Genomic DNA, 56552 nt, shown 5'->3' with positions numbered 1-56552 from the left:
GCCTGAGCGACGGCCGCACCGTCCCAGCAGAGGAGTGAAGACGCCACAACGAGGGCAAACTGGAGCCGCATCCTGGGGGATCTCGATGCGCCAAAAGGTTCCCCGACAGGTTACGTCTGCGGCCCGCGATGAGGCAAGCTCGGCGGCGTCCGTCTAGCCGCCCTTGGCGACGATCTCCGCCAGCGCGCGGCGTGCGACGATGCCGAGCTCACCAAGCGTGGAATGGCCCGATTGCGCCGCCTCGATCAGGCGTTCGGCGATGAACCTGCGGCTGTCGTGATCGCCGCCGTGCGGCAATTGGCGGCACGTCTGCTCCAGGACGACGTCCATGTTGGCTTTCGTCCGCTCGCTCAACTCTGTCATGACGTCCGGTTGGTACGCGTGGCTTGTAACCGCAAGCATACACAGAAGGATGTGGTCTGATTAGCCCGGACAATCCCGGCGGTTGTGCATCGCGGTGCGTGTATCGCCGCAACCTTCGCGCGGCCACGATGGTGCCGCAAACGACTACCGAAGATTGTACCTGTCCTGATGACAAGCCAAGCCTGCGGCGATAGCCTGCCGGCAAAACAAAAGACACGGGAGGAATACCATGCCAGACGCAATGGTCGCCGCACGTGAGTCCAAAGCGGCGAGTGGAACAGCCCAACAAGTCGACGTTGCCGTAGTCGGTGCCGGATTTGCCGGCCTTTATCTTCTCCATCGCCTGCGCAAGTCCGGCCTCACGGCGGTCGCCCTCGAGGAAGCCGGCGATGTCGGCGGCACCTGGTACTGGAACCGCTATCCCGGCGCCCGCTGCGATATCCAGACCATCGACTACAGCTACACTTTCGATCCCGAGCTCGATAACGCGTGGACCTGGTCGGAGAAATACGCGACCCAGCCCGAGATACTGCGCTATCTCGGCTTCGTCGCCGATCGCTACGATCTGCGCCGCGACATCCGCTTCAAGACCAAGGTCACCGAAGCCAAATGGGACGAAGCGACTGAGCGCTGGCAGCTCACCACGAGCAGCGGCACGCCGGTCTCCTGCCGCCACTACATCATGGCCACAGGCTGCCTCTCCGCGCCGAAGCCGCCCGAGATCGACGGCGTCAAGGATTTTGAGGGCAAAGTCTATTTCACCGGGCGCTGGCCGCATGACGGCGTCGATCTCGCCGGCAAGCGCGTCGCCGTGATCGGCACGGGGTCGTCAGCCATCCAGTCGATCCCGCTGATCGCCGAGCAGGCCGCGCATCTGACCGTGTTCCAGCGCACGCCAAACTTCGCGCTGCCGGCGCATAACGGCCCCTCGCCATCCGATCGCATGGATATTTTCCAGAGCGACCGCGCGGCCTATCGCGAGCAGGCGCGACAGTCGATGACCGGCGTGCCCTATCCGCAGCAAACCGTCGTGAGCTGGCAATTGAGCGATGCCGAGCGTCGTGAGCGGTTCGAACGTGCCTGGGCAGCCGGCGACCTCGTCCACATCCTGACGCAGCTCTGGGCCGACCAGGGCGTCGACTTCAACGGCAATGCGCTGATCGGCGAGCTGATCCGCGAGAAGATCGGCGCTGCCGTGAAGGATCCGGAGACGGCGGCGGCGCTGATGCCGCACGACCATCCCTTCGGCGCAAAGCGCCCCTGCCTCGATACCAATTACTACGCGACCTACAACCGGCCGAACGTCACGCTGGTCAATCTGCGCCAGGAGCCGATCAAGGCGATCACCGCGAACAGCATCACGACGGCCAGGCGCAGCGTCGATGTCGACGTCATCGTGTTCGCGACCGGCTTCGACGCCATGACCGGCGCGATCCGCGCCGTGCATCCGATCACCGGACGCGGCGGCAAGTCGCTGACCGATGTCTGGGCGCAAGGGCCGCAGACCTATCTCGGGGTCACGGTCGAAGGGTTCCCCAACTTCTTCATGATCACCGGGCCCGGCAGCCCGTCGGTGCTGTCGAACATGGCGGTGTCGATCGAGCAGCATGTCGACTGGGTCGTCGACCGCATCGCTGCTCTGCGCGACGCCGGCTTCACCACGATCGAGCCGACCGAGACGGCGCAGGCCGGCTGGGGCCGGCACATGACGGACTGTTCGATGGTGACCCTGCACCGGCTCGCCAACACCTGGTACACGGGCGCCAACGTCCCCGGCAAGGTGCAGGGCTTGATGCCTTACACCGGCGGCGTCGGCCCCTATCGCAGCATTTGCGACGAGGTCACGGCCCGCGGCATGCTCGGATTCAAGCTGACCGGCCCCAACGGCGCCGCGCAATGCAACGACGGCGAGGTGGTATGCCTGCAGCCTGATGTGCGGCTGGTGCTGAACCTGCTGGCATCGCTGAACCTGCCGCCGATCGAGTCGATGGGCGCGCTCGGCGCACGCGCCTTCGTCAACGAGTTCAACAAGGGCCGGCCCGCGGGACGGCCGATCGGCGAAATCGTCGACGGCACGCTGCCCGGCGCGGACGGCCCGCTGCCTTACCGGATCTACAAGCCGGCAACGCCGGGGCCCCATCCGGTCGTGGTCTATTTCCACGGCGGCGGCTGGGTGCTCGGCGACGAGCAATCGGACGAGCCGCTCTGCCGCGATCTGGTGCGGCGGACCGGCATGATGTTCGTCAGCGTCGGCTATCGCCACGCGCCCGAGCATCGTTTCCCGACCGCGGCCGAGGACGGCTATGCGGCAACGCGCTGGATCGCCGAGCATGCGGCCGAGCTTGGCGGCAGGCCGGGCCCGGTGCTGGTCGCGGGCTGGAGCGCCGGCGGCAACATCGCCGCCGTCACCTGCCAGCTTGCTCGCGATCGCGGCGGGCCTGAGATCGCCGGCCAGCTCCTGGTCTGCCCGGTCACCGATTGCACTTTCGACCGGCCCTCCTACAACGACAATGCGACCGGCTATTTCCTGACGCGCTCGCTGATGCACTGGTTCTGGGACCTCTACTGCTCACCGGCCGACCGCACCGATCCGCGCGTCTCGCCGCTGCGCGGCAACGTCGCCGGCCTGCCGCGGGCCTTGGTCGTCACCTGCGAATTCGACCCGTTGCGCGACGAGGGCATCGCCTATGCCGAGGCAATGGCGGCCGCCGGCGTCCCGGTCGAGCAGTTCAGGGCGCGCGGCCATTTCCACTCGTCCTTTGCGATGGTCGACGTGGTGATCACCGGTGTAGCGGGTCGGGTGCAGATGGCCGAAGCCCTGCGGCGCTTCGCCGGGCTTCCGCCGAAAGTCAGCCGCGGCGATGAGGATAGCCACGATCATGCCAGCCCGGGCCACAGAATCGCGGCGGCCGCGAGCTGATTTGCGACAAGGCGGCCGGGAACCTTTTCCCGGCTGCTGCGTTAAGCGCTTGGCATTAAGATGCAGTGATAGGTGTGGGCCCCGGCACGCAGATCCGCGTGTTGGGGCAATTTTTGTTGCGTGAGGGACGATGGGAGACGTGGTTGCGGATTCAAAGGTCGATTTCGGAGCGCCTGCAACCCTGCATAAATGGCCGTCGCTTGCGAACCAGCGCCGACCGGACAGGGATTCTTATCAGGTGAGCGAAGGTACGCTCGACCAGTGCATATCGGCCTTCATGGAGAAGCCGGCCACGACCAGGCATCTCTATGAGATTCACACGATTGCGCAGCCGCCGCTGGTCACCGATATCCTCTCGCCCGAGCATGTCATCGAGCTATCGCGGTTGAGAGAATTTCTCTGATTGCGTGCAGACGCGGAAGCTGCACGCGCGCGACAAGCTTTTCATGAGGCAGGAACCTTCTACCGGATTTTCCCGTTAACCGGGATCGGAAGTCGAGACGAGAGCCCCAAGATGCTTGAAGCCGGCGTACCATCCGCGGTCGTGCCCTATGGCGCAGACCAGACCCTGTTCGTGGTGATTGATCGCCGCGACAAGGCGACTGAAATCCGCATCGAACGAAGCGATCTTGAAGCCACGATTGGCGAGCTTGTCGCCGGCTGCTTCAACGATCCGATCAAGGTGATCTCGTTCAACACGCTCGAGCATTGGATGAAGGACATCTCGACCGAAATCGCCGGCGAGATCAAGGCGCGCTGCGACATCGATGGCGTCCGGCTTCCCGACTATCTCAGCGACTTCGTCGAGAGCCATAGCTGACCGCGCCTCGTCCTCGTTGATACGTTTCAAATCGCAGGCAAAAAAAAGCGCCGCTTCCGCGGCGCTTTTCGTGTGGCAACATCATTGTTTGATGCGTGATCTTATCGGAAAAACCACGTCACGCTTTCTGGATCATGCTCTAGTGGTGCCAGAACAATGCCAGCAGCAGAACGATCGGCAGCGGCACGCCAAGCAGCCAAAGCAAAGCACCTCGTCCAAAACCCATGACTTTACTCCTCCACATTCATCATTGACATGACGCCAGAGACGAACAGAAGTTCCGCGCCTCGCAGCGAGGGCGAATGCGTTCAGTGCATGGTTATCAGGCGCGCCGGTACCTGCCGGCGATGACCTCGATTTCGCGGCGGCGTTCGCCGGCGAAGGTCAGGAGCTTTTCGATCGTCAGCGTATCCGTGATCCGTTTGGCGAGCCGCTCGGCGCGCGCGGCCTGATCTTCGAGATACTGGATCGTGTTCAAACGCCGCCTCCCCCCGAGGACTCCAAATTTGGAGCCCCGACTTGTTTGGGCACCCATGGTGCGCCAGGGCGACTAACACTCGGTTAAGCGGGGCGGCTCAAGTCAATCAATCGCGCTCTATCGCACCACGTCGAGCCGGACATTGGTGATGCCCTTGTCGACCATGCCGAGCGCCTCGGCCGCGGACGGCGAGATGTCGACCACGCGCCCGCGAACATAGGGCCCGCGATCGTTGACCCTGACTGTCACGAAGCGGCCTGAGGAGACATCGGTGACGCGCAGCTTGGTGCCGAACGGCAGGCTGGGATGCGCCGCGGTCAATTCGTTCTTGTCGAACCTCTCGCCGCTCGCGGTCTCCGTGTCCGAATAGAAGCTGGCAACGCCGTGCGAAGCGGTTTGCTTTGCGTCACGGTCGGGGACGCGTACCCGGCTGATCGGACGCGGATGCAAGGCCGCTACCCTATGGGGCCGCTGGACCGCAGCCTGCCGATAGGTGCCAAGATCGGCCTTCTGGCGGCCGACCGGCGATTGTGCGCAGGCGGCGAGCGATGCGGCACCGACGATGGCGAGCAGCAACCGGCATGAGCTTGCGAGGGAAATTCGGGCACTTTCGGCACGTGCAATGCGAGACATGGTACGCCCTCCGAACTGCCCGGAGTTTCGGCGGGCAATGAGGGCAGAACCTTGGCTGAAGGAAAGCAGGCTTAGGGCCACGACCGTTTCGCGCCGGCTGTGGCGATTCCACCACAGTGGCGTGTCCTAAGTCGAGCCAGACTCGCGAAAAACTAACCCGATACAACACGCCAGACGATCGAGCGCGTCTCCGGCTGCGCGTCGCTCGCCTCGGTCTCCCCTTTCAGGAGCCGCATCAGCTCGCGCCGATAGAGCCGCCGCCAGCCGGTTTTCAGGCTGGCGAGAAAGTCGAGTTCCCGTTGCGTCAGTGTGCACATCATGGACCCGATCCGGTTGCGACGGCCGCGCCGTCAGCCGACGAGGCCTCCCATCGGCTTGACGTCAGCACTGCCGGGGAAGACCGCATCCGCCAGCACTTTCTCCTCGACGCGCAGATGATCCCTGAGCAGGCCCTTCAGCATGGCGCGGAGATCGGTGGTCGGCTTGAGGTCGCGATCCTCGAACAGTTGCGCGGACTTCAGTCCCGGCCAGTCCGCGATCACGCGGCCGCCGGTGAGCGCGCCGCCAATGAGGAAGGCGACCGTGCCCGTGCCGTGATCCGTGCCCTGCGTGCCGTTGATGCGCGCGGTGCGCCCGAACTCGGTGACGACGGCGACGACCGTCTCGCCCCACACCTCGCCCATGTTGCTCTCGATCGCGGCAAACGCGCCATCGAGCGCACCGAGCAGATTGTAGAGCTGGCCTGACGCTGCGCCTTCCGCGATGTGCGTATCCCAGCCGACGAAGCCCATCGCGCCGACGCGCGGGCCGTCGGGCTTGGCGAGATAGCGCGCGGCGGTGCCGGCGGCTTCGGCGAAATAGGCGCGCACGCGCGCGATGCCGGGCGGCATCAATGTCGGATCGTCCGACATCGGATCGCCCGTGCCGGGCGCGCCGCCGAGCGAGGCGAGCTTCATGCGTGCCTGGAGCACGGTCGCAAGCTTCGGATCGGTGTGCCGGTAGAGATCGAGCAGGCGGTTCTGCGTGTCCTCGCTCGCCGGTAACAGTTTTTGCGGCACCCATGTCATGACGGGCGCCGAGCCGCGCACCACCAGCGGCGTCACCGAGCCGATGCCGAGCGCACGGCTGCCGCGCGGATCGACGCGCCCACCCGACTCCATCGCGAGCAGCGCGCGGTTGAGCCATCCCGATGCGGTGGCACCGGGCTTGGTGAACCCGCTCTCCAGCACGTCCTGGCCGTCGAAATGCGAGCGCTCGCGGTAGGGCGTCGCGGCGGCATGGACGATTGCGGCCTTGCCGGTCTTGTAGAGCCGGTGCAGGTTCGGCATCGCCGGGTTGAGCGCGAAGAAGGAATCGAGCGGCAGCGCCGGCGGCTTGCCGTCCAGCACCAGCGCGCGATCGCCGCGCAAGCCGACCCAATCGGGATCGCCGACCGGCGCGACCGCACCGAGACCATCGAGGGCGCCACGCAGGACGACGACGAGAAGGCGCGGATCGCGCCCTTCGGCGCGTGCGATCCGCGGCATCTGGCTCCACGCGAACAGCGCACCGGAGCCGACCAGAAGCTCGCGCCGCGTGGGCAAATGATTGACGAAGCCCATGCTCACCTCCTCTGAAAATCTGCCGACATGAACAGCAGCGCCAGCGCCTGCTGGCGGCTCTCGGCGCGGCCGACCGCCTGCTTCACCTCGGGCGCGATCTGCGATGCGAAGACGTCCTCGATGATCCCCTGCGGATCAGCAGTGGCCGCCACGCGCTCGGCAAAATTGTTGGCGATGTCGAGCCGCCGGCCAATGCCGTCGATCCAGCTTGCCTCGTCATCCGGATAGCCCTTGGGCGCCGACGGCCGCCACAGCCCTTCGCCGAGCAGCTCCTGGCCCGCCGTGAAACGCGTGGGGTCGACGACCGTAATCCCTGTCGCGCGCACCATGCCAACGCCCCATTCGCTCGGACGCTTCAGTTTTGACGGCGGCCCGCGCCACGCGTCGTCCGACGAGACCATCGTGATCGCGACCTGCTTGAGATCGCCCTCGGTGTCGCGGAACGTCTTCGCCATTTGTTCGACGAGTGGCGGAGACGGCTCGTCGGCCACGAAATGCCGTACGAGCTTGGTTGCGACATGGGTCGCGGTCGCCGGATGCGCAGCGAGGTCGCGCAGCACGGCGCGGCCCTGCTCGGCATCCTCCTGTTCGTAGCGCTTGCCGAGCACGGTCTGCCCGCCGGGCTCGTGCAGCCGCGGATTGAAGGTGAATTCGCCGCCGTGCTCGGGATTGTCTCCGGGCGGAACAAGCGTCCATCCCGTCAACACATTGGCGAAGCTGATAACGTCGTCCTGGGTGTAGCCGGTCCGCACACCCAGCGTGTGCAATTCCATGATCTCACGCGCAATGTTTTCGTTGAGGCCGCGGCTGCGGTTGATGCCGGCGATCGAGTTCGCGCCCATCGAGCCCAGATTGTCGAGATAGAAAAGCATCGCCGGGTGGCCTTCGACCGCCAGCAGAAGATCGACGAAGTGGCCGAGCGCATTTGCGCGAATGGCCTCGCGCTCGTAAGCACCCGACATGCTCTGGATCTTGTAGGCCGAGATGCAGAAATGATTGGACCAGAACCACACCAGCCGCTCGGCGAAGCCGATGTCGGCGGCGAGCGCGGCTTCGATGCGCAGCTTGGCTTCCTGCAAGTAGATCGGACGGCCGGGATCGGGAACGGCGTCGGCCGCCTGCTTGGCCGCCATCTCGGCGGCATCCTTCGCGGAGCCCTGGCCTTGCGCCTGCCCTTGCGTTTGATCTTCGGACATGACGGGCGCCGCCGTCTGCTGCTTCTTCGCCTGCTGCTGCGCCTGCTTGGCGCGCGCCGCGCGCCGCGCATTGGCGTCGGCCACCGTGCGATAGGCCTTCGCACTGGAAGGCAGGCTTGCCGCTGCGGTCAGCACCAGCGGCCGGTCGAGCTCGGCAATCAGCGCGCCGCGCGGATCTGTCCCGACAGCGGCAACCGACCCCGGTCGCGGCCCCATCCCGAAACGATGAAGCGCCAGCACCGCTTCAGCCTTTGCAGAATTGCTCATGGCGAACGCCCAATTCTCCGAGCCACCCGACGGCAGCGCGATATTGCCGCGTGCGGACTACGAACCGTAATGCTACAGACCGTAACACTAGAGATCGGCTTGTGCAAGCCGGGATTGAAAACGCCGCTGCACTATCTCGGTAGAACAAGCGCGCATCCGCCGCCCGGCGGACGCGCGTGAGAGGCCTAGAAATTCGGCCCGAGCGCGATCTTCGCCGCGTGCTGCTCCCAAGGCCCAGGATTCAAGATGAGCCCAGAGACTTTGCCCGCGGCGTCCCTGACGAAAGCGATCCGGGTATGATCTTCGTCGGCTGCGGTGAATTCGTTGCTTGATGTCGCCACGAACGGGGTCGCCTTGCCCTTCTCGAATTCGAGGACCGGCCAGACCCCGTCGCTTCCGCGACGAGCTTGCCTTCCGCGACGCGAACCTGAAGCCGGACCGAATTGACACGGCGGTCGGCTCTCACGACACTGAGGTCGTTCACGCCGTCTTGCCCCTTGTGGACGAGCTTCATCTTGATCGTCGAGTTGGCTGGCCCTCGCAGCTTGGCCAGGACATCGGCGAGCGCGAGGCCTCTCAGCGGCGCGCCGTCAATTTCAGTGATGAGGTCACCCGCCGTCACACCGGCCTTGGTTGCGGGGCCGCCGCCAGGGTTCGGCTTGTTGATCCTCAGCCCCTCCTGCTCCATGGCGACGAAATTCCCGATTCCAAGCCATCCGGTTTTGCCATCGGCCAGGCCCTGCCTGTCACGCGAGCTCACCGTGGCGCCGAAGTCATAGGTTCCGGCATAATCGGCGAGCGCTTCCGGGCTCAGGGTCACCCGCGCAGCCGGCGGGACGGCGGTCGACTCGGGAATCGTCAATGCACCATAGACGAGGTGATTGATCCCCGAATACAGCACCGCCTGGCGCCCTTTGCTGCCGGGCGTCGCCTGGACCATCTGTACGCCGATCAATTGCTCGGCCGGATCGATCCAGAAATACGTGCTCCAATGTCCAGCCCAGGAAAAGCTTCCAACCGCTCCCGGGATCCAGCTTTGGACCGAATCGGCGCGGATGGCGAAGCCAAGCCCGAAGGTTGTTCCCGCGCGGGCGCCAACCTGTCACCTCCGAAGATGGTGACACCCGATGGCAGTGCGTTCGTCGTCATCTGCTTCACCGCATGCGGGCTGAGCACGCGCACGCCATCGAGCTCGCCGCCATTGAGCAGCATCTGGCAAAAGCGGAGATAGTCGGGCGCGGTCGATACGAGTCCGCCGTCGCCGGAAAACAACTTTGGCGGCGTCGTAACATCCCAGATCGGCGGCCGTTCCGGCATGGGAGAATCGACGAGCCGATCGAGCTTCTCCTTCTGCACAAAGAAGCCGGTGTCGACCATATGCAGCGGACCAAAGATGCGGCTCTCCAGGAACTGATCGAAGGGCTGACCGGACGCCACTTCAACGACCCGGCTCAGCACTTCGGCGCTCCAGCCATATTCATGGACCTCGCCGGGCTCGTGCGCGAGCGGCAGGTGGGCCAGGCTCGACACGAATTCCGCCAATGTCGTGTCGCGTCTCCGCACGGCCCTCAAGCCGTAGAGCCCATGGATCGTCCGGATCCCGAAGTCGGCGCTTGCGTCGGCAAGGCCCCGTTCCGGGTAGGCAAAATCGAGCTCCGGATAGATCAGGCCAGACGTATGGCGCAACAGATCGCGAACCGTCATCGCACGTTTTGCTGGTTTTGGCAGACCGAGCCCGTACTCCATTTCGCCTGTCGCCGGGTCCGCCTTCTGGAAAGCGACCCGCATGTTCGCAAGCTCCGGCAGATATTGCGAGACGGGCGCGTCGAGGTCGAGCTTGCCCTCATCCACCAGAATCATGGCGGCGACACTGGCCACCGGCTTGGACATCGAGGCGATCCAGAAGATGGAATTCGTCTTCATCGGGACGGTCTTGGCGCGGTCCTGAAATCCGATGGCCTGCAAATAGGCGAGCTTGCCGCCCTTCGCGATGGCGACGACGGCGCCGGGGAGAAGGCCGTCCGACGGCGAGAAAGAATCGAAGCGCGCCTGATACCACGGCGCGATCCGCGCCAGACGCGCGGCCAAGAATCCCAGGCTTTTTGCATCGCCCGGCGTCGCGAGGTCATCGGCGAACGCGGTCCCCAACAGGCACAGTCCAACTGGAATCGCCCACATCGATGCGACGAGTCTCATTCCGCAGTCTCCGCAGAAGCACAACAAGTCTGAGCAGGCACTCCTGCGGCAGATGTGAACCGCTAGAAATTGGGTCCGAGCGCGATCTTCGTGATCGTGCCGTTCCTGACGCCGATGCGCCATTCCGCCGAGCCGTTGGCGAACTGGGCGACATAGATGTCGCTGTCGAGCGCGGTGACGCCACGGAACGAAACCGCGCGCAATGCGCCGAGCCGCGCCAGGATCGCCTGGTCGAACGGAAGCTGCTGACGCGTGATGTCGGCCACCTCCGACGTCATGCGCTCGTAGTCCGGCTGGCCCTTGCCGACGCCTTCGATATAGCGGCGCAGCATCTCCTCGCCATTGGCGATCGGAACGGCGCGGCGCGCCGCGCGCCCCGGCCGCGCGCCGATGTTCGACGCTTCGACATTGTGGAAGCGTGTCTGCCGCCCCGGCAGCAGGACCTCGAGGCACCGCCCAGACTTGTCGGCAATCACCCAGGGATTGTTCACGGTGGTCGTGGACGCCCAGGACACGTTGGGCCTGACGGTGCTCTGCATCCTGCGATTGCCATCGGCGTCGAGATTGAAGACCTGGATGTCGTCGCCCATCTCGTTATAGATCATGATCCTGATCGGCGAAGTGCCGGCGCGGCCACGCACGCGCGCTTCCTCGGAGCAAGGCACGATACCGCCGAGCTCGTCATTGCCGTCGGGCCGGAAGATGACGTCGCCGGCCTTGCCGTCGGGCTCGATCATCAGGCGGAATTCGGCCGTGCCGTTCTCGAACTTCGCGCCATAGATGTCATAGCCGCCGGGGCCGACGCCGCGGAAGAAGATCGACTCCACCACGCCGAGCGCCTGGAACGCCTCGCGCATTTCATTGAGCTGCCGGTGGACCTTGGCCGCAAGCGGCGCACTCATGCGATCGTAGTTCGGCGTTCCGGCGCGCAGGTCTTCGATCCCGCGCAAGATCATCTCCTTGCCGCCCGCGACCGGGACCTGCTCCCTGAACCTGTCAGGAACTTCCGCAAGGCGGCGCGTGAAGTCCGCCTCGACCGCCTGCGCCACCGCCGCATCGACGCGAGGCGCGAGGCGAGCGCCGAACATCGCGCTCTGGACCACCACGCGTGCGACCTTTGACTGCTCGTCGCGCAGGAAGATCAAGAGATGGTCGCCGCGGAAGGAGAAGGCGTCAGCGCCCTCGGCGAGGACCTGCGTTGCGCCCTGTCCCGTCTCACGCAACCAGAGACGATCGCCGTCACGCCGCAGGGTGAGCACGCGGTTCGGCGCGATTCTGTACCAGCCGACATATTGATCGAGCGACGCGGGGTCGACGGCCGCCGTCGGCATCTCGGCGACGCGAACCGCGCGGATATCGCGGCCGTTCATGCGCAGCGTCAGCTCGGAGGAGCGGCGCTCCGCATCGAGCGGGAACGTGATCTCGCCGGACGAGGCCGCGTAGGCCGCGGTGCCGTCACTGCCAACCGTCAGGCGCAGCCTGCGCTGTCCGGTGAGCTGGCCGTAGAGGTCGTCGCCCTCGCGGAAGATGGCAAACACCGAGGCAGGACCCATGGCGTAGAAATTGACGAAGGGGCGGTAATGCTGGGCCGGCACCTCGCCGGTATCCGCGGCGACGGGCACGGGATCCGGGGTGCGATAGGCGATCATGCCGGCGGACACGATCACAGCCGGAATGATCGCGGCTGCGATCCACAGCCGCTTGCGCCAGCCGACCGCGACGGGCATGGCGGCGGCCGCGATGATGCGCTCGACGCGTGCGCGCACGGTCGATACCCGCGCCATCGCGAGCTCCACCGGCCGCGGGTTTACGCTGGTTGCGACATCGAGCAGGATTTCGGCATAGGACCACCGGTCGTCGATGACTTCGATCGCCTCGGCGTCGCTGATGATCTCGGCAAGCTCGGCGAGACGCGCGAGCTGCCACCACGAGAACGGACTGAACCAGAACACTGCACGGTTGAGCGAGGCGAGCAGCAGGACATAGAAATCGCGATTGGCGACGTGCGCGCCCTCATGCGCAAGCACCGCGAGGCGCTTCTTCGCATCCCAGCCGGAGAACTGCGGCGGCACCAGAATGGTCGAGCCGAACGTGACGGGACCGCCGACCTCGCGGCTGACGCGCACGTCGGCGTCGATCAGCTGCGAGCCGCTCATCGGCCTTGCCGCGCGTGCCAGACGCCAGGTCAGGCAGAGACCGATGGCCAGCCGCAGCAGCAACGCGCCGGCGACGCCGGCATAGACGATGGTGGCGACCAGCCACCAATTGATCGATACAGCAGCATTTGCCGGCGCCACGACAGCCGCGCCCGGCGGAATCGGCAGCGCGGGTTGCGGGGCCTCCAGCATCGAGATGTCGGCCGGCAGGAAATCATCCGGCACGGATACCGGCAGAGGCATCCGGGTGATCGTCAGCGTCGGCCAATGCATCACGAAGGGCATCGCCAGCGATGCCAGCAGCACGACGACCCACGCCGTCATTTGGACGTGCGGATTGCGCACGCGAAACAGGTTGAGACCGAACCAGACGACGCCTCCCAGCACGAAGGAGCGTAGCGCCGCCTCAGCCAGAGTTGCGATCATTCTTTCTTCACTCCCCTCGCCTTCTTCGCCTTGGCCACCTGGTCGGCCAGTGTACGCAGCTGCTGCTGGTCGAGCATCGCATTGTCCACCATGCCGACGAGGACTTCCTCCATCGAGCCGTTGCAGAACCAGTCGACGATACGCTGCACCGCCTTGGCCGCGACCCGCGCGCGCTCTTCCGCAGCGTGGTAGACGTAGGTGCGTCCGTCCACGGTGTGCCGCGCATAGCCCTTTTCTTCCAGCCGGCGCAGCACGGTGCGGACCGTGGATTCCTTCAGACGCCGCGACAGCCGCTCGCGCACGACCTCGGCCGTAACGGGACCATGGGCCCAAACCAATTGCATGACCTCGTGCTCGAGGTCGCCCAGTTCGGGCAAACGATCGTCCATGGCATCTGACCTTGCGGATTGAGTTTTCTTGTAACGCTACAGATCGTCGCATATGCGGCCGCGCCGCGCAACGGCGATTCCACCTAAAATGGCGTCGTGGGCCGGCCTGACGAGACGGGTAAACTTTCGATTCTGGCCAGCAGCGTGCCTTGCCCCTCACCCGGATCGCTCGCGCGATCCGACCTCTCCCCGCTGAAGAGCGGGGAGAGGTTAAGAAGCGTCACCGCGAACGATCTGGCTGCTATCGATGTAATGGACGCGCCACTGTCGCACTCCCTCGCCCCGTTCTTACGGGGAGAGGGTTGGGGTGAGGGGCTGCCTTCACACGTTCGGCTGAAATTGTGAGCGTCAGTACTGCGGCTCGTACATCTGGGACTGGATCAGACCCTTCACGTCGTTGGGAGCGGGGCCGTCGGCGAGACCGCGCTGGTAGGCGACGTCTGCCACCGCAACGGCGATGCGGGCCGAGACCTCGCGAATCCGAGGAAGGGCCGGATAGAGGCTGCCCTGCGCGAGGTCCTCCCTGCCGACGCAATCGGCTAGCGTATGGGCGGCCGCCATGAACATCTCGTCCGTCACCAGGCGCGAACGGCTGGCGATGACGCCGAGGCCGACGCCGGGGAAGATGTAGGAGTTGTTGCCCTGGCGCGGCACGAAGGTGCGGCCGTTGAGCTTCACCGGATCATAGGGACTGCCGCAGGCGAACAGTGCGCGGCCCTCGGTATAGCGGTAGGCATCCTCGGCCGAGCATTCGGCCTTCGAGGTCGGGTTGGAGAGCGCGAACACGATGGGCTGCTCGTTGAGCGCGGCCATCGCCTTGAGCACCTCGGGCGTGAAGGCGCCCCCGACCGCGGCGACACCGATGATCGCCGTCGGCTTCAGCGTCTTGATCGCGGTGAGGAAATCGGCGATCGGCGCCTGGCCGGCATGGGCATAGCGCAGCTTGTGGCCAGAGAGGCCATCACGGCCGCCGACGACGAGGCCGCGGGAATCCACCAGCCAGTTGCGCCGGAGAGCTTCCGCCTCGGAAATCCCCTCCGCCATCATGGCGGAGACGACGAGATCGGCGATGCCGGTTGCCGCCTCGCCCGCACCGAGGAACAGGATACGCTGATCCCTGAGCTTGCCGCCATTGACGCGCAGCGCGGAGAACAGGCCGGCGAGCGCCACGGCCGCGGTGCCCTGGATGTCGTCGTTGAAGACGCAGGCCTCGTCCCGATATTTGTGCAGCAGCTTGAACGCCGAGTGATTGGCGAAATCCTCAAACTGGATCAGCACGCCCGGAAACGTCTTTCGCGCAGCCTGCATGAACTCGTCGACGAAGCTGTCATAGGCCTCGCCGGTCAGCCGCCGCTCGCGCAGGCCCAGATAATAGGGATCATTCAAGAGCTCTTCGTTGTTGGTTCCGACGTCGAGCACGATCGGCAGGCAATGCTCGGGATGCACGCCGGCGCAGGCGGAATAGAGCGAGAGCTTTCCGACCGGGATGCCCATGCCGTTGGCGCCGAGATCGCCCAGCCCAAGGATGCGTTCGCCATCGGTCACGACGATCAGCTTGGCCGGATAGGGCCAGTTCTTCAGGATCTCCGCGATCTGGCCGCGATCGCGCGATGAGATGAACATGCCGCGCGGCCGCTGGAAGATCAGGCCGTATTTCTGGCAGGCGAGCCCGACCGTCGGGGTGTAGATGATCGGCTGGATCTCGTCGATATTGTCGACGACGACGCGGAAGAACAGCGCCTCGTTGCGGTCATGCAGCGCATTCAGCGCGACGTATTTTTCAAGGTCCGTCGGCAGCGTGCGCAGATTGGTGAGTACGCGCTCGACCTGGGTCTCCATCGTCAGTACGCAGGGCGGCAGCAGGCCGCGAAGGCCGAGCGCGTCGCGCTCCGCTTCCGTGAAGGCGGTGCCCTTGTTGAGCAAGGGATCGCGCAGCAGCGTCATGCCGTGAGCGGGGTCGGATGATGTCGAATGGGCGCTGACCCGAGCAGGTCTATTCACGAATTCCCCCAGGGAGTTTCTTATTGAAGGGCAAGCATTGTCGGCCAGCGCTCACCTGAGATCAAGGACGTAGAGACTCAAGGCTCGATTGTGATCTCGCACCGCAGCGAGATTTCGCGAAGAGCCGGCATTTGCGCGCGAGAAGAGGTTAACGTAGTAGGACTACTCGGGCTTGATGTCCGCGGCCTTCACGATCGGCCACCATTTCTCGGTCTCGGCCTTCTGGAAGGCCGCAAGCGCTGCGGGCGTCTGCTGCTCGGTCGGCGGTATCTCCTGACCCAATTCGCCGAAGCGCTCCTTCACGGATGGATCGGCGAGCACCGCGACGATGGCCGCGTTGAGCTTTGTGACGATCTCCTTCGGCGTGTTCTTCGGTGCCCAGATGCCGTGCCAGTAGGAGATGTAGAGACCGGGCAGGCCCGCCTCGTCGACGGTCGGGATATCAGGCGCGGACGCGAGCCGCGTCGGCGACGTCACTGCGAACGCCTTGATCGCGCCGTTCTTGTATTGCGGCAGCGAGTTCGAGGCCTGGTCGAACATGATGTCGATCTGGCCTGCGACGAGATCGATCATGGCGGGTCCGGCGCCGCGATAAGGCACGAACTGGAAATCAGTGCCGGTCTTCTCCTTGAAGAAGACGCCCGCGACGTGCGCGCCCGTGCCGGCACCAGCCGTGCCAGCAGTCGCCTTGCCGGGGCTGGCCTTCAGCCACGCAATCATCTCTTTCAGATTGTTGGCCTCGAGCGACTTGCGGCCGACGATCAGCTGCGTTCCCATCGCGATCGTCGCGACCGGCTCGAAATCGGCGATCACATCATAGGGCAGCTTGAAGATCGCGCCGTTCAGCACATGCGTGCCCCAATGACCGATCGTGATCGTCGTGCCGTCAGGCGTCGCGCGCGCAACGCGGGCTCCCGCAATGCTGCCGGAGGCACCGGCCACGTTCTCGACCACGACGGTCGTGTGCAGCTGAGCGGCGATCCGCTCGGACAGGATCCGCGCCAGCGTGTCGGTCGGGCCGCCCGCCGCGAACGGCACCACGAGGGTGATGGGGCGCGACGGGAACGGCTGGGCGCCCGCCGGTGCGGCCCACGCCGCTGATCCGATCAATGCGCAAATGACGATCACATGACCGCGTAGTCCGGCCCACAGCCCCTGCATTCCATCCACCCTTTTTCATCGCCCGCATGTTGTCAGCGGGCTGGGGCCGGAGTGAACGCTGCCAGGCGGGCAGAGGCAAGCTGGAAATTATGCCGAGCGCTAACCAGCCGCCCGCCGCGGGGCCAGATTGGCGGCGCCATCAGCCGGCGGCGCGATCTGCATCAGGATGGTCTGGACCGGGGATGCGACCTCGATGCCGTTCTGCTGGAAGCGCAGCTTCATGCGGCGGTTGAATTCGCGCTGGACCGGCCAGCGGCCCGCCTCCGTGCAGCGGATCTGGCCGACGATCGACACCATGGCACCATCGACCTTGTCGATGCCCCACAGATCGAGGTCGCCGCGAATTGCCGCGCGAAACTCCGGCTCGCGGCGCATCTCCTCGACGATGTCCTTGAGGATCTGGCCGGCGCGGTCGGTGTCCTCCTTGTAGGCGACATTGACGCTGACGGATGCATTGCCGGCGCCGCGGCTGGCATTGGTGATGGTCGTGACCGCGCTGAACGGCACGATGTGCACGGCGCCGTCGCCGGCGCGCAGACGAATGGTGCGGATCGAGACGTTCTCGACCACGCCGGAGAGGCCGGAGACGCTGACATTATCGCCGACCTGGACCGTGTTCTCCAGCAGCAGGAATAGGCCGGTGATGAGATCCTGCACCAGCTTTTGCGAGCCGAAGCCGATGGCGATGCCGACGATGCCGGCGCCGGCCAGCAGCGGCGCGACGTTGACGCCGATCTCGCTCAGCGCGGTGAGGCCGACGACAGTGGCGATCAAGCAAAGCAGCGCCGTTCGCAGCATCGGCTGGAAGGTGCGCAGGCGCGCCGCGCGGGCGTAGTGCCCGTCGCGCGACAGCGTATTGATCTGGCGGTCCAGCAGCGCGTTGCTGGCTTCCCAGACGGCGGCAGCAATGAGCACAGCGATGCCGATGGTCGCAACCGCCGAAATCAGCCGGCTACCGATCTGGCCTCCATAGAACCAGACGATGGCGTCGACGCCCCAGACTTCGAGCACGGCCACGAAGCCGATGAACGCGATCACGCTGGATACGATCTTGCGCAGCAGCGGCAGATAGCGGTTGGCGCGGATCTCGAGGCCCGGAAAGCGCTGGAGGATCTCCGGCTTGATGCGGAAGCCGCGGTCGATCAGGCTCAGCGTCACCATGATGGCGACGCGCGTGATCAGCGCCACCACTACGGTGCCGACAAAATATTGCAGCAGCAGCGAATAGCCATTGCGGATGTTGAGCGCCCAGACCGCCCACAGCGCGAGGTCGAGCGCGATGGCGAGATAGTGCCAGCCGCCGGCAATGCGGTTGCGCAGTCGCGCCGCGATCCCTTGCCGCTCCGCCGGGGCGCGGATGGCTTCGGCGACCTGGCGGCGGCATTGCAGGATGATGACGACGACGAAGAGATGCACGACCAGCAACACCATGCGCAGCAGCGCCGCATAGCCGGCACGATGCAGGCCGAGCAGCAGCGCCACATTGGCGAAGGCGATGCCGGAGACACCGACGCCGACGATGCGCCGCGCCCAGATCTCGATATAGGCCGCGGTTTCTGCCCGAACCGGAACCAGGCCAAACGGCCCCGCCAGCGCGCGGACGACGCAGATGAGCCCGCGCGAGAACGCATAGGCATTGACGACGGCGAGGATCACGAGGCGGACGGTTGCGGGATCGCCGATCTCCGTGCCGAGCAGTGCGGTTGCGACGCCGATGAAGACGAACACGGGGAGCAGTTCGAGCAGGAGACGCCCGAACACGAAGGGCAGCCGCAGCAGCAATTGCCAGACACGTGCGAGACTGTGGCGGCGCTTGTGCAGATCGGGCGCAGGCGTGACATCGGCGACCGATGACGGCGGATCGGCGATGGGCAGCACCTGCGCCGGCAGGCGCGCGGTTTGCGGGACGCGTCCTTCCAGGAAGGCAACGGGCCGCCGGATCGCGCGGAAGATCACCCACTCCGCCGCAATGGCGCAGCCGAGCACCAGCGCGAGCTTCCACGCGATCTCGATCAGGAGGTTGTAGGCGACGGGATCGTTGGCGGTCCGTACGATCCAGTAATAGAAGGCGGGGAAATGCGTCAGCGTCCGCGCCACGTCGGCGATCTCGCGCGAGATCTCGCCGATCTCTTCCGACACCGTGAGCAGGAGCTGTGCGCCAAGGCCGTCGGCCGAGAGCGGGATCGGCGATTTCTGCTCGGGCGCCGCGGGCACGGGTTGCTGCTGACCGGGCACATTCGCGATCACGCGCAGCGTATCGATCATCTGCGCACGCTTTTTGTCGTCCTGGAGCGTCTCCAGCGCCCGCTTGGCTTCCTCCGGCGACAGTGCGGCAGCCCTGTTGGCGGCCGGCGGCTCGGCGCGGACGGTGGAAAGAGATGAGATCGCGATGAAGAGAGCGGCGAGGAACGCCGGGGCAAGCTTGTGCGACACGAGGATTCCCTGGAAAAGCGCATGCGCCGGCGGAGTCGGGACTGTCGCCGCCGAAGCACTGCGTCATGTCGTATCGACGCTATTCGCCCCGGCGCTGTGTCGGAAGTTGGCCAACGAGGCGACATTCTCTTGGCATTTGCCGCAGTGCAGGAACGGGAACCGTCGGCTCCGCGCGGCCGAACATCGACCGAGTGCGATGCGCGCGACAAAACCCTCCCGTCATTCCGGGAGTCGGCCCGGAATGACGGCGAGGAGGAGGAGAAAGCAGGATGTCAAAGCGCCTGTCATGGCGGCCGCATCACGGCCATCCGACACGATCGGTGTGATGCAAAATACAGCGCCGGGTAGGTAGGGGCTTTGCCTCACTGATGCAGCCCGCTAAACCTTTACCCGGCGTGCCGTTCGCGGTTTCTGCCGCTATGCGATAGTCCGAACGAGCTCCATCGCACTTAACGCGGCTGGATCTGCGGAGGTGGTGTCATAGACCTCCCCTTGCTCTTGAGGTGGACGACGCGTCGCTTGTTTGCGACCAACGGCATGCTCCTCCCGCGACATAAAACTGTCAAGCAGGATCAATGGTGCCGGTATCACATTTGAGGACGTGTTCCCTCCACCGCGATAGATTGATCGCAGTGGATCAGGGAATAAATTCCCTCCCGCCGCGTTTGTGTCAGAGAGTCCATTCGCCTTCCGCATTCCATCCATTTCCAGAAAGCAAGACATGAAAGCATTACTTTGCATCACCGCTGTCGCGGCCCTCCTGACTGGATCAGCCTTAGCGCAGACCCCTCCGCAGACCTCGACCAAGAAGGTCGACGGCACCGAGAACGTCTACGTCTTCCGCTATGGCGGTCATCAGTCGATGTTCATCGTGACGCCGCAGGGCGTGATCGCGACCGACCCGATCTCGTATTTGCGTCCGGCAAAGCCCTATATCGACGCCATCAAGGCCGTCACCGACAAGCCGATCAAATACGTCATCTACAGCCATCACCATTACGATCACATCGCCGGCGGCCAGCCCTTCAAGGATCTCGGTGCCACCTTCATTGCGCACCGGCGGACCAAGGAGCGCCTACTCGAGCTGAAGAAGCAGAATTCGCTGCTCGCCGATGTCGTGATGCCGGACCAGGTGATCGACGACAAGAAGAGCATCACGCTCGGCGGCACCACGCTGGAGCTGAACTATGTCGGCCGCAACCACTCCGACAATTCGCTGGTGATGCGGCTGCCGAAGGAGAAGATCGTCTTCGTCGTCGACTTCGCGCCGATCGAGTCCGTGCAGTTCCGCAACATTCCCGACAACGCCTCGCCGATCGAGTATATCGCCTCGCTGAAGAAGCTGGCCTCGCTCGACTGGGAGCGGATGATCCCCGGCCATCCCTATGCCGGCGGCCGCTTCGGCACCAAGAAGGACGTCGAGGACGACATCGCCTACATGGAAGATCTGTCCGCGGAGGTGAAGAAGGCCGCCGATGCCGGCAAATGCTTCGACACCGCGATGAAGGAAGTGAAGCTGCCGAAATACGAGAAATGGGCGAATTACGAGACCGCCCTTCCCGCCAATATCGAGCGCTTCTGCTACTGGTGGGGCCGCGGGTATTGAGGGTCGGCTTGCTCAGACGCGACGAGCTTCGCTCGCGCTGAGATCGTAGGGTGGGCAAAGGCGCTCTTGCGCCGTGCTCACCACCTCTCGCCGGATGAAGATTGGTGGGCACGCTTTGCTTTGCCCACCCTAGGGATCGCCGCTAGCGAACGCGCCGCCCTGTCCTCGCCGACGGCGCCTGCGCGAAGTACGGATTCGTCAGACATGTCGCCGGACGCCCCTGCGCGCTTGCCTGGCACTGGGCGAACGAGGAGAAAATGCAGTCCATCCGCTCGCCCTCCAACTCGCCGAAGACGTGCAGGCAGACCGGCGCATCGCCCCCATAGGTCTGGGCGCGCGCGGAACCGGCGATCAAGAGCGCGGCGAACAGGGAAACGACGACAGCAGGCTTGTACACGACAACCTCGAAATCAGAGAAACATTTCAGTCAAATCAACCGTCGACGAGCTGCCGATACAGTCAAAGTTTTGCGTCAGCCAGATTCGCGCGGCCTCGCGCCCCTCGTCACGCAGGCGGCACAAGAGGCTCCATTCGGGATGGAACTGCGTGGCCGTTCCGAGCTGCGACATCAATTGGTCGTTTCCAATCCAGTGCATGAACATGCGGCTGTGCGTGTTGCGATCGAGCTCGCCATTATCGATCAGCCGGGTCGCGAAGGCAATCGCGCGCATCTCACGCATCAGTGACGAATTGAAGCTGATCTCGTTGATGCGATGGAGAACGTCGGCGGCGCTCGCCGGCAGTTCGTCACGCCGGATCGCGGTCACCTGCACGATGATGACGTCTTGGCTACCTTTTCGATAGATCAGCGGAAAGATCGCGGGATTTCCGAGATAGCCGCCATCCCAATAATGCTCGCCGTCGATCTCGACCGCCTGGAAATATGGCGGCAGACAGGCCGAGGCGAGCACGGTCTCCGCGCTGAGCAGCGGCGTCTGGAACACCTTGATCTTGCCGGTGCGGACATTCGTGGCGTTGAGAAATAGCTGCGGTGCGTCCGGCGATGAATTGAGCCGATCGAAATCGACCACGCGTAGCAGCAACGACCGGAGCGGATTGAAGTGGAGGGGGTTGAGCAGGTTCGGCGGCACCGTGTGCGTCAGCGTGTGGATGAAAGCATGGACAGGGTGATATTCCGGCGGCAGCTTGAGGGCCTGGATCAACTGGTTGAGTGGCGAGAACAGGTCATAGACCTGATCCATCCGCGAGACCTCGTACCAGAACGCATGCAGGTTCTGCCGCGCCCCCTCGGCTCCGCCGATGGCCATGCCTGAGGCCAGCACCACCGCATTCATCGCGCCCGCGCTTGTAGCGCTGATCGCCTCGATGGCGAGCCTGCCGTCCTCGAGCACGTGGTCCAGCACGCCCCAGACGAAGGCGCCGTGCGCGCCGCCGCCCTGAAGCGCGAAGTTGACGTTCTTCTGGTTGCTGGTCTCACGGGCGGTCACTTTGCGGGCTTCCTGCCTCCCTTCCCCTCCCGCTCCAGCGCCTTGCGCACCTCGTCGAATTCGGCAAGCGAGGCCTTGTCGGCGCGGGGGAAGCGCAGGTCCAGCTTTTCGAGCGCCGCGACGATCGCCGAGCCGATCACGACGCGCGCGAACCATTTGTGGTCGGCCGGCACGACATACCAGGGCGCGTGCGACGTTGCCGTATGCCGGACGATGTCCTGATAGACCGCCTGGTAGCGCGGCCACAGCGCGCGCTCCTTGATGTCGTCCATCGAGAACTTCCACTGCTTGGCCGGTTCCTCGAGCCGCTCAAGGAAGCGCTCGCGCTGCTCCTCCTTGGATAGATTGAGGAAGAATTTCAGAACCACCGTGCCGTTGCGGCTGAGGTGGCGCTCGAAGGCGGAGATGTCCTCGAACCGCTCCTTCCAGATGTTCTTGGTGACGAGCCTCTGCGGCAGCTTCTGCTTGGCAAGAATCTCCGGATGCACCCGCGTGACCAGGCACTCCTCGTAATGGGAGCGGTTGAAGATGCCGATATGGCCGCGCTCGGGCAGCGCGATCGCGTGGCGCCAGAGGAAATCGTGATCGAGCTCCTTGGTGCTCGGCGCCTTGAAAGCATGGACCTCGCAGCCCTGCGGGTTGATGCCCTCGAAGATCGCCTTGATCGCAGAATCCTTGCCGGCGGCGTCCATGGCCTGGAGCACGATCAGCACCGACCAGCGGTCCTGGGCGTAGAGCTTCTCCTGAAACTCGATCATCCGCTTCTTGTTGGCGTCGAGAATCTCCTGCGCCTTCTCCTTGTCGAGATCGCCCTTCTCGTTGGTCTTGTAATCCTTGAGGTGAAACTTGCCCGATCCGTCGTAACGGAACGGCGTGATGTAGCTGTCAAGTTCCTGGGCGAGCGATTTGGACGGCTTCTTGCTCATGAGCGCGGGGCACCTTGCGTTGCGGCTTCAATCGGTCGAGCAGGCTACCAAGGATGCCCTTGGGAAGGAATATGATGAAAAGGACCAGCAGCACGCCATAGACGAGGTTGTCCCAACCGACCGCCTTGGTGCCGAAGCCGATACGCAGGGTTTCCGCCAGCAGAATGGTGATGACAGCGCCAAAGGTCGGGCCGAGCGAGACGAACAGGCCGCCGACGATGGCCGCGAACACCATCTGGAGCGACACCGCGATGCCGCTGACGGTGTCGGGGGTGATGAACATCTGGTACTGGCAGTAGATTGCGCCGGCGAGCGCCGTCATCACCGCACTGAGCAACGTAATTTTCAGCTTCTCCGCGGTGACGTCGACGCCGGCGGCGGCCGCGGCATCCTCATCCTCCGAGATCGCCTCGAGCGCGTAGCGGGCCATGCTGCGGTCGACCCAGTGCCAGACCACGATGCCGAAAAGCCAGACCCCGAGCGCGATCAGATACCAGGTCGTCTTGTCGTCGAATTGCAGCGCCAGCAGCTTGTTGCCCGAGGCCCGGTTCGGCGTATAGCCGAGCGAGCCGCCGGTATAGTCGCGCGTCGCCGTGATGACCTGGAGCACGATTCCTGACAGCGCCAGCGTCACCAGCACGAAATAGTGGCCGGTGATGCGGAAGCGGAAGCAGGGATAGCCGACGATGAGCGCCAGCGCACCCGCCGCAACCATGCTGATGGGAATGCCGATCCAGGGCGACCAGCCCAGATGATTCCAGAGCAGCGCGGTGACATAGGCGCCGATCCCCATGAAGCCGCCATGGCCGAGCGAGACCAGACCGAACCGTCCCATCATCGACCAGGACGTGTAGGCGAACGACCAGATCAGGATCAGCACCAGAATGTGCAGATGATAGGGGTCGCGATAGAGGAAGGGCAGCGCGACCAGCGCCGCCAGCCCCACCGCCCATGCCGCAAGCCGCCCCTGCCCCATCATCGGCGCCTCGCAAGCAGGCCCGCGGGCCGGATGAACATCATGACGATGAAGAAGGCGAAGGCGAGCACGTAGCCCCATTCGAGGTCGGAGAACAGGCCGCCGAGCGATATGATCTCGGCGAACACAAAGGCGGCGATGAAGCCGCCGATGAAATTGCCGAGCCCCCCGAGCACGCAGATCAGGAAGGTGATCGGTCCGAAGGAGAGGCCGACGAAGGGATGCACGTCATATTGCAGCACCAGCAGGCAAGCGGCGAGCCCAGCCAGCGCGCCGCCGAGCGCGGAGGTGATGAGATACATTCTCTTCGTGTCGACGCCCATCAGCGCCATGATCTGCCGATCCTGGGAGATGGCGCGGATCGCGGTGCCGGTGAAGGTGCGGGTCATGAACAGGTACACTGCGACCATGCCGACCAGCGCGGCCAGAAAGGATAGCAGCCGCGCGTAGCTGAAATTCATGTCGCCGAAGGCGAGCACCGGCAGGCGGATGCCGAGATTGCGGAAGTCGATGCCGAAGGCGACGGTGGCAAAGCTCTGGAGCACGAACAGCACCCCGCCTGTCGCAAGCAGCTGGTTGATCGGCGGCGCGGTGAGCAGCGGCGCGATCACGAGATAGTGCAGCGCGGCGCCGAGGATCGCGACGAGCAAAATGGTGAACGGCGCTGCGATGAAGTAGCTGAGGCCGTAATACTGCACGATGAAATACATGGCGTACATGCCGATCATCACCAGCTCTGCGTAGCAGATCCAGGTCACGTCGATGACGCCAAAGATCAAGTTGAGCCCGAGCGCGAGCAGTGCCAGCACGCCGCCGAGCAGGATGCCGTTGATCACGGCCTCCAGCAGATAGATGTCGAAAATGCCCAAAAAAGCTTGCATGCCTGCATGAACCTCATACCCCGAGATACGCTTCCTTGACCGTGTCACTCGCCAGCATCTCGGCCGAGGTGCCGGACGCCCGGATCGTGCCCGCCTCGATCAGATAAGCGCGATCAACCACTTTCAGCACCTGCTGCACGTTCTGCTCGACGATCAGCACCGTCAGGCCGCGGGCGCGGATTCGCTTCACCAGCTCGAACACCTGCTGCACCACGACTGGCGCCAGTCCCGCCGACGGCTCGTCGAGCAGCAGGAGTTTTGGATTCGACATCAGCGCGCGGCCGATCGCGCACATCTGCTGCTCGCCGCCGGACATGGTGCCGGCCATCTGGTGGCGGCGTTCCTTCAGGCGCGGAAACAGGTCGAACACGACATCCAGCCGCTCGGCATAGTGGCCGCGTGCCTCCTTCATGAAGGCGCCCATCTTGAGATTGTCGTCGACCGTGAGCTGCGGAAACAGCCGCCGGTTCTCCGGCACATGCGCGATGCCGAGGCTGACGATCTTGTGCGGCGGCGTCGCCACGACATCGACGCCCTCCATCCTGATCGACCCGCGCGTGGGACGGATCAGGCCGGAGATGACGCGCATCAGGGTGGTCTTGCCGGCGCCGTTCGGGCCGATGACGCCAACGGCCTCGCCCGCCTTCACGTCGAGATTGACGTCGAACAGCGCCTGGAACGTGCCGTAACCCGCGCTGACCGAACGAAGCTCCAGCATCGTCTAGCCTCCCGAGCGGCGGCGCGCTTCCGCCGCCGCGGCCTGCGTGGTCTCGGCATCGGTGCCGAGATAGACCTCGATGACGCGCGGGTCGCCGGCAACCGCGCTCGGCAACCCTTCCGAGATCTTCTCGCCGTGATCGAGCACCATCACGCGGTCGACGACGCGCATCAGCACGCCCATGATGTGCTCGACCCAGATGATGGTGATGCCGAGCTCGTCGCGGATGTTGCGCAGCATGTCCGCCGCCTGGTCCATCTCGGTCTCGTCGAGACCGCCGAGGCTCTCGTCGGCGAGCAACAGTTTTGGCGCGGTGGCAAGCGCTTTCGCCAATTCGAGCTTCTTCAGGCCGGCCGCCCCGAGTCCATCGACGCTGGCATGGCGATCGGTCGGCAAGCCCACCATCGCAAGTGACCGCTCGGCCGCCTCCTCCGCCCTGGCACGACTGTGGCGGCCCTGGCCGTAGAAGCCGGCCAGTGCGACATTCTCGAAGATTGTCAGGCGCCGGAACGGCCGCGGAATCTGGAATGTGCGGCCGATGCCGCTGTTGATGATCCGGTGTGGCGCAAGGCCCGCGATCTCGGCGCCGCCGAACAGGATCGAGCCGGATGTCGGCGCCAGCGTGCCGGAGAGCATGTTGAAGATCGTGCTCTTGCCCGAGCCGTTGGGGCCGATCAGGCCGAGGATCTCGCCCTGATCGACCCGAAACGACACGTTGTTGACGGCGGTGAAGCCACCAAACCGCTTCACCAGCCCGCTGACTTCCAGCACCGTCTTGCTCCGCCGCTACTGGTTGCTGTAGGTGGTGCCCTTCGGCAGCGGCAACACAGCCTCGCGCTGCGCCTGACTCTTGGGCCACACCACAGAGGATTTATCGTCGATGTACTGGATCACGACCGGGAACGACCGCTCGTTCTGCCCGGCCATCGGCGTGCCCTCGCCGTAGAACTTGACGCCGAAGCCGAGCATCGTGCCGCCTTCGGGGATGTCGGTGTCTAGCGCGGCCTTGCGCAGCGCGTCGGGATCGACGCCGCCATACTTTTTGATCGCGCGCGGCAGCACATCACTCATGAACACGTAAGTGTTGGACGCGCCGATGCCGACATGCGCCGAGCGGATGGCAACGCCGGGCCTGATCTTGTCGAACTCCTCGCCGACCATCTTGATCACGGGCGGGAGTTTGGGATCCATGGTCTTCTGGTTGGCGAGCCAGATCGAGATCGGGTCGGTGTTGAAGATGTAGGTGGCGTCAGCCCCCATCCCCTCTTTCAGCTTCTCGTAGACGCCGTAGCCGGCGCCATGGCCCATCAGCGCTCCGAACTTCAACCCCTGCTCGCGGGCCTGGCGCAGCAGCAGCGTGATGTCAGGGTTGTAGCCGGTGTGGAAAATGACGTCGGGCTTGGCACGCTTCAGCTTGGTCACCAGCGCGGAGAGATCGGGCGCCGTCGCCGAATAGCCTTCCTTCATCACGACGTTGAAGCCCGCCTTCTTCGCGCCTGCCTCATTGCCCCTGGAGACGTCGACGCCATAGGCGCCATCCTCGTGGATGATGGCGACGCGCAGGTCCTTCGGCTCCTTGTCGAACTTCGCCTTGGCATTCTGCGCGATGAAATCCATCGTCATCATGCCGAACTGGTCGCCGCTCGCCTGCGGGCGGAACACGTATTTGTAGCCCTTGTCGTTGAACACGGCCGACGAGATGCAGGTCGTCATCCACATGAACTTCTTGAGCTGCTCGACGCGGGCAGCGACCGGCACGCATTGCGCCGATGAGAAGAAGCCGAGCACCATGTCCACCTTCTCCTGCTCGAGCAGGCGGACGGATTCGTTGATGGCGATGTCGGGCTTGCTCTGCGCGTCGGCGTAGACCGCCTCGATCTTGTAGCCTTCGACGCCGGTCTTGGCGAAATGGTCGAGAATAATTTTTGCGCCGATATAGCCGAGCTCAGATCCACCGCCCGCGAGAGGCCCGGTCAGGTCGAAAACAACGCCGATCTTGATCTTCTTCTCTTGAGCCTGAGCCGAAGCCATCAAGCCCGTCGCTGATATCGCGACCAACAGCCCACGTACCAAGCGGGCAGCCATGCGCAGGCGCATCTAAACCTCCCTGGACGATTGTGCATTGCAGTCTTCTTGCTTTTGCTTTTTGGCCCATCACATGGGCTGGGGGCAGCGATGTCAAGCCTCGCGCTTCAGCGCGACGCGAACTGCTGCTCGATAAAGGCCGTGACAAATCGCGGCATGGTCGGCGTGAGATCACTCATCCCGCGCACGAGATGAATGGCCGACAGCTCCGGATCGGCTTCGCGGGCGAGGTTGGCCTCGATCCGGGCCCGGGCCACGTCACCCGGCATGTCCAGGTTGATAATTTGAATCATTGCAATCGACGGACCAGTGACGACACAGTGCCAGTCCGGCTGGGTCCGGTAGTCGGCCGCGGTCAAGCCGGTTTCTTCCCCGAGTTCGCGGATGACACTGCCGGGAATGTCGAGCGCGCCGTCACTGACGTCGTCGAGATCGGGCGTGCCCGAGGGGAAATAGATGCGGCCCGCATTGGCGGTGTGCTGCGCCATCTCGCCCATGATGAAGGCGCCGTCGGAGGCGCGCAGCGCGCCCATGCCAAAACCGTTGAACACGGCCTTGTCGGGAAAGCCCCAGTCGCGCCAGGCAAGGAAGCTCGCGAAATCCGTCTCGAAATAGGTCGCGGCGAGATGGCCGTCCGTGAACACGGCATCGCGCCCGAGCAGGACGCGGCCGTTCCACATCTTCGGCCGCTCGCGCTGCTTCTCGGCGAAATGCGCCGCAATCTCGGCGCGGCGCTCTTCGGCGAACGGCCAGGCGATTGGCCGCACGGCAAGATCAAGCGTCGTGACGCGATGAATGACCAATGACGTCATGACAGCTGATTACAATGCCTTCGCGTCAGTTATTTGGCATTCCCCGTGGTCTTCTTGGCCTGATCGACATACTTGTTGGTAAAGGTCTTGCTGACGTCGATCTTGGCGGCGGCCACCTCGGGCGAGCCGACGCTGAACACCGCGAGCACGGCGTCTGCGCCCTTCGGGTCCATCTTGCCGGTTTCGGAGAACATCGGGATCGTGTTCTTCAGCGCGGCGAGATAAAGCTCCTTGTTCTTGCCGACCATCTCGTCCGGCATCTTCGCCATGATCTCCTCGGGCGAATGCGAATGGATCCAGCCGATCGTGGCCAGCATTGCGTTGGTGAGCGCCTGCGTTTCCTTCTCGTGGCCGTTGATCCAGGCCACGGTCGAGTACAGCGCGCCGCCCGGATATTCGCCGCCGAACGTCTCGAGCGTGTCCTTCTGGGTGCGGGTGTCGCTGAGGATGCGCAGATCCTTGTGGCTGCCCTGGAGCACGGTGACGGAGGGATCGAGCATCACGGCGGCGTCAATCTGCCCCTGCTCCATCGCGGCCACGGCGGTGGCGCCGAGGCCGACGCCGATCACGGCGGTGCCGGCGGGATCGAGCCCGTTCTTCTTGAGCAAATATTTGAGGAAGAAGTCGGTCGAGGAGCCCGGTGCGCTGACGCCGACCTTCTTGCCGGCGAGATCCTTGATCGACTTGATTTCGTTCGTGTGCGACGGCGAGACCACCAGCACGAGGCCGGGATAACGGTCATAGACCACGAAGGCCTGAAGCTCCTGCTTCTTGGCGGCGAGATTGACGCAATGGTCGAAATAGCCGGAGACGACGTCGGCGCTGCCACCGAGCACGGCCTTGAGCGCGTCCGAGCCGCCCTTGAGGTCCACGAGCTCGACATTGAGGCCCGCCTTCTCGTATTCGCCGAGCTGCTTTGCCAGCACCGTCGGCAGATAGCACAGGCAGGCGCCGCCGCCGATCGCGATGGTGACCTTGCTTTGCGCCGCGGCAAGACCGGTGGTGAGCGTGAGCGCGAGCAGCGCGCCGGCGAGCCTGGCAATCGTGTTCTTCATTGGTTTCCTCCGTTCGGCCGGCGGCACCATAGAGCAGCGGGACTGGCTTGAGAAGCACCGCTTAAGTGGCACTGGCCATTGGCCTTTCGGCGCAATAACATGCTCAGACAAGAACAATTCTTGATGGGGAGGATCATCCATGAATCGCCTTGCAATCGGGCTGTCGATCGCCGCCGCCTTTGCCGCCGGATGCGGCGCAAACCAACTGCTCCGGCCGGCGCTGGCCGCGGAGAACGTCACCGCGCAGATCATCCATACCGGCGAGATGGAAGGCGACGCGCTCGGGCCCGCCAACAATGTCGGCTACCGTTCCAAGATGTTTGCCAGCGCCGACGGCGCCACCATCTCGATCCAGGTCGGCAATGTGCCCAAGCACATGCATCCCAACACCAACGAGATCCAGTACATCCTCGACGGGACCGGGACGATCTGGCTCGGCGACAAGGAGGTGACGGTGAAACCTGGCGACCTCGTCATCATCCCGAAGGGCACCCCGCATGGTGGCACCAAGCCGATCAGCGGACAGGTCAAGGCGATCGCGATCAAGACGCCGCCGCAGGCGCCCGATGACACCAAGCTGCTGGATTAGGCTCCCCGCAACTCGGGCCGGTTGAACGTTCGGGCTCGCACTGCCGTGCGGGCCCATTTCGTCGGTTTCGAGGCTAGATCGGGCGCGTCTGTTTCCGGATCTCGTTCGCGATCGGCTTGAGAGTGTCTCCCGGAAGCTGGCCGACGAGCGTGTAACCCATGCCGCCATCCGCCCACACGAAGCCAGCGACATCGCCGGTCGATTGCGGCATCATCGGCGTATCCAGATTGCGGTTGCTCATCGGACGCGTCAGCACGACAAGCCGGTCGCCGTGATCGTCATCGTACATGAACATCGCGGCCGGGCCGTGCGACGTCGCAACCAGGCGACCGCCCATCAGCCGATAGCCGGATACAGAGAGATCCGGCACCTTGACCGGCTGTTTCAGCCGATTCGATACCCATCGCGTGAGCTCGGCACTGTCGGACGCGCGTATCTCGACCGGCCGCACGCGGTCCGGTGCGTAAACGCCATACGAATAGGCTGCCTCCTGTGCCAGCGCAGACAGTCCGTTCGAGCCCTCCTGCGAGACGCCGCGCATGGTCCACCCGCCGAGACCGCCGATGCCGAGAAGCAACATCGCAGCGATCGCCCACCACGCCCGCATGGGAGGCCGCCTCCGGCTCTCGATGATGTGCGACAGATTCAACTCGGCCGGCAACGGCTCGTCGGCGATCGACGCAAATGCCCCGCGCAGCTGCTCGCGCTGGGTGGCGAAGGCCGCAACGCGCGCGGCGACATCCTGATGATCGTCCAGATAGGATGCGACCTCCGCGCGCCGCTCAGGCTCGAGCGCCTGGTCGACATAGGCGTGGAGATCGTCCTCGGTGATCGGCCGCCGGTTCATTTCACGCCCCGCAATGCCACGACGTTCCCTGGAGCCACGCCCTCCATCTCCTGCAATAGCCTCTCCCGCGCGCGCGACAGGCGCGACATCACGGTCCCGACCGGAATCTTCAGCACTCCCGCGGCGTCCGCATAGGATAGATCCTCAACCGCAACAAGCAACAACACGGCACGCTGCTCTTCCGGCAGTCTCGCAAGCTTTTTCAGGACATCCTGATAGATCAGCCTGTGCTCCTGCGCGGCGGCGCTGGCGAGCTCACGCTCGCCTGCATCGTCGATCGGGATATGCCTGCCCCGCGCCGTCGCCTGGCGGAATTGCGTGACCGCCAGATTGTGGAGGATGCTGAACAGCCAGGCGCGCACGCTGCCGTCGCGCCGCTGATGCCAATGGCTGACGGCACGCTCCAGGCAATCCTGAACCAGATCATCGGCAGCCGCGCGATCGCGCAAAAGCGCGCGCGCGTAGCGGCGGAGCGCGGGGATAAGCGGCTCGACCTGAACCAGCATGTCCTTCACGAGGCGTTCCACCTACCCTTTGCCGACGTCGGACGGCGCGTCATCGCGCCTCGATCTGGACCGCCTCACCAGGCATGGCCGCGTCACCGGCCGCAATCACCAGGTACCGCCTTGCTTCAGCGGCGGACTGGTCGACGATCTGCCGGATCGGACCGGCCACATTGACGATAGCGGATCCGGCCGGGTTGGTCATGAACGCCGCGAGCGGCTGCAATGGGCCACTTCCATCACCGTGCTCCGCCAGCGCAAGCACATATTTCTGCTTGGGCTGAAGTCCCGTCACCGAAGCCTGCAAGATCTGGATCAGGCCTTGATCGAACAGCGACACACTGGTCGGCGCCATGCCGTCCTTTGCACCGTCCTTCGACGTAAGCGTGAGATGAGCGACCTGCCCGGCGACGCCGAGGGCCTGCAAATTCTGGCGGTCATCAGGGTTAGGCGCGGCATTTGGAACATACGCGATCGCCTGCGGCGCCTGGCCGATCGGAACGTTCCCGACCACTTTATTGGTCGCCGTGTCGATGGCCGCGAGCGCGTCGGCGTTCTCCAGTCCCACATAGATGCGTGTGCCGTCGCCCGACGGCCAGACGCCGTGCGGCAGATTGCCGACCGGGATCGTCGCGACCTGCGAGAAATCGTCGGTGCGGAACACTTTTACTTCGTTCAGGCCACCGATGGTGACGTAGGCGAACGTGCCCTTGGCGGTGTGCGCGAAATTGACGTGGTTGGTGATCGGCCCGGTATCGATCGTCTTGATCGCGTTGAACGGAGGCCTGGCGTTGAACACCTGTGTCCGGCCAGTGTCCTTCAACGTGAACCATACCTGGTTCCCATCCGGCGATGCCGCGATGTTCGGACAGAACGGGCTCTCCTGCTTCACCGTGGCGACGATCTTGTGCTCGGCCACCGCGACGACGTCGGTCTCGGGATTGAACGACGAGCAGATGTAGCCGTATTTGCCGTCGGGTGAGAAAATCTGCATGCCTGGCCCGTTCGGGGTCGTGATGCGGGTCTTCTCCTTGAAGCTGATTGGATCGATGACGGAGATGTAGTTCTCGCCGCGAACGGTGACCCACACTTCCTTGCCGTCCGGCGTGAAGAACGCCTCGTGCGGCGATCGTCCGACGTAAGTGATATGCTTGACCGCGTTGGTCGCGGTGTCGATGAAGCTCACCGAATTCGAGCCGATCGACACCACGGCGAGCGTCTTGTGATCGGGCGAGAAGCCCATGCCATGAACGAGCACCTGCCCCTTGTAGAGCGGGCTGAAATTGCCGGGTTGCGGGTCGCCCAGCCGGATCACGCCAAGCAGCTTGTTGTCGACGGGATCGGTGACCGAGACCGTATTCGAGAACTGCTCTGCGGCGTAGACGCGGTCGTGGTGGCTCACCGGAATATCGGGAGCGGACAACGCGCCCGGTGCCTGCCCTGCCCACGCGACCGAACCGGTCGCAAGCATCGTGGCCGCCAGGAAAATGCTCTTCATCATCGTGCTTCGTGACGTGGTCATCTGCGACTCCTACTTCTTCATTCCCGTGGACATATCCATCTGCATGCCCGGATGATGATGAACGGTTGTGTTGGGAGCAGAGGGCGGCTGGGTCGGGGCGGGCGTGGTGTCAGTCGCCGGTTCGCCGATCGCGAGCTTCATGGCCGCGATCTCCTGCATCTGGTCGACGATGATTTCCTGGGCGATGCGCCGCAGCTGCTCGTTCTTGCCGTAACGCAACTCGATCACCGCCATGTCGATCGCGCCCTGATGATGCGGGTTCATCATCGCGACGAAGTCGCGATCGATGTCGCCGGTCGGCTTGGCCGCCATGTCGTTCATCATCTTGGTCATCGCCGCTTCGTTTTCTTCCAGAAACGCACGCTCCTCCGTGCCCACCGCGGCCGGCGCGGCGGCCGGATGGGATTCATGCGCGAACACGAACAGCGGGAGTACGGACGCGACCAGAATTGGCGCGGCAAGGAACGCCGTGCCCAGACCGGGCCTGGGCCATCGGCATCTGCTTGCAAGAGCCGCTACGGCGCGGCGGAACTGTGAGGGGGGCATCCTGAACTCCCATGCAGGTGGTTGCATGGGGGTATGACGTATGGCCGCGCGTTCTATTCCGGGCGGTCAATCACATAAACGTCAGCAGCCAAACGAGGCGGCCTACCCCCGCCCGTCCACGGTCGGGCGCCAGACCAGCAGCCTGCGCTCAACCAGCGTCACCCCGAAGTCGATCAGGATGACGAAGGCCGACAACACGAACATGCCGGCGAACACACCGGCGACGTCGAAGATGCCTTCGGCCTGCTGGATCAGATAGCCGAGCCCTGCCGCCGATCCCAGATATTCGCCGACGACCGCGCCGACCACGGCGAAGCCGACCGAGGTGTGCAGCGAGGAGAACATCCACGACAGCGCCGACGGCCAATAGACGTGCTGCATCAGCTGCCGCTCGCTCATGCCGAGCATGCGGCCATTGTCGAGCACGGTGCGGCTGACTTCCTTGACGCCCTGATAGACGTTGAAGAACACGATGAAGAACACCAGCGTCACGCCGAGCGCGACCTTGGACCAGATGCCGAGGCCCAGCCACAGCGCGAAGATCGGCGCAAGCACGACGCGGGGCAGCGCGTTGACCATCTTGACGTAAGGGTCGAACACCGCGGCAACCAGCGGCTGGCGCGCGAACCAGAAGCCGACCAGCACGCCGCCGAGCGATCCGATCACGAACGCCAGAATCGATTCCGTCAACGTGATGCCGAGATGCTTCCAGATCACGCCGGACGAGAACCATTTGACGATCTGGCTGAACACGTCGACCGGGTTGGAGAAGAAGAACGGCGGCAACAGGATTTTTCCGAACACCGGCACGGTCGCAAAGAGCTGCCACAGTACGAGGCAGACGACAGCGACCAGGACTTGCAGCGCAAGCAGCGTCACGCGCGACATCAGATCGCCTCCGCCGCTTGGGTCGATTGCGCGTAGCCCTTCATCACCTCGTCCTTGAGCACGCTCCAGATCTCGCGGTGGAGCGCATGGAACTCCTTGTCCAGCCGCACCTCGAAAATATCGCGCGGGCGCGGCAAGCTCACGCGCCAGTCGCCGATGATGCGCGAGGACGGCCCCGCCGACATGATCACGACGCGGTCGGCGAGCGCGATCGCCTCTTCGAGATCATGGGTCACGAACAGCACGGCCTTGCGGTCGGCGTTCCAGAGGTCGAGCAGCAGATTGCCCATGACCTGGCGGGTCTGCGCATCGAGCGGCCCGAACGGCTCGTCCATCAGGAGTATCTTTGGGTCGCGGATCAGCACCTGTGCCAGCGCCACGCGCTTGCGCTGGCCGCCGGAGAGCATGTGCGGATAGCGGTTGGCGAAGGCGCCGAGGCCGACGGAGGTCAGCCATTTTTGCGCACGTTGCAGTGCCTCGGCGCGGGGCGTGCCCGCGATCTCGAGCCCGATCGCGACATTGTCGAGCGCGGTCTTCCAGGGGAACAGCGCATCGGCCTGGAACAGGTAGCCGGCATCCCGGTTCAGCCCCGCGAGCGGCCGGTCGAATATCTTGATGCTGCCGGCGGCGGGCTTGAGCAATCCGGCCGCGACGTTGAGCAGCGTCGATTTCCCGCAGCCGGTCGGCCCGACGATGGCGACGAACTCGCCCTGCGCGACCGAAAGATGGGCCTTCTCCACCGCCGTATAGACCCGGTCGTCCCCCAGCCGGAACGCGACCTTGGCGTCTTCCAGCGCCACTGCCGTGGGCGTCGTCATGTGTTCCCTCCGAACTTGGCCCGATGCCTTAGCCGCTCGCGCGGCCAAGTTCAATCGAGCCGCCAAGCGTGCTACGCATGGGTCCTGCCGTGCTCTTACCCTCCCCTGGAGGGGGAGGGTAAGAGAGTGAGCCCCGCCCAATGTCTTCCAGGCCGATGATTGGCTATTCCCACGTCAGCAAGAACTTCGGCTCACTCAAGGCCGTCGACGATGTGTCGCTCGACATCGCCGAGGGCGAATTTCTGGCCATCGTCGGCGGCTCCGGCTCCGGTAAGACCACGCTGCTGCGGCTCGCCAACCGGCTGATCGAGGCCGATGCCGGCACGATCACGGTCGAGGGCGAGGATGTGCAGACCGTCGATCCTGTCTCGCTGCGGCGCCGGATCGGCTACGTCTTCCAGAGCGGCGGGCTGTTTCCGCATCTGAGCGTCGCCGACAATATCGGGATCACGCCAAGGCTGCTGGGCGCACCGGCAGCGGACATCACCGCGCGGGTCGACGAGCTGCTCGAGCTCGTGCAACTCGACCGTCGCGCGCATCGCGATCGCCTGCCCGAGGCGCTCTCCGGCGGCCAGCGCCAGCGCGTCGGGGTGGCGCGGGCGCTCGCGGCACGGCCCCGCATCGTGCTGATGGACGAGCCGTTCGGCGCGCTCGATCCCCTCACCCGCGATGCGCTCGGCGAGGATTTTCGCGAACTGCACCGCAAGCTCGGCCTGACCACGGTCATGATCACACACGACATGATGGAGGCGATCCTGCTCGCCGACCGCATCGCGGTGATGCGCAGCGGACGACTGCTGGCGCAGGGCACGCCCGCGGAACTCTCAAGCAGCAGCGACGCCTATGTTCTGGAGCTGCTGCGCACGCCGCGGCGCCAGGTCGAGCGGCTGAACGCGCTGCTGCCACAAAGCGGTGCGGCATGAGCCTGTTCGCCGATCCGCGCTGGGGCGAGGCGCTGTCGCATCTGCCCGACTATCTCGGCAACCATGTTCGGGTCAGCCTCGCCGCGCTCGCGCTTGGCCTCGCCGTCAGCCTGCCGCTGGCGATCCTGACGCGCAACCGCCCTGCGCCGCGCGCCGTCCTGCTCGCGCTCGCAAGCATCGTGCAGACAGTGCCCGGCTTGGCACTGCTCGCGCTGTTCTATCCACTGTTGCTGCTGGTCGCGTCCGTGACACTCGCCTGGTTCGGAATCTCCTTCTCCGCTTTCGGCTTCCTGCCGGCGATGCTGGCGCTCGCGCTCTATTCGATGCTGCCGGTGCTGCGCAACGGCATCACGGGCCTCAACGGCATCGATCCCGCGCTGATCGAAGCCGCCAAAGGCGTCGGCATGACCGCGCGGCAGTCGCTCATCATGGTCGAGCTGCCGCTGGCGCTGCCGGTGATGATGGCCGGCATCCGCACCGCGGCAGTGTGGGTGATCGGCACCGCGACCCTGTCAACGCCGATCGGGCAGACCAGCCTCGGCAATTACATTTTTGCCGGGCTTCAGACCCAGAACTGGGTGTTCGTGCTGTTCGGCTGCTTTGCCTCGGCCCTGCTCGCGCTCGCCGTCGATCAGCTGCTCGGCCTGATCGAGAGCGGCTTGCGCCACCGCAGCCGCCTGCCTGCCGCGCTCGGCGGCATCGGGATCGCGGCGCTCGTCCTCGCAACGCTGGTGCCGACGATGGGACGCTCGTCGCAGAGCTATGTCGTCGGCGCCAAGACGTTCGCCGAGCAATATGTGCTGTCGGCCCTGCTGAGGGACCGCCTTCAGGCCGCCGGCCTCTCCGCGACCGCGCGGTCGGGTCTCGGCTCCAGCGTGATCTTCGAGGCGCTCAAGGCCGGCGACATCGATCTCTATGTCGATTATTCCGGCACGCTGTGGGCCAACCAGCTGCACCGCACGGACATCAAGCCGCGCGCGGAGTTGTTGGCGGAACTCAAGACAGCGCTCGCGAAGGACAACATCACCCTGCTCGGCGAGCTCGGCTTCGAGAACGCCTATGCGCTGGTGATGCCGAAGAAGCGCGCCGAAGCGCTCGGCATCCGCACCATCGCCGATCTCGCCGCGCATGCACCGGCGCTGTCCATCGCCGGCGACTACGAGTTCTTCTCGCGCCCCGAATGGGCAGCGCTGCAAAAATCCTATGGCCTCTCGTTCCGCGCCCAGCGCCAGATGCAGCCGGATTTCATGTATGCGGCCGTCGCCAGCGGCGAGGTCGACGTGATCGCCGGCTACACCAGCGACGGGCTGATCGCGAAATACGATCTGGTCGTGCTGGACGATCCCAGGCACGCGATCCCGCCCTACGACGCGATCCTGCTGCTGGCGCCGAAGCGCGCCGGCGATGAGCGACTACAGGCCGCGCTCGAGCCGCTGCTCGGCAAGATCGACATCGCCACGATGCGCGAGGCCAATTTGCGCGCCAGCGGCAACGACGCGAATTCATCGCCGGATACGGTGGCGAAGTGGCTTTGGGAGAAGGTGGGCAAGCGGTAGGCCCGGATTTCGTAGGGTGGGCAAAGGCGCGTAAGCGCCGTGCCCACCGTCTCTCAACACGAGCAACGGGATGGTGGGCACGCTTCGCTTTGCCCACCCTACGATCTGGGTCTGCGTAGCGATCAACGCTACAGCCCCCGGATGATCCCGGCATTGATCAGCAGCCGGTTGAGCCGCCGCGCCTCGGCGCCGTCCTTGCAGCCGTAGAAGATGCCTTTGCAGCGGAGCATGATCTGCTTCTGCTCGGCAAAGGAGGGATCGAGCGGAATGCCGGCGGCTTCCTGGATCACCAGCGGGAGATAGGGGCCGTCGACCGTGTCCATCACGGCCTCGCTCTTCACCGGCTCGAAATTGATGGCGTCGATCGCGTAATAGGTCGCGTAGAGACGCGGATCGTAAGCGTCGAGCTTCTTGCCGAGGGCGCCCTCGTCGAGCCCGGGCTCGAGGAGGTTCGGTGCAAACTCAGGCTGATGATCGCCGTAGCGCACGATCAGGAAGGGCTCGCCGGGAAAATTCTTCTTCAGCCCCGCGACAAACGCTCTGTACTGCTCGGCGCTCATCGCCTGCCGGCGCAGATATTCGTCGATGGACGCCACATTATTGCCCGGCGCGCGCCAGTTCGGCAGTAGGTCGGGGCGGAAGCGCGTCTCCCAGGGGAAATGATTGGCGCCGAGATAGATGAAGGTGAACAGCGGCTTGTTCGGCGGCTGCTGGCCCATCAGCTGGAGCGCCTTGTCGTAGAAAAAGGAGTCCGGCTCGACGTCCTTGGCGCCGAGATCCTTCGAGTCGAGGAAGCGTTCGACGCCGGTCGTCACCTGAAAGCTGCGCGCGCCCATGAAGCCGCCATAGGCGGGATAGAGCGATAGCGTGTCATAGCCGCAGCGGCGCAGCGCCAGCGGCAGGCCGCGCTCGACGCGGTTTGAGGCGATGCGCGTCACGAAATAGGCGAAGCGGCCGAACGAGCGCGAGGAGAGGCCAGCGAGCACGTTGTATTCGGTGAACCAGCTCGGCCCGCCATTGCTCTCGGCCAGGAACGTGCGCTGCTTGCCGTCCCAGGACTTGAAATGATCGCCATAGCGCGGCGGCACCTTGATGCCCTGGGCGGCGCGAATGTCGAAGCTCGATTCATCATGGACCATGATGATGTTCGGCCGGCGGCCCGCGGGGTGGCAGGCATCCACCAGCGGCATGTTGAGCCGTTCGCTGGTCGAGGCGGCCGACTCCATGAAGCCGTATTGCGCGAAGTCGGAAACCGCGCTGACGCCGGAGCGGAAGAATTTCGAGAGATAGCCGTCGTCGTAATAGCCGCGCCAGGCCTCGTCCGGATGATAGAGCGAATAGCCGACCAGTGCGGCAAGACAGGCGAGCGTGGACGCGAACGCCGGCAGGCGGCGGATGCGAAACGGATCGAGCCACCACAGCGCATACATCAGCGGCAGCGTGACGAGGCCGGCCCCGATCACCGACCAGCGCAGGTTCGGGAATATCGTGAACAGGAACGCCACGGTGTCGCGGTCGATCATCATCAGGTCGATGAAGTTGACCGTCATCTGCACGACGTCGTGCTTGAGACGCGACAGCAGCACCAGCACGACGACCATGGTCAGCGACAGCGCGCCCGACAGCGCCGGCCGGCGCAGGAGCATGATCCAGAAGAAATTGAGGATGCCCCAGGCGAGCACGAACGAAAGCCGCGAACCGAAATCGGTCTCGGTCTCGTACATGAGCGCGAGGGCGGCAAGATGCGGCGCGGCAACCGCAAGCAGGCGCCAGATGCCGAGCGCGGCAACGCTCGCCAGCACGGCGGTCGTGGCAGAAGGACCTGGATTTGGCGCGGACGCCATCGACGGCACGCAACTTCTGGTCCGGCGCGATGAATACCCAGCCGTCGGACCGGCCTGCGGCGTTCGGCGCAGCCGGAAGCCTGCACCGTGTCATAAAACTGTAATTGAATGGTCACGGACAAGCAACGCGTGTCGCGGTCCGACCTTCGCTTAATGTTAGTAGGCGGCGAACAGCCGCACGGCCAACTCCATCCCTCACCCTGAGGAGCCTGCGAAGCAGGCGTCTCGAAGGGCGAGGCCCGGATTGACGGCCGGGCCGTTCATGGTTCTCGCGGCGATGCGGAACATCGTCCGCAGACGGCGCTACACGCCTCCTCACCATGAGGGTCAGTCAGTTCAGGAGCCGCGGCCCGACTTCGCGATCCCCGCGATGAAGAGGTCGATCACCCCTTCCGCCATCCGCTCGGTCTCGCCCTCCTCCACCCCCCAGCGCGGAAAGTGGCCGTCGAGGTTCATCCGGGCAAAGCCGTAGACCAGGGCGCGGCCGGCGATCTGGATGCGCTTGAGGTCGGCCGACCGCAGCAGGCCCTGCTCCGCCGCGTCTGCCAGCATCCGTTCGGTTAGAGCGATCAGTTCGGCATTGTCGCGTGTCAGCTCCGCGGAGCTGCCATGGGCGAAGTAGCGCCCCGTGGAGATGATCTCGAAATGCGCGGGGTTGCGCATCGCCCAGCGCAGGTAGGCAAGCCCGAAGGCGCGGAAGCGGCCGAGCGGGTCGGTGGCCGGCGCCTGGCCCAGCGCCACCTCGATCTCGGCACGAAAGCGCCGCTGCGCCTCCCCGGCCACCGCCGCCATCAGCGCGTCGCGGTTGGGGAAGTGCCGGAACGGCGCCCCCGGCGAAACCGCGGCCCGGCGTGCGGCCTCGCGCACCGAGACTTCGGCACCCTCCGCCGCCAGTTGCAACGCAGCATCGATCAGCACGCGGCGGAGGTCACCGTGATGATAGGGCCGGGCTTCCGGCGTTTGGCGGCGGGTGCGCGGCTTGGACGGCTGTCGGGCGGGCATGGCGCTTCCTAGCATCACCCGAACGTGAATGTAAGCACTGATTACACCGTTGACGATTTCGCCAGCCTGAAATGTAATCGATGCTTACATTAGGGAGGAGACCGCCATGTCACAACGCCAAAACTGGTTCGAGGGGTGGCGGCTGCTCGCCGTTCTCACCCTGAGCCTGATCGCGCTCAGCCTGTGGATCGCGTCGATGCGGCAGTTCGAGGTCGAGGGCGTGCGGATGGTGATCCGTTTCACGGCGCGAAGCTCGCTGCTGCTGTTCTGCCTTGCCTTCAGTGCAGCGGCGCTCGCCCGGCTGTGGCCGAACGCCTGGACCCGCTGGCAGCGCCGCAACCGTCGCTATCTGGGCTTAAGCTTTGCGGCCTCCCACGCCATCCACGCGGTTGCGATCGTTGCGTTCGCCAGAATGGACCCGGCCGGCTTTGCGGAGGCGACTTCGGCCGCGTCCTACATCTTCGGCGGCATCGGCTATGCATTCATCATCGCCATGAGCGCGACCTCGTTCGACCGCACCGCCGCGCTGCTCGGACCGCAGGCCTGGCGCGTGCTGCACCTCGTGGGCGGCTATTACCTCTGGTTCCAGTTCATGGTGTCGTTCGGCAAGCGCGTGCAGGCGATGCCGCTCTATGGCGCCTTCCTCATTCCGTTGTTCGCCGTGATGGCGCTGCGCCTGATCGCGATGGCCGCCCACCCCCGCCGACGGACGGCCGAAGCGAGCTGAACGTCGATCAGCCCTGCGGCAGGAACCCGAGGCGCTTGGCGATGATGCGATCGACCGTCCGTTTCGGCAACAATGCGCCGATCAGATGGCGCAGCGGGTCCGGCGTGATCTGGTAACGCACCTTGGGGCTTGCGGCGGTCAGCGCCTCGAACACGATTTCGGCGATCCGCTCGGCCGGCAGACCCTTCGCACCGAGGTCCATCATGAACGCCATGACCTTGTTCAGCGCCGGCAGATAGGGCGAGTTCTGATAGACGGAGAGATCGATCTCTTCGGCCTTGCTCCAGATCGGCGTCTTCACTGCGCCCGGGGCGACGATGATGACGTCGATCCCGAACAGCATCAGCTCGCGCCGCAGGCTCTCCGACAGGCCTTCGATGGCATGCTTGGAGGTGCAGTAAGGCGCCGACAGCGGATTGCCGTTCTTGCCGGCGACGGAGCTGATCATCACGATCCGCCCCTTCGGCCCCTTCAGCGATGGGTCCGCGCCGAGCAGCGGCCCGAAGGCTTGCGTCGCGATGACCGGGCCGATGACGTTGATGTCCATCTGGCGGCGGAAATCGTCGACCGACAATTCCAGGACCGGCCCCGCGACCGCAATGCCGGCATTGTTGACGAGCCCCGCCAGCGTGTCGCCAGCCAGCGCCTCGCGAACCTGGCGCGCAGCGGCGAGCACGGCGGCCTCGTCGGTAACGTCGAACAGGAGCGGCGTGAAGTTCGCGCCGAACTCACCCTTGAGCCGGTCGGCGTCGGCCTGCTTGCGGACGCTGCCGAAGACGCGGTAGCCGCGCCCGATCAGAAATTTCGCAATGGCCCAGCCGATGCCGGTGGACGCGCCGGTGATGACGACAGATCGCATAGACCCCTCCCCCTCAAGTTCCCGCGATCATGGAGAGAAGGATGTGTCAGCGCAATGCCACCCAACGCTCAAAGGGACGTCGCGGGTGTCGATTCTTAAGATGAAGCGGCGCGCGAGCTTCGCGACATAAGATTGAGTGCGCCCTGAAGATGCGGATGAAGAGCCGAATCCTTGACTCTGAAGACGCTGGGGTTTTGGCGATCGCGAGCTTCTGGAGAAGTCATGAAAACGACGCGAGACCAAGAATGTGGTTTAAGCGTCAGTTCTTCGTGCTCAGAGGGCACGTCAGCTCGCGAAGAATTTGAATGAAGCAGCAATGCTTCGCGCGAGATGAAAGGAGCGAGACCGCCGTTCGCGATCTCGCTCCGATGTAGTCGAGAAGGTTTAAAATTTGGTTTGGCGAGCGAAGCTTGTGTTTCGCTCGTCATTCCGGGGCGCGACGAAGTCGCGAACCCGGAATGACGGCGCAGCCGTCAGTTCTTGCTCTTGTCGACCAGCGCGCCCTTCTTGATCCAGGGCATCATGTCGCGCAGTTTCGCGCCGACTTCCTCGATCGGATGCGCGGCGAGCTTGGCGCGGGTCGCCTTGAACGAGGTCTGGTTGACCTTGTTCTCGAGCATCCAGTCGCGGGCGAACTTGCCGCCCTGGATGTCGGCGAGAACGCGCTTCATCTCGGCCTTGGTCTCCGCCGTGACGATGCGCGGACCGGTGACGTACTCGCCATACTCCGCGGTGTTGGAGATCGAGTAGTTCATGTTGGCGATGCCGCCTTCATAAATCAGGTCGACGATCAGCTTCACTTCGTGCAGGCACTCGAAATAGGCCATCTCCGGGGCGTAACCGGCTTCGACCAGGGTCTCGTAGCCGGCCTTGATCAGCTCGACCAGGCCGCCGCAGAGCACGACCTGCTCGCCGAACAGGTCGGTCTCGCACTCTTCCTTGAAGGTGGTCTCGATGATGCCGGCACGACCGCCGCCGACGGCGGAGGCGTAGGAGAGGCCGAGGTCATGGGCGTTGCCCGAGACATCCTTGGCGATCGCGATCAGGCAGGGCACGCCGCCGCCGCGCTGATATTCCGAACGCACCGTGTGGCCGGGGCCCTTCGGCGCGATCATGAGCACGTCGAGGTCGGCGCGCGGGTCGAGCAGGTTGAAGTGGACGTTGAGGCCGTGCGCGAACACGAGGGCGGCGCCCTTCTTCATGTTGTCATGCAGGTGCTCACGATAAATGTCGCCCTGGAGCTCGTCCGGGGTCAGCATCATGACGAGGTCGGCCCATTTGGCGGCGTCGGCGACTTCCATCACCTTGAAGCCGGCGGCTTCCGCCTTCTTGACCGAGCCCGAGTCCTTGCGCAGCGCAATGGCGACTTCCTTGACGCCGGAGTCCTTGAGGTTGAGCGCATGGGCGTGGCCCTGGCTGCCATAGCCGACGATGGCGACCTTCTTGCCCTTGATCAGGTTCAGGTCGGCGTCGCGATCGTAATAAACACGCATAGTCGTTTCCTCGTTCAGGGCCAGAATCGGCCGATAGTCAGTGTCCGAAGGGTGAAATTTGCGGATTTCGGGGGCTGTCTAGAGCATTTTCAGCCCCTAGGGAAACCCGTTTCTGCATGGAAATCCGCGACATCATGCATCCATGAAAACGGGGTAGAGGGAGGCGAGCAGCAGGAGCGCCATCACGATATTGAAAGCGCGGACCAACCGCTCCGAGGTCAGTACCGGTCGTAGTGCAGTGCCGAAAAGGGCCCAGACCACCGTCGAGACCGTGCCGACGAGCAGGCTGATCAGGGTCTGGATCGCGATGTTGATCGGGAACTGGGCAATCGCCGCATAAGCGGTGATGGTGCCGATCACGATGACCCAGCCCTTGGCGTTGATCCACTGGAACATCGCCGCGCCCCAGAAGGTCATCGGGCCACGGCCGTCCCCCTCGCCCGGCTTGGCCGGACCCGAGAAGGCGATCACCGCGGCGAGGTAAATCAAGTAGGCGGCGCCGGCATATTTCAGGATGGTCTGGAGGATCGGATAGGCCAGAAACACAGTGCCGAGCCCGAGGCCGACGGCGCCGACCATGAAGGCGAAGCCGATCGTGATGCCGGCGATATGCGGGATGGTGCGGCGGAAGCCGTAAGTCAGTCCCGACGACAGCAGCATGATGTTGTTCGGCCCCGGCGTGAAGAACATCACGAGGGCGAAGATGATGAAGGCATAGAGCAGCGATTGGGACATGCTCACCTCACGCGGTCTTCGGCAGCGGCTGCGGGCGTCTCGCCAGCACCATCACCGCGATGCCGCCAATGACCGTCAGCATCCCGGCCAGCCGCAACGGGCCGAACTTCTCGCCAAACACGATGCTGGAAGCAGCCGAGCCGACGAACGGCACCAGCAGCGCGAACGGCACCACTTGAGCGGCTGGATAATCACGCAGCAGCCGGCCCCACAGCCAATAGGCGATGCTGGTCGAGATGGCGCCGATCGCCAGCAGGCAGCCGAGGCCAGTCGGCGACATATGGATCAGGGACTGGAAGGTCGGCGCCGGCCCGTTGACGACCAGCGCCAGCGCGAACAGCGGAACGGCGGCGGTGAGGCAGAGCCAGGCGAACAGGTCGAACATCGGCACGCCACGGGCGCCGCGCAGCAGGAGATTGCCGACGGCAAAGCAAATCGGGGCGATCATCAGCACCGCGAAGGCACCAACGCTGAAATCGTAACCGACGGTACCGCAGATCAAGAGCAGGCCGACTGCGGCGACGACGATGCCAAGGGTCTGCACCGGCGTCGGCCGCTCGCCGAATGCGATCGCGGCAAAGCCGATGGTGAACAACGCCTGGCTCTGCACGACGACGCTGGTCAACCCCACCGGAACACCGTGGGCGATGCCATAGGCCTGGCTCAGGAACTGGCCGAGGAACAGCGTGAAGCTGATCGCGATCAGCAGCGACCAGGCGATCTTAGGCTTGGGAATGAACAGGCACGGCACCGCGGCAATGGTGAAGCGCATCGCCGTCATCAGCTCCGGCGAAAATTCGTCGAGCGCGATCCGGCTCGCCACGAAGGCAAGCCCCCAGATGACCGCCACCAGAATGGCGATGAGGATATCGGCCGGCTTCATTGTTGTTCTCGGTTCTGCTTGGTCGTGCAGCCCTGTTTGTTGTTCTGTTCTAGCCTTGCTCGCCGGCTTTCGGTTTCCGCAGCAGATAAGTGCCGTGCATGGGCGCGTGGTAGTCGACCGAGACCAGCGTGAAGCCGACATCGATCAGCATCCGTTCCATCACCCAGCCGAAGGTGGAATATTCGTCGCGCATGTGCGTGACGACGCTTTCGCGCGAAAAATCGTGGTTCTTGATATGGAAGTCGGCCCATTGCTCGACGTCGCGCTCGATGGCGTCGGGCATCGAGGCGTAGACGATGTCGCGCAGATAGAAGCTCGCGCCCGGCTTCAGTGCACGGTAGATCCGCGACATCGCCACCGCCTTCCAGAAATCCGGCAGATGGTGCAGCGTGAACTCGCTGACGATCAGATCGTAGGATTCCGGGCGGTAGGCGAAGCTGAGCAAGCCGGCCGACTGCGTGCGCACGGGGGCCTTGCGGTCGCGGGCGTAGATCTCGGCGAGCGCCAGCATCGCCGGCGAGATGTCGATGGCGTCGACCTCGGCACCCATCAGCGCCGCTTCGGTGGCGAGCACGCCGTTGCCGCAGCCGATATCCGCGATGCGCCAGCCGCGCTGCACCCCGAGCATCTTCAGCGCGGCGCGCGCCCGCAGATCGGCATCGTCATGGGCGTCGTAGATCGAAGCCACTGCGGGCTCGATCCCCATCCGGTTGCGCTCGTTATAGTACCAGTCGCGCGCCAGCATGGCTCACATCCCCTCAGGCCCGCGGCCAATCGCGGCAACGCCGGTGCGCGACACCTCGACAAGGCCGAGCGGGCGCATCAGGTCGATAAACTGGTTGATCTTGTCCGTATTGCCTGTGATCTCGAACACAAAGCTCTCGGTGGTGGCGTCGATCACGCGGGCACGGAACGCATCCGCCAACCGCAGCGCCTCGACGCGATGCTCGCCCTGCCCACGCACCTTCACCATCGCAAGCTCGCGCTCGATCGAGCGCTTGGTCAGGGTCATGTCGACGACACGATAGACCGGGATCATGCGGTCGAGCTGGTGCTTGATCTGCTCGATCACCATCGGCGTGCCCGTGGTGACGATGGTGATGCGCGACAGGTGCTTCTGGCTCTCGGTCTCCGAGACGGTGAGACTTTCGATGTTGTAGCCGCGCCCGGAGAACAGCCCGATGACGCGCGCGAGCACGCCCGGCTCGTTCTGCACGAGCACCGAGAGCGTATGCGTCTCGTTGGGATCGTGGCGGTCCTCGATGAAATAGGCGGATGCCGGCTGGTTCATGGTCGTCCCCTCTTGTCTCTCCGTCACGCCATCGCTGGCGCCTCTGCCCCGACCCAACTGCGGAACAGATCGAAATCGATATTGCCGCCGGACAGCACGAGACCGACGCGCTTGCCTGACAGCTTGGTCTTTTCCTGAAGCGCCGCGGCGAGCGCGGCGGCGCCGGCGCCTTCGGCGAGATTGTGCGTGTCGGTCCAGTAGGCGCGGATCGCGGCGGCGACCTCGTCGTCGGAAATCTGCACGATGCGCGCGGCACCCTTGCGGATCAGCGCGAACGCGTCTGCGTCGGGAATGCGCGTTGCCATGCCGTCGGCCAGCGTGTTGCTGGTCTTCGTCGTCACGACCTTGCCGGCCGCGAACGACAGCGCGTAGGACGGCGCTTCGGTCGACTGCACGCCGACGATCTCGGTCTTCAGGCCGAGCAGGTCACGCGCCATGATGCAGCCGGAGATGCCAGAGCCCTGCCCGATCGGCACATAGAGAACATCGAGATCCGGCGCCGTCCGGAACAGTTCGAGCGCATAGGTGGCGACGCCGAGCACGAGATCCGGATGAAACGACGGCACCATGTGCAGGCCGGTAAATTGGGCGCGCCGCTGCGCCTCTTCGGCGGCCGCCTGAAAGTCCTCGCCATGCTCGACCAGCTCGGCGCCAAACGCCTTCATCGCCCCGTTCTTCTCGACCGAGTTGCCGCGCGGCACGTAAATCACGGCCGGCACGCCGTGGCGGCTCGCGGCAAAGGCCAGGCTCTGGCCGTGATTGCCCCGCGTCGCCGAGATGATGCCCGGAATGTCCGGCCGCTCGCGCTTCAGCCGTTCGAGATAAACGAGACCGCCGCGCACCTTGAAGGCGCCGATCGGCGTGTGGTTCTCGTGCTTGACGATGACCTGCGTCCCGAGGCGCTCGGCGAGCAGCGGCCAGCCGCGTGCCGGCGTCGCCGGCACCGCCTGCCCCACGATCGCATGTGCGCGCTCGAGCTCCGTCAGGTCGAACATGACGTCACACCAGCGCCTTGCCGCCGGCGAACGCCTTTGCCGTGGCTTCGTCGTTGGCCTGCTCGGGCAACAGCATCTCGTTGTGCGCCTTGCCGGAGGGGATCATCGGGAAGCAGTTTTCGAGCGCCGCGACGCGGCAGTCGAACAGCACCGGACGCTTGACCGAGATCATCTCCTGGATGGCGCCATCGAGATCGGAGGGCTTGTGCACCTGGATGCCGACGCCGCCATAGGCTTCCGCGAGCTTGACGAAATCCGGCAACGCCTCCGAATAGGAATGCGACAGCCGGTTGCCGTGCAGCAGCTGCTGCCATTGCCGCACCATGCCCATGTACTGGTTGTTCAGGATGAAGATCTTGATCGGCAATTCGTACTGAACCGCCGTCGACATCTCCTGCATCGTCATCTGCACCGAGGCATCGCCCGCGATGTCGATGACGAGGCTGTCCGGATGGGCAACCTGCACGCCGACCGCGGCCGGCAGGCCGTAGCCCATGGTGCCGAGACCGCCCGACGTCATCCAGCGATGCGGCTCCTCGAAGCCGAAGAACTGCGCCGCCCACATCTGGTGCTGGCCGACTTCCGTCGTGATGTAAGTGTCCTTGCCGCGCGTCGCCTCGAACAGGCTCTGGATCGCGTGTTGCGGCAGGATCACGTCGTTGCTCTTCTTGTAATAGAGCGAGTTGCGGGCGCGCCACTGCGCGATCTGCTGCCACCAGGCCTTGATGTCGGGCTTCTTCGCTTCCGCCTTGAACACCTGGAGGATGTCGCCGAGGATGTTGCCGCAGTCGCCGATGATCGGCACGTCGACACGGATGTTCTTGTTGATCGAGGACGGATCGATGTCGATGTGGATCTTCTTCGAGCCCGGCGAGAACGCATCGACGCGGCCGGTGATGCGGTCGTCGAAGCGCGCGCCGACGCACAGCATGACGTCGCAATCATGCATGGTCATGTTGGCTTCATAGGTGCCGTGCATGCCGAGCATGCCGAGCCAGTTCTTGCCCGACGCCGGATAGGCACCCAGGCCCATCAGCGTGGAGGTGATCGGGAAGCCGGTGACCTCGACCAGCTCGCGCAACAGCTTGGTCGCCTCGGGGCCGGAATTGATGACGCCGCCACCGCTGTAGATCACGGGGCGCTTGGCGTTGGCGAGCAGCGACACGGCCTTGCGGATCTGCGTCGCGTCGCCCTTCACGCGCGGCGCGTAGGAGCGGTGCACGTCCGACTTGCGCGGCGGATGATAGGTGCCGGTCGCGAACTGCACGTCCTTCGGCACGTCGACGAGCACCGGGCCGGGACGGCCGGAGGTCGCGACGTAGAAGGCTTCGTGCAGCACCTTTGCGAGATCGTTGACGTCGCGCACCAGCCAGTTGTGCTTGGTGCAGGGCCGCGTGATGCCGACCGTGTCGCACTCCTGGAACGCGTCGTTGCCGATCAGATGCGTCGGCACCTGGCCGGAGATGCAGACCAGCGGAATCGAGTCCATCAGCGCGTCGGTCAGCGGCGTCACCATGTTGGTGGCGCCGGGTCCGGAGGTCACCAGCGCAACGCCCGGCTTGCCGGTCGAGCGCGCATAGCCCTCGGCGGCGTGGCCCGCGCCCTGCTCGTGGCGGACCAGGATGTGCTGGACCTCGCTCTGCTGGAAGATCTCGTCATAGATCGGAAGCACGGCGCCACCGGGATAGCCGAAAATGTCGGTCACGCCATGATCGATGAGCGCGCGAACGATCATCGCGGCGCCGGTCATCTGGTTCGGATCGTGGCTCTTGTCGCTCATTGTCTTGCTCCGGATGCGCTGTTGTCAGCGGCTTCGTTCGTGTCGGGTTCGGGAAATAAAAAAGGCCCCGAAGAGGGCCCATGCACACCGCCTGTCTTGTGGATGGCAGCTAGCCACCCCCGGCGGTGTGCCTGGGTACGACGGCGATAAGGAGTTTGGTAATAATGTTACGCATGGCAGGTGCCCGGCTTCCCAAAGGTTGCGCGAAACATAACGGTCAAAGCCCGGATGTCAAGGCAATGCGACCGTTCCCGCGCGATTTTGGCAATGTAGCGGTGTTCCCAGGGTTCGGCGAGAGGTAAATTCGGGAACCCGGGTACAAAAGCGCGTCAGCGGAGGTCCCGCTCCGCATTCACGATGGCGGCAAGCCACCCCCTCGCCTCCTCCGGCTTCACCCATTCGAACTCGGGCAGTTGATGCCGGAACCAGGTGAATTGCCGCTTGGCGTAGTGGCGGGTGTCGGCACGACCGATCGTGGCCGCCTCGTCCAGGCCGATCTCACCGCGCAGATGCCGGATCAGGGCCGGCACGCCATGGGCTTTCATCGCCGGCAGCAGCGGATCGAGATGTCTGGCGGCGAGCCACTCCACCTCCCTCAACGCGCCGGCACCGAGCATGGCATCGAAACGGGCATCGATGCGGGCATAGAGCTCGTCGCGCTCGGGGGCGAGAAACACCGCGCGAAAACTGTCCTTCGGCAGCAGCGGCGGCTGGCCTTCATGGTGCCAGTCGAGCAGCGAACGGCCCGTCGCTTCGACCACTTCGAGCGCGCGCGCGATCCGGGTACGGTCGCGCAGGTTCAATCGTTCGGCGGCGCGCGGATCACGGCGTGCAAGTTCCTCATGCAGCGCCTCGACGCCGTTCCGCTCCAGCCGCGCGCGCACGTCGTCGCGGACTTCCGCGGGGATCGGCGGCACCACCGAGAGGCCCGCCGTCAGCGCCTTGAAATAGAGCCCGGTGCCGCCGATGAAGATCGGCAGGCGGCCTGCGGCTTTCGCCTCTTCCAGCGCCTTCGTCGCGTCGACCACCCATGCGCCGGCCGAGAAATTCACGGCCGCATCGACGTGGCCGTAGAGACGGTGCGGCGCGCGTCCTTCCTCGCCATGTGTGGGGCGCGCGGTGATGATGCGGAGGTCACGATAGACCTGCATGGAATCGGCATTGATGACGATTCCGCCCGTACTCAGGGCAAGCTCGAGCGCCAGCGCCGACTTGCCGCTGGCGGTCGGGCCTGCGATCAGGATCGCGACGGTTTGGCGCATATGGGGCGGGTCACGTTGCACAACATCCGCATTGCACTTTTGCATCACGCCATGCAACAATTACAGATTGCTTTACTGTCTAATTGCACTCGATTTTCCTGCATTCATTTCGATACTGATTGGGAGATCATCATGAGCATCGGCCAACGTTCGAACGACTCGCGCCTCACCAGGACGGCGACATATGCGTTGACAGTGGCGGCGGCGTTATTGGCGCTCCAACCCGCCCGAGCACAAACGGTGCTTCCCTCCGACGTCAAACCGACCTGCACGGTTGCGCCGAATGACTTCAAGGGCTGGTTCAAAGCGGGCAATGTCACAAAAGACGGAGCCGTTGTTCCGGCGAACGGTCTTTCGTTCGCGCCCAATTCGCTTTGCTCCTTTTACAAATGGTCCGCGCAGATGTTCCTCTGGCTGACCTCGCCGGCCAGCCCCGGCGCACACGTCTTCGCTTCGTCCGACTTCTTCGGCGTCTCGCCACCCGACGCCAACAACAAGCGGAAGTTCCTACCTCAGGACGACAACAAACTTCTGAGCTTTGCGCCTGCCATTTCACTCGTCGACAAGAACGGACGGTCGGTCGTGACCGACAGCACCGGTAAGAAGCGTGAAGTCGTGAACGTGACGACCGCTTCCGGGAACCGAATGGTCTTCCGTGACAAGACTGACAATCCGGTCAATGTCGCAAGCATCGCGGTCGCGGCAAACGGCAAGCCGCTGCTGCTCGACAAGGCAAACAAGGTATTGGATGTCCAGACCACCGCAAATGGCGCGCCATTGCTGCGCGATTCAATGGGCAAGGTCATCGAGCTGGCCGACACCACAGTCGATGTCAAAGGTATTCAGCGGCTCGTCACCACGTCCGGCGAGGTCGTCGAGTTTGGCCAGGCAGGCGGCAATGCTGCTCTGATGACGCGCGGAAATGCCCTTGTCTACTATCTGTTGCAAGCCAATGACGTATTCGCCTATTTCAAGACAGGTGTAGTGAACAGCAAATTCCCCGCACCTCCTCCGGCCCAATTTCCGATCAATGCGGTCCAAGTGGATCAGATTGCGGACATCGCAAAGAACGCGCCGCCGCCAAACACAAGAACGGCTTTTCAAGATCGGGTTGCACTGGCGATGGAGCTGAAATCGTCCTGGGTCGAAGCCTCAACGCTGAGCAATCCGAAGGACTACCTGACCATCACCGCCGAGATCCCCAACTTCGTTGCCCAGGGCAACGACAAGCTCGTGCCGTCGGGTACTAAGACCGTCGAACTCGCGCTGGTCGGCTTTCATGTCGTCGGCAGCGTTGCCGGCCATCCCGAGATGATTTGGGCGACCTACGAGCACATCAATAATGCACCGACGCTGCAATACGACTACATGACGACAGCCGGCGCCACCGCGACAAAGCCTGCTGACGGAAGCGGCTCATGGCTTTTCTCGACGTCCGGCGCTTCAACGGCTCCGCTCAATCCCAGGATGACCGCTGCCGGGCCAAATATCGTGGCCGAGCCCAATCAAACCATCGGCCCTGTTGATATCACTCGGCAAAATCCCTGGGGAACGACTGCAAACGACACCTCCAACAATACTGATATCGTTTCGCTCAATGCCAATCTGCGTACGCAGCTTTTGGCCGGCGATGTACGGGCAAACTATATTCTCATTGGCGCGGAATGGACCGACGGAGCGGCGCCCGACGGCACCAACACCCACGGCACACCTTTGCTCGCGAATTCCACGATGGAAACCTTCAATCAAGACAGTGATTGCTTCGCCTGCCACGCCGGGGGAATGCTCGGCGGCCTCAGTCACATATGGACCAGAATGGAGCCTTTGTTCCACTGACGGCAACTTCGAGAAGACCACGTGGAGAGAGGGGAATTGCCCGGCTGCCAGCGCCGACTTGCCGCTGGCGGTCGGGCCTGCGATAAGCACGGCCTTGCCAACATGTCTTCTGCTGACTTGCCCCTCGCTCACGAAAACCTCAAATGTCCCTCGTCGCCACGCTGATCTGCAATCCCGACAATCCCGCGCTCGACAGCACCATCGTCGACGGCGCCCGCGCCGTGCTGCCCCAGGCGCAACCTGCGCACTGGCTGTTCGACGGGGTTGCGGTCGACATTCCCTTCGGCGCGCAGGATAACCTCCAAGGCGACCGTCACGCCATCGAACAGCGGTTGCGCGAGCTTCGCGGCGACCTTCCCATCGACATCGTGGTGCAGCCAGTCGGCTTCCGGCGCAAGAAGCTTTTTCTCGCCGACATGGATTCCACCATGATCGGCCAGGAATGCATCGACGAGCTCGCCGATCTGGTCGGGAAGAAGGCCCACGTGGCCGCCATCACCGAACGCGCGATGCGCGGCGAGATCGAGTTCGAGCCGGCGCTGCGCGAGCGCGTCGCGCTGCTGAAGGACCTTCCCGCCAGCGTGGTCGACGAGGTGCTGGCCAAGCGCATCACGCTGACGCCGGGCGGCCGCGAACTGGTCGCGACCATGCGCGCCCATGGCGCCTATACCTGTCTCGTCTCCGGCGGCTTCACGCTGTTCACGCGCGCGGTCGCGGCCAAGATCGGCTTCCAGGAGAACCGCGCCAACGAGCTCGTCGTCCGCGACGGCAAGTTCACCGGCGAGGTCAAGGAGCCGATTTTGGGCCGCGCGGCAAAGCTTGCGACGCTGGTGGATCTGATGGAGTCGTTCGATCTCGACGACATCGATTCCGTCGTGGTCGGCGACGGCGCCAACGATCTCGCGATGATCCAGGCGGCGGGGCTGGGCGTGGCGTATCACGCCAAGCCAGCGGTCGCCGCTGCGGCTGCCGCGCGGATCGACCATGGCGATCTCACCGCGCTGCTCTACGCGCAGGGGTATCGGCGGGACGAGTTCGTGGAGGCTTAGCCTCTCCCGTCGTCAGCACTTGCGGCACGCCCAGCGGCCGTAGGGTGGGCAAAGGCGCACTTGCGCCGTGCCCACCACTCTTGTCGCGATGGTGGAAAGATGGTGGGCACGCTTCGCTTTGCCCACCCTACTGGATTGAACCGCGACTACTGCACGCTCAGCGCCACAAACCTCAGCTCGCCGTCGGCGTTGGAGACGAGCAGCAGCACGGACTTCTTGCCGTCCTTCTTGAGCTGGTCGACCCGCTTCTGGATGTCGGCGCCGCTGGAGACGGCCTCCTGCGCAACCTCGACGATGACGTCACCGGCGGAGAGGCGCTTCTCGGCAGCGTCCGAATTGGCGTCGACATTGGTGACGACCACGCCCTTGACGCTGTCCTTGATCTTGTAGCGCGTGCGCAAATCCTTGCTGAGCGCGGCAAGATCGAGACCGAGCGCCTTCTGCGTCACCGGCTTCTCGGGCGCCGGCTCGTCGGTCTTGACCGCGGCCTGCACCTTGTCGGGATCCTGGAGACGGCCGAGCGTGACCTTCTTGGTCTCCTCCTGGCCCTTGCGGATGATGACGACATCGACTTCCTTGCCGACCGCCGTGTCGGCGACGACGCGGGAGAGATCCTTGGGATCCTTGACGTCCTTGCCGTCGAACTTGACGACGACGTCGCCGGGCTCGATGCCGGCGGGCTTGGCCGGGCCCTTGTCATCGACGCCGGCGACCAGCGCGCCGCGCGCGGGCTTGATGTTGAGGCTCTCGGCGATCTCGTCGGTGACGCTCTGGATGCGCACGCCGAGCCAGCCGCGGCGCAGTTCGCCGAACTGGCGGAGCTGGTCGACCACGGCGACAACCGTCTTCGAGGGCACGGCAAAGCCGATGCCGATCGAGCCGCCGGAGGGCGAGATGATCAGCGTGTTGACGCCGATGACGTCGCCATCGAGGTTGAACAGCGGACCACCGGAATTGCCACGGTTGATGGAGGCGTCGGTCTGGATATAGCTGTCATACGGCCCCGAGGAGATGTCGCGGTTCTTGGCCGAGACGATACCGGCCGTCACCGTGCCGCCGAGACTGAAAGGATTGCCGATCGCGATCACCCAGTCGCCGAGGCGCAGCTTGTCGGAGTCGCCGAACTTTACCGCAACCAGCGGCTTCGGCGGCTTGATCTTCAGCACGGCGAGGTCGGTCTTCTTGTCGACGCCAACCAGGTCGGCCTTGATCTTGGTGCCGTCGTTGAGGATGACGTTGATCTCGTCGGCGTCCGCGATGACGTGGTTGTTGGTGACGACGACGCCAGCGGTGTCGATGATGAAGCCGGAGCCGAGCGAGTTGGTCTTGCGGGGCGGGTTGTCACCGCGCTCGCCGCCCTTGCTGCCGCCGCCGGGGCCGCGGCGGTTCTTGAAGAAGTCGTCGAAGAACTCCTCGAAGGGCGAGCCGGGCGGCAGTTGCGGCATGGTGTTGCTGCCGCCGCCGCCGCCCTTGGCTTCGACGGTCTGCGAGGTCGAGATGTTGACGACCGCGTCGATCACCTTCTCGGCGACGTCGGCGATCCCGTCCGGGCCACGCGCAAGGGCCGGCGTGCCGAACGCGCTGAATGCACTGACGGCGAGCGCGGCCAGCCCTAAGCGCAAGCGGGTCGGGGCAATGGTGGCAGCGGTCATTGGTATCTCCAGAGAAAAGGATAAGGCGCCAAGGATTCGCCTCCAAGACTGCGCTCGAACGGGGGGACGGCGCAAGCGCGGAGCTTAACGGGCCTCAAGACCCGGATAATACGGCGAAAACCAGTCTCTCGCCTTCACTTTGGCGTTGGCGTGACGCCTAAATCGGACGGCGCATAACCCAGATCAAGACCAGGCCGGCCACGGCCGAACCGATCCCAACCGCCCGCAGGATATTGTCCGGCGTGGCGATGGCGCTTTTCATGGCCTTGCGCATCCAGTTCGGACTTGCCGCGAACATCAAGCCTTCCAGCACGAACAGGATGCCTAAGCCGATGAGGAAGTCGGCGAACGCAATGGACCTCATCGGAATGGAACCTCCCGTGGTGCTGTTCTTGTCTGGACGAAGGGCGGCAGAACTGCCGCCCTCTGTCTAGCTCACGGCTTCGCCGGCGTCTCGGTCGCCGCCTTGCCGGACGGGTTACCAAAGAACCGGAAGAAATCCGAGTCCGGCCGCAGCAGGAAGCGGGTGTCGTTCGCGCGCAGCCCGTTCTCGTAGGCCGTCATCGACCGGTAGAAGGCGAAGAAGTCGGCGTCCTTGCCGTAGGCTTCCGCGAACAGGCGGTTGCGCTCGGCGTCGCCGACGCCGCGGATCTGCTCGGCCTGCGATTTGGCTTCCGCCTCGATCACGGTCGCCTCGCGGTCGGCCTTGGAGCGGATCTCCTGTGCCTTCTGGCCGCCCTGCGCACGGAACTCGGCGGCTTCGCGCTCGCGCTCGGTCTTCATGCGCTGGTAGACCGCCTGGCTGTTCTGCTCCGGCAGGTCGGCGCGGCGGATCCGGACATCGACGACCTGGATACCGTAGCCGTCGGCCTCGCGATCGAGCTGGTCGCGGATGCGCTGCATCAGCTTCTCGCGGTCGTCGCGCACCACGTTGATGAAGGTGACCTCGCCGAGCACGCGGCGCAGCGCCGCGTTCAGGAGCGTGGTGAGCTGGATGTTGGCAGCCTGGATCGAGCCGACGCTCTGGTAGAAGCGCAGCGCGTCCTTGATGCGGTAACGCGCGAAGGCGTCGACCACGAGCCGCTTCTGGTCGGACGCGATCGCTTCCTGCGACGGGTTCTCCAGATCGAGGATCCGCTTGTCGATGTTGATCACCGAATTCCACGGCGCCTTGAAGTGCAGGCCGGGCGCGGTGACGACGTCGACGGGACGGCCGAACTGCAGCACGATGGTCTGCTCGGTCTGTTGCACCGTGAACAGCGACATGTAGCCGACGATCACGACGAGCAGGAGGGCGAGCAGCGTGACGATACCTGTGACCGGAGACCTCATCGGTTGCCTCCGCTCGACTGCTGACCGGTGGTAGGCGGCCGCTTGGTCGTCAACTCACTGAGCGGCAGATAGG

At 64.4% G+C, this 56552-nt stretch carries 55 protein-coding genes (2 of these 55 cut by a window edge); 10 read left to right on the top strand and 45 right to left on the bottom strand.

The features are described 5' to 3' along the window. Together ABIB95_RS25585 and ABIB95_RS25580 are read right to left on the bottom strand one after the other, a co-directional pair. Window positions 1-71, bottom strand: partial view of a carboxylesterase/lipase family protein gene (locus ABIB95_RS25585; RefSeq protein WP_354243127.1) — the start only. 1402 nt of this gene lie to the left of the window's left edge; the window shows 71 of its 1473 coding nt (coding positions 1-71); its start codon is at window positions 69-71; its stop codon lies off the left edge, out of view. Between the two features lie 82 nt (window positions 72-153). Beyond that, window positions 154-402, bottom strand: coding sequence for a hypothetical protein (locus ABIB95_RS25580; RefSeq protein ID WP_063979742.1), 249 nt, complete (start codon window positions 400-402; stop codon window positions 154-156). A 190-nt stretch (window positions 403-592) separates the two neighbouring features. On the opposite strand from ABIB95_RS25580, the gene ABIB95_RS25575 reads away from it, so the two are divergent. From ABIB95_RS25575 to ABIB95_RS25565, 3 genes are all read left to right on the top strand, one after another. Continuing rightward, window positions 593-3283, top strand: coding sequence for a flavin-containing monooxygenase (locus ABIB95_RS25575; RefSeq protein ID WP_354243124.1), 2691 nt, complete (start codon window positions 593-595; stop codon window positions 3281-3283). Window positions 3284-3413: 130 nt separating this feature from the next. After that, window positions 3414-3686, top strand: a complete 273-nt coding sequence (locus ABIB95_RS25570) for a hypothetical protein (protein WP_063979744.1) — start codon at window positions 3414-3416, stop codon at window positions 3684-3686. A gap of 111 nt (window positions 3687-3797) precedes the next feature. Then, window positions 3798-4103 carry a hypothetical protein gene (locus ABIB95_RS25565; RefSeq protein WP_014493104.1) on the top strand — a complete coding sequence of 102 codons (306 nt, stop codon included), beginning with the start codon at window positions 3798-3800 and terminating at the stop codon, window positions 4101-4103. Between the two features lie 322 nt (window positions 4104-4425). On the opposite strand, the gene ABIB95_RS25560 is transcribed toward ABIB95_RS25565, so the two are convergent. The 12 genes from ABIB95_RS25560 to ABIB95_RS25505 form a co-directional block, all read right to left on the bottom strand. After that, window positions 4426-4581, bottom strand: coding sequence for a hypothetical protein (locus tag ABIB95_RS25560; RefSeq protein ID WP_166343542.1), 156 nt, complete (start codon window positions 4579-4581; stop codon window positions 4426-4428). 117 nt (window positions 4582-4698) lie between these two features. Next, window positions 4699-5214 carry a septal ring lytic transglycosylase RlpA family protein gene (locus tag ABIB95_RS25555; protein WP_063979766.1) on the bottom strand — a complete coding sequence of 172 codons (516 nt, stop codon included), beginning with the start codon at window positions 5212-5214 and terminating at the stop codon, window positions 4699-4701. A 152-nt stretch (window positions 5215-5366) separates the two neighbouring features. Further along, the gene (locus ABIB95_RS25550; RefSeq protein WP_354243120.1) at window positions 5367-5534 is read right to left on the bottom strand and encodes a hypothetical protein; all 168 of its coding nucleotides are present in this window, start codon (window positions 5532-5534) and stop codon (window positions 5367-5369) included. 30 nt (window positions 5535-5564) lie between these two features. Beyond that, complete coding sequence (locus tag ABIB95_RS25545; RefSeq protein ID WP_354243117.1) at window positions 5565-6815, bottom strand: DUF1501 domain-containing protein; 1251 nt, start codon at window positions 6813-6815, stop codon at window positions 5565-5567. A 2-nt stretch (window positions 6816-6817) separates the two neighbouring features. Next, complete coding sequence (locus tag ABIB95_RS25540; protein ID WP_354243115.1) at window positions 6818-8278, bottom strand: DUF1800 domain-containing protein; 1461 nt, start codon at window positions 8276-8278, stop codon at window positions 6818-6820. A gap of 241 nt (window positions 8279-8519) precedes the next feature. Then, window positions 8520-9218: a S41 family peptidase gene (locus ABIB95_RS25535; protein ID WP_354243113.1), complete on the bottom strand. Its 699-nt coding sequence runs from the start codon at window positions 9216-9218 to the stop codon at window positions 8520-8522. 11 nt (window positions 9219-9229) lie between these two features. Further along, window positions 9230-10426 carry a serine hydrolase domain-containing protein gene (locus ABIB95_RS25530; protein ID WP_354243110.1) on the bottom strand — a complete coding sequence of 399 codons (1197 nt, stop codon included), beginning with the start codon at window positions 10424-10426 and terminating at the stop codon, window positions 9230-9232. 110 nt (window positions 10427-10536) lie between these two features. Further along, on the bottom strand, window positions 10537-13056 hold the full coding sequence (locus tag ABIB95_RS25525; protein WP_354243107.1) for a M56 family metallopeptidase: 2520 nt from the start codon (window positions 13054-13056) through the stop codon (window positions 10537-10539). Further along, window positions 13053-13445, bottom strand: coding sequence for a BlaI/MecI/CopY family transcriptional regulator (locus tag ABIB95_RS25520; protein ID WP_014493096.1), 393 nt, complete (start codon window positions 13443-13445; stop codon window positions 13053-13055). Before ABIB95_RS25520 ends, ABIB95_RS25525 begins: the two co-directional genes overlap by 4 nt. Window positions 13446-13793: 348 nt before the next feature. Continuing rightward, a complete protein-coding gene (locus ABIB95_RS25515; protein ID WP_354243104.1) occupies window positions 13794-15446 on the bottom strand; it encodes an NAD-dependent malic enzyme in 1653 nt (550 codons plus the stop codon). A 162-nt stretch (window positions 15447-15608) separates the two neighbouring features. Next, the gene (locus ABIB95_RS25510) at window positions 15609-16607 is read right to left on the bottom strand and encodes a tripartite tricarboxylate transporter substrate-binding protein (protein ID WP_354243101.1); all 999 of its coding nucleotides are present in this window, start codon (window positions 16605-16607) and stop codon (window positions 15609-15611) included. A 99-nt stretch (window positions 16608-16706) separates the two neighbouring features. After that, entirely contained in the window at window positions 16707-19040 is a 2334-nt protein-coding gene (locus ABIB95_RS25505) for a mechanosensitive ion channel domain-containing protein (RefSeq protein ID WP_354243098.1), read from the bottom strand. 721 nt (window positions 19041-19761) lie between these two features. Between ABIB95_RS25505 and ABIB95_RS25500 the strand changes: the two genes are divergently transcribed. Further along, window positions 19762-20646, top strand: a complete 885-nt coding sequence (locus ABIB95_RS25500) for an MBL fold metallo-hydrolase (RefSeq protein ID WP_354243095.1) — start codon at window positions 19762-19764, stop codon at window positions 20644-20646. A gap of 142 nt (window positions 20647-20788) precedes the next feature. On the opposite strand, the gene ABIB95_RS25495 is transcribed toward ABIB95_RS25500, so the two are convergent. From ABIB95_RS25495 to ABIB95_RS25450, 10 genes are all read right to left on the bottom strand, one after another. Beyond that, the gene (locus ABIB95_RS25495) at window positions 20789-21043 is read right to left on the bottom strand and encodes a DUF3551 domain-containing protein (protein ID WP_071910559.1); all 255 of its coding nucleotides are present in this window, start codon (window positions 21041-21043) and stop codon (window positions 20789-20791) included. Between the two features lie 13 nt (window positions 21044-21056). Further along, window positions 21057-22094, bottom strand: coding sequence for a patatin-like phospholipase family protein (locus ABIB95_RS25490; RefSeq protein WP_354243091.1), 1038 nt, complete (start codon window positions 22092-22094; stop codon window positions 21057-21059). Then, entirely contained in the window at window positions 22091-23020 is a 930-nt protein-coding gene (locus ABIB95_RS25485; protein WP_283017479.1) for a polyphosphate kinase 2 family protein, read from the bottom strand. Before ABIB95_RS25485 ends, ABIB95_RS25490 begins: the two co-directional genes overlap by 4 nt. Beyond that, window positions 22980-23999: a branched-chain amino acid ABC transporter permease gene (locus ABIB95_RS25480; RefSeq protein WP_028156473.1), complete on the bottom strand. Its 1020-nt coding sequence runs from the start codon at window positions 23997-23999 to the stop codon at window positions 22980-22982. The genes ABIB95_RS25485 and ABIB95_RS25480 overlap by 41 nt, the downstream gene beginning before the upstream one ends. Next, entirely contained in the window at window positions 23996-24877 is an 882-nt protein-coding gene (locus ABIB95_RS25475) for a branched-chain amino acid ABC transporter permease (protein ID WP_063981643.1), read from the bottom strand. The genes ABIB95_RS25480 and ABIB95_RS25475 overlap by 4 nt, the downstream gene beginning before the upstream one ends. A 13-nt stretch (window positions 24878-24890) precedes the next feature. Continuing rightward, on the bottom strand, window positions 24891-25595 hold the full coding sequence (locus ABIB95_RS25470) for an ABC transporter ATP-binding protein (protein WP_028150400.1): 705 nt from the start codon (window positions 25593-25595) through the stop codon (window positions 24891-24893). A 3-nt stretch (window positions 25596-25598) separates the two neighbouring features. Continuing rightward, entirely contained in the window at window positions 25599-26366 is a 768-nt protein-coding gene (locus ABIB95_RS25465; protein WP_028150401.1) for an ABC transporter ATP-binding protein, read from the bottom strand. Window positions 26367-26381: 15 nt separating this feature from the next. Continuing rightward, complete coding sequence (locus tag ABIB95_RS25460) at window positions 26382-27692, bottom strand: ABC transporter substrate-binding protein (RefSeq protein WP_282520626.1); 1311 nt, start codon at window positions 27690-27692, stop codon at window positions 26382-26384. Window positions 27693-27787: 95 nt separating this feature from the next. Then, a complete protein-coding gene (locus ABIB95_RS25455; RefSeq protein ID WP_028150403.1) occupies window positions 27788-28492 on the bottom strand; it encodes a hypothetical protein in 705 nt (234 codons plus the stop codon). A gap of 29 nt (window positions 28493-28521) precedes the next feature. Further along, on the bottom strand, window positions 28522-29547 hold the full coding sequence (locus tag ABIB95_RS25450; protein WP_071910550.1) for an ABC transporter substrate-binding protein: 1026 nt from the start codon (window positions 29545-29547) through the stop codon (window positions 28522-28524). Window positions 29548-29686: 139 nt separating this feature from the next. Between ABIB95_RS25450 and ABIB95_RS25445 the strand changes: the two genes are divergently transcribed. Continuing rightward, window positions 29687-30136 carry a cupin domain-containing protein gene (locus ABIB95_RS25445; protein ID WP_015684397.1) on the top strand — a complete coding sequence of 150 codons (450 nt, stop codon included), beginning with the start codon at window positions 29687-29689 and terminating at the stop codon, window positions 30134-30136. A gap of 73 nt (window positions 30137-30209) precedes the next feature. Here the strand turns inward: ABIB95_RS25445 and ABIB95_RS25440 are convergent, their stop codons facing one another. From ABIB95_RS25440 to ABIB95_RS25415, 6 genes are all read right to left on the bottom strand, one after another. Then, window positions 30210-30983, bottom strand: coding sequence for an anti-sigma factor family protein (locus ABIB95_RS25440; RefSeq protein ID WP_354243086.1), 774 nt, complete (start codon window positions 30981-30983; stop codon window positions 30210-30212). Next, complete coding sequence (locus ABIB95_RS25435) at window positions 30980-31489, bottom strand: sigma-70 family RNA polymerase sigma factor (protein WP_354243167.1); 510 nt, start codon at window positions 31487-31489, stop codon at window positions 30980-30982. Before ABIB95_RS25435 ends, ABIB95_RS25440 begins: the two co-directional genes overlap by 4 nt. Window positions 31490-31538: 49 nt before the next feature. Then, window positions 31539-33008 carry a YncE family protein gene (locus ABIB95_RS25430; RefSeq protein WP_354243083.1) on the bottom strand — a complete coding sequence of 490 codons (1470 nt, stop codon included), beginning with the start codon at window positions 33006-33008 and terminating at the stop codon, window positions 31539-31541. A gap of 9 nt (window positions 33009-33017) precedes the next feature. After that, a complete protein-coding gene (locus ABIB95_RS25425) occupies window positions 33018-33554 on the bottom strand; it encodes a DUF305 domain-containing protein (RefSeq protein WP_354243080.1) in 537 nt (178 codons plus the stop codon). Between the two features lie 102 nt (window positions 33555-33656). Continuing rightward, window positions 33657-34442 (bottom strand): ABC transporter permease, encoded by a 786-nt coding sequence (locus ABIB95_RS25420; RefSeq protein WP_014493076.1) that lies wholly within the window; start codon window positions 34440-34442, stop codon window positions 33657-33659. Next, entirely contained in the window at window positions 34442-35260 is an 819-nt protein-coding gene (locus ABIB95_RS25415) for an ABC transporter ATP-binding protein (protein ID WP_014493075.1), read from the bottom strand. Before ABIB95_RS25415 ends, ABIB95_RS25420 begins: the two co-directional genes overlap by 1 nt. Before the next feature lie 140 nt (window positions 35261-35400). Between ABIB95_RS25415 and ABIB95_RS25410 the strand changes: the two genes are divergently transcribed. After that, window positions 35401-36183, top strand: coding sequence for an ATP-binding cassette domain-containing protein (locus ABIB95_RS25410; protein WP_354243077.1), 783 nt, complete (start codon window positions 35401-35403; stop codon window positions 36181-36183). Next, window positions 36180-37739: a glycine betaine ABC transporter substrate-binding protein gene (locus ABIB95_RS25405; RefSeq protein ID WP_354243074.1), complete on the top strand. Its 1560-nt coding sequence runs from the start codon at window positions 36180-36182 to the stop codon at window positions 37737-37739. The genes ABIB95_RS25410 and ABIB95_RS25405 overlap by 4 nt, the downstream gene beginning before the upstream one ends. Window positions 37740-37867: 128 nt before the next feature. Here ABIB95_RS25405 and ABIB95_RS25400 read toward each other — a convergent pair whose 3' ends face one another. Both ABIB95_RS25400 and ABIB95_RS25395 read right to left on the bottom strand, forming a co-directional pair. After that, complete coding sequence (locus ABIB95_RS25400) at window positions 37868-39583, bottom strand: sulfatase-like hydrolase/transferase (protein ID WP_354243071.1); 1716 nt, start codon at window positions 39581-39583, stop codon at window positions 37868-37870. 336 nt (window positions 39584-39919) lie between these two features. After that, a complete protein-coding gene (locus ABIB95_RS25395; protein WP_354095477.1) occupies window positions 39920-40585 on the bottom strand; it encodes a TetR/AcrR family transcriptional regulator in 666 nt (221 codons plus the stop codon). 106 nt (window positions 40586-40691) lie between these two features. Between ABIB95_RS25395 and ABIB95_RS25390 the strand changes: the two genes are divergently transcribed. Further along, on the top strand, window positions 40692-41312 hold the full coding sequence (locus ABIB95_RS25390) for a hypothetical protein (protein WP_354243068.1): 621 nt from the start codon (window positions 40692-40694) through the stop codon (window positions 41310-41312). Window positions 41313-41319: 7 nt separating this feature from the next. On the opposite strand, the gene ABIB95_RS25385 is transcribed toward ABIB95_RS25390, so the two are convergent. From ABIB95_RS25385 to miaA, 9 genes are all read right to left on the bottom strand, one after another. Then, window positions 41320-42171, bottom strand: a complete 852-nt coding sequence (locus ABIB95_RS25385) for an SDR family oxidoreductase (protein WP_354243065.1) — start codon at window positions 42169-42171, stop codon at window positions 41320-41322. 473 nt (window positions 42172-42644) lie between these two features. Continuing rightward, window positions 42645-43664 (bottom strand): ketol-acid reductoisomerase, encoded by a 1020-nt coding sequence (gene ilvC / locus ABIB95_RS25380; RefSeq protein ID WP_063981628.1) that lies wholly within the window; start codon window positions 43662-43664, stop codon window positions 42645-42647. 132 nt (window positions 43665-43796) lie between these two features. Further along, the gene (locus ABIB95_RS25375) at window positions 43797-44399 is read right to left on the bottom strand and encodes a LysE family translocator (protein WP_071910528.1); all 603 of its coding nucleotides are present in this window, start codon (window positions 44397-44399) and stop codon (window positions 43797-43799) included. Window positions 44400-44406: 7 nt separating this feature from the next. Further along, window positions 44407-45282, bottom strand: a complete 876-nt coding sequence (locus ABIB95_RS25370) for an EamA family transporter (RefSeq protein WP_354243061.1) — start codon at window positions 45280-45282, stop codon at window positions 44407-44409. 49 nt (window positions 45283-45331) lie between these two features. After that, on the bottom strand, window positions 45332-46027 hold the full coding sequence (locus ABIB95_RS25365; RefSeq protein WP_071910524.1) for a class I SAM-dependent methyltransferase: 696 nt from the start codon (window positions 46025-46027) through the stop codon (window positions 45332-45334). Window positions 46028-46030: 3 nt separating this feature from the next. After that, on the bottom strand, window positions 46031-46573 hold the full coding sequence (gene ilvN / locus ABIB95_RS25360; protein WP_014493064.1) for an acetolactate synthase small subunit: 543 nt from the start codon (window positions 46571-46573) through the stop codon (window positions 46031-46033). Between the two features lie 23 nt (window positions 46574-46596). Beyond that, complete coding sequence (locus ABIB95_RS25355; protein ID WP_354243058.1) at window positions 46597-47568, bottom strand: threonine dehydratase; 972 nt, start codon at window positions 47566-47568, stop codon at window positions 46597-46599. Window positions 47569-47572: 4 nt separating this feature from the next. Next, on the bottom strand, window positions 47573-49348 hold the full coding sequence (locus tag ABIB95_RS25350; protein WP_063981624.1) for an acetolactate synthase 3 large subunit: 1776 nt from the start codon (window positions 49346-49348) through the stop codon (window positions 47573-47575). Between the two features lie 329 nt (window positions 49349-49677). Further along, window positions 49678-50610, bottom strand: coding sequence for a tRNA (adenosine(37)-N6)-dimethylallyltransferase MiaA (gene miaA, locus ABIB95_RS25345; RefSeq protein WP_354243055.1), 933 nt, complete (start codon window positions 50608-50610; stop codon window positions 49678-49680). A gap of 132 nt (window positions 50611-50742) precedes the next feature. On the opposite strand from miaA, the gene ABIB95_RS25340 reads away from it, so the two are divergent. Both ABIB95_RS25340 and serB read left to right on the top strand, forming a co-directional pair. Further along, window positions 50743-52446 carry a hypothetical protein gene (locus tag ABIB95_RS25340; protein WP_354243052.1) on the top strand — a complete coding sequence of 568 codons (1704 nt, stop codon included), beginning with the start codon at window positions 50743-50745 and terminating at the stop codon, window positions 52444-52446. Window positions 52447-52589: 143 nt separating this feature from the next. Continuing rightward, window positions 52590-53495: a phosphoserine phosphatase SerB gene (gene serB, locus ABIB95_RS25335; RefSeq protein WP_354243049.1), complete on the top strand. Its 906-nt coding sequence runs from the start codon at window positions 52590-52592 to the stop codon at window positions 53493-53495. A gap of 146 nt (window positions 53496-53641) precedes the next feature. Here the strand turns inward: serB and ABIB95_RS25330 are convergent, their stop codons facing one another. The 4 genes from ABIB95_RS25330 to hflK form a co-directional block, all read right to left on the bottom strand. Further along, on the bottom strand, window positions 53642-55147 hold the full coding sequence (locus ABIB95_RS25330; protein ID WP_071910517.1) for a Do family serine endopeptidase: 1506 nt from the start codon (window positions 55145-55147) through the stop codon (window positions 53642-53644). A 157-nt stretch (window positions 55148-55304) separates the two neighbouring features. Then, a complete protein-coding gene (locus ABIB95_RS25325) occupies window positions 55305-55511 on the bottom strand; it encodes a DUF2065 domain-containing protein (RefSeq protein ID WP_025038031.1) in 207 nt (68 codons plus the stop codon). 71 nt (window positions 55512-55582) lie between these two features. After that, window positions 55583-56479 (bottom strand): protease modulator HflC, encoded by an 897-nt coding sequence (gene hflC, locus ABIB95_RS25320; protein ID WP_354243045.1) that lies wholly within the window; start codon window positions 56477-56479, stop codon window positions 55583-55585. Further along, window positions 56476-56552: the 3' portion of an FtsH protease activity modulator HflK gene (gene hflK / locus ABIB95_RS25315; RefSeq protein WP_063981619.1), read on the bottom strand. 1060 nt of this gene lie beyond the right edge of the window; the window shows 77 of its 1137 coding nt (coding positions 1061-1137); its start codon lies off the right edge, out of view; its stop codon occupies window positions 56476-56478. The genes hflC and hflK overlap by 4 nt, the downstream gene beginning before the upstream one ends.

It is taken from the genome of Bradyrhizobium sp. LA2.1 (assembly GCF_040547725.1).
Lineage (GTDB): Bacteria > Pseudomonadota > Alphaproteobacteria > Rhizobiales > Xanthobacteraceae > Bradyrhizobium > Bradyrhizobium barranii.
Note: the sequence above shows the minus strand (reverse complement) of the source record. Positions and strands in the feature narration are given on the sequence as shown.

Excerpts from the sequence above, each read along its gene's own strand:
- ABIB95_RS25460 (WP_282520626.1), bottom strand. The coding sequence starts at position 27,692 with ATGCGCCTGCGCATGGCTGCCCGCTTGGTACGTGGGCTGTTGGTCGCG.
- ABIB95_RS25400 (WP_354243071.1), bottom strand. The coding sequence starts at position 39,583 with ATGGCGTCCGCGCCAAATCCAGGTCCTTCTGCCACGACCGCCGTGCTG.
- ABIB95_RS25485 (WP_283017479.1), bottom strand. The coding sequence starts at position 23,020 with ATGAGCAAGAAGCCGTCCAAATCGCTCGCCCAGGAACTTGACAGCTAC.
- ABIB95_RS25340 (WP_354243052.1), top strand. The coding sequence starts at position 50,743 with ATGAGCATCGGCCAACGTTCGAACGACTCGCGCCTCACCAGGACGGCG.
- ABIB95_RS25535 (WP_354243113.1), bottom strand. The coding sequence starts at position 9,218 with ATGGTCCAGGCGACGCCCGGCAGCAAAGGGCGCCAGGCGGTGCTGTAT.
- ABIB95_RS25565 (WP_014493104.1), top strand. The coding sequence starts at position 3,798 with ATGCTTGAAGCCGGCGTACCATCCGCGGTCGTGCCCTATGGCGCAGAC.
- ABIB95_RS25395 (WP_354095477.1), bottom strand. The coding sequence starts at position 40,585 with ATGCCCGCCCGACAGCCGTCCAAGCCGCGCACCCGCCGCCAAACGCCG.
- ABIB95_RS25520 (WP_014493096.1), bottom strand. The coding sequence starts at position 13,445 with ATGGACGATCGTTTGCCCGAACTGGGCGACCTCGAGCACGAGGTCATG.
- ABIB95_RS25550 (WP_354243120.1), bottom strand. The coding sequence starts at position 5,534 with ATGATGTGCACACTGACGCAACGGGAACTCGACTTTCTCGCCAGCCTG.
- ABIB95_RS25540 (WP_354243115.1), bottom strand. The coding sequence starts at position 8,278 with ATGAGCAATTCTGCAAAGGCTGAAGCGGTGCTGGCGCTTCATCGTTTC.
- ABIB95_RS25525 (WP_354243107.1), bottom strand. The coding sequence starts at position 13,056 with ATGATCGCAACTCTGGCTGAGGCGGCGCTACGCTCCTTCGTGCTGGGA.
- ABIB95_RS25325 (WP_025038031.1), bottom strand. The coding sequence starts at position 55,511 with ATGAGGTCCATTGCGTTCGCCGACTTCCTCATCGGCTTAGGCATCCTG.
- ABIB95_RS25365 (WP_071910524.1), bottom strand. The coding sequence starts at position 46,027 with ATGCTGGCGCGCGACTGGTACTATAACGAGCGCAACCGGATGGGGATC.
- ABIB95_RS25480 (WP_028156473.1), bottom strand. The coding sequence starts at position 23,999 with ATGATGGGGCAGGGGCGGCTTGCGGCATGGGCGGTGGGGCTGGCGGCG.
- hflC (WP_354243045.1), bottom strand. The coding sequence starts at position 56,479 with ATGAGGTCTCCGGTCACAGGTATCGTCACGCTGCTCGCCCTCCTGCTC.
- ABIB95_RS25545 (WP_354243117.1), bottom strand. The coding sequence starts at position 6,815 with ATGGGCTTCGTCAATCATTTGCCCACGCGGCGCGAGCTTCTGGTCGGC.
- ABIB95_RS25375 (WP_071910528.1), bottom strand. The coding sequence starts at position 44,399 with ATGTCCCAATCGCTGCTCTATGCCTTCATCATCTTCGCCCTCGTGATG.
- miaA (WP_354243055.1), bottom strand. The coding sequence starts at position 50,610 with ATGCGCCAAACCGTCGCGATCCTGATCGCAGGCCCGACCGCCAGCGGC.
- ABIB95_RS25510 (WP_354243101.1), bottom strand. The coding sequence starts at position 16,607 with ATGCAGGGGCTGTGGGCCGGACTACGCGGTCATGTGATCGTCATTTGC.
- ABIB95_RS25570 (WP_063979744.1), top strand. The coding sequence starts at position 3,414 with ATGGGAGACGTGGTTGCGGATTCAAAGGTCGATTTCGGAGCGCCTGCA.
- ABIB95_RS25390 (WP_354243068.1), top strand. The coding sequence starts at position 40,692 with ATGTCACAACGCCAAAACTGGTTCGAGGGGTGGCGGCTGCTCGCCGTT.
- ABIB95_RS25405 (WP_354243074.1), top strand. The coding sequence starts at position 36,180 with ATGAGCCTGTTCGCCGATCCGCGCTGGGGCGAGGCGCTGTCGCATCTG.
- ABIB95_RS25330 (WP_071910517.1), bottom strand. The coding sequence starts at position 55,147 with ATGACCGCTGCCACCATTGCCCCGACCCGCTTGCGCTTAGGGCTGGCC.
- ABIB95_RS25445 (WP_015684397.1), top strand. The coding sequence starts at position 29,687 with ATGAATCGCCTTGCAATCGGGCTGTCGATCGCCGCCGCCTTTGCCGCC.
- ABIB95_RS25580 (WP_063979742.1), bottom strand. The coding sequence starts at position 402 with ATGCTTGCGGTTACAAGCCACGCGTACCAACCGGACGTCATGACAGAG.
- ABIB95_RS25410 (WP_354243077.1), top strand. The coding sequence starts at position 35,401 with ATGTCTTCCAGGCCGATGATTGGCTATTCCCACGTCAGCAAGAACTTC.
- ABIB95_RS25425 (WP_354243080.1), bottom strand. The coding sequence starts at position 33,554 with ATGCCCCCCTCACAGTTCCGCCGCGCCGTAGCGGCTCTTGCAAGCAGA.
- ABIB95_RS25470 (WP_028150400.1), bottom strand. The coding sequence starts at position 25,595 with ATGCTGGAGCTTCGTTCGGTCAGCGCGGGTTACGGCACGTTCCAGGCG.
- ABIB95_RS25350 (WP_063981624.1), bottom strand. The coding sequence starts at position 49,348 with ATGAGCGACAAGAGCCACGATCCGAACCAGATGACCGGCGCCGCGATG.
- ABIB95_RS25440 (WP_354243086.1), bottom strand. The coding sequence starts at position 30,983 with ATGAACCGGCGGCCGATCACCGAGGACGATCTCCACGCCTATGTCGAC.
- ABIB95_RS25370 (WP_354243061.1), bottom strand. The coding sequence starts at position 45,282 with ATGAAGCCGGCCGATATCCTCATCGCCATTCTGGTGGCGGTCATCTGG.
- ABIB95_RS25455 (WP_028150403.1), bottom strand. The coding sequence starts at position 28,492 with ATGACGTCATTGGTCATTCATCGCGTCACGACGCTTGATCTTGCCGTG.
- ABIB95_RS25475 (WP_063981643.1), bottom strand. The coding sequence starts at position 24,877 with ATGCAAGCTTTTTTGGGCATTTTCGACATCTATCTGCTGGAGGCCGTG.
- ABIB95_RS25355 (WP_354243058.1), bottom strand. The coding sequence starts at position 47,568 with ATGTTCGACCTGACGGAGCTCGAGCGCGCACATGCGATCGTGGGGCAG.
- ABIB95_RS25555 (WP_063979766.1), bottom strand. The coding sequence starts at position 5,214 with ATGTCTCGCATTGCACGTGCCGAAAGTGCCCGAATTTCCCTCGCAAGC.
- ABIB95_RS25385 (WP_354243065.1), bottom strand. The coding sequence starts at position 42,171 with ATGCGATCTGTCGTCATCACCGGCGCGTCCACCGGCATCGGCTGGGCC.
- ABIB95_RS25435 (WP_354243167.1), bottom strand. The coding sequence starts at position 31,489 with ATGCTGGTTCAGGTCGAGCCGCTTATCCCCGCGCTCCGCCGCTACGCG.
- ABIB95_RS25430 (WP_354243083.1), bottom strand. The coding sequence starts at position 33,008 with ATGACCACGTCACGAAGCACGATGATGAAGAGCATTTTCCTGGCGGCC.
- ilvC (WP_063981628.1), bottom strand. The coding sequence starts at position 43,664 with ATGCGTGTTTATTACGATCGCGACGCCGACCTGAACCTGATCAAGGGC.
- ABIB95_RS25415 (WP_014493075.1), bottom strand. The coding sequence starts at position 35,260 with ATGACGACGCCCACGGCAGTGGCGCTGGAAGACGCCAAGGTCGCGTTC.
- ABIB95_RS25450 (WP_071910550.1), bottom strand. The coding sequence starts at position 29,547 with ATGAAGAACACGATTGCCAGGCTCGCCGGCGCGCTGCTCGCGCTCACG.
- ABIB95_RS25500 (WP_354243095.1), top strand. The coding sequence starts at position 19,762 with ATGAAAGCATTACTTTGCATCACCGCTGTCGCGGCCCTCCTGACTGGA.
- ABIB95_RS25575 (WP_354243124.1), top strand. The coding sequence starts at position 593 with ATGCCAGACGCAATGGTCGCCGCACGTGAGTCCAAAGCGGCGAGTGGA.
- ilvN (WP_014493064.1), bottom strand. The coding sequence starts at position 46,573 with ATGAACCAGCCGGCATCCGCCTATTTCATCGAGGACCGCCACGATCCC.
- serB (WP_354243049.1), top strand. The coding sequence starts at position 52,590 with ATGTCCCTCGTCGCCACGCTGATCTGCAATCCCGACAATCCCGCGCTC.
- ABIB95_RS25420 (WP_014493076.1), bottom strand. The coding sequence starts at position 34,442 with ATGTCGCGCGTGACGCTGCTTGCGCTGCAAGTCCTGGTCGCTGTCGTC.